This is a genomic window from Microbulbifer sp. CnH-101-G, from assembly GCF_052466775.1.
The window spans coordinates 2,301,620-2,359,290 of the sequence record NZ_CP174292.1 but is presented as its reverse complement, the minus strand read 5'-3'; the positions used below and the strand labels follow the sequence as shown (position 1 = coordinate 2,359,290).

Genomic DNA, 57,671 nt, shown 5'->3' with positions numbered 1-57,671 from the left:
TCCTCGCATTGGTGGCCTATAGTGGTGCCAGTGAATACGCTATCAGTGAGGTGTGGCCAGACTTGGTGGGAGATAGTCTGGCTGGTACGGTTTCCGCGCGCTTAGGGCAGGGTGTAGGCGCAAGCCTGTTTATGGCGCGGATCGGGCTCGCCGCCATGCAAAGCTGTAGGCCTATCCCTTTTGCTGAAAAGCAGCGCCCGCGCTTATCTGCATTAATAAAGCGCATTGGTATCGGGTTAAAGGAGCGTATGCCAGAAGTTTTCTCTGTGGTTGGGTTTGGCAGTCGGGGTGTGCATACTCCCACTAAGTCTGGAGAGAAGTTTTCACGAAAGCGCTGAACTTATCGAAGGGGCCCGCAAGGCGTCGCGGGCCGAGAGTTGATGGTAAAACGGCAGAATCTTATTGGAACTGCTTTTTCATAAGTAGGCGCGTATGGTGGCGATCAACCAGTTCTGCCAGAGTGGCAAAGCGGCGCTTGATAAAGGGGGTAGGGTTGTTATTTCCGGCATCGTCCCGGTATTCGACACCAGAGCGCACGTGTTGCAGTTCCCGGGTTAACTCAGTGATCGCCGAAAAGATATTTTGAGTGTCATCCTGGCTATAGAATACGTAGGTACTATTGGTATCTACCAAATAGGCATTGCACTCATTTAGCCACTCTAGACGCTGCTCTAGAAAACGGATGGTATTGCGAATACCGCCTTTATACTCCGGATTGAAGTGTTCATTCACGTACTTGTCCAAGCTGCGCATGCCTGACCCTACAAATTGCTCCACCACGCTGTCACAGTAATTTTCGGTGAGGTAAGCGGGGTGGGTATTGGCATTGCTTGGGAGGCTTGTGATTAGCAAAGACAAAAGTCCCAATGTTTTGAGAATGGCTAAAGAAGGAGAGTTCATTGTCTTGCCCATGGGTTACTCTTTCCAGTGACTGTTATTCTATCCGCCAAACCCGCTCGTTTGTTTTAACACTTTGTTTGGCGAAGTATTTTTTGTGATAGTTATCACATGAATATCGAAGCGACCAAAAGGAGTCAACGGTTATTAAGTGCAGAATGGCAGCTCTGACGCAAAAGGTGTGTTGTGAGAGCTGTCTGCTATAGGCTTGATCTGGGATTGAAATTAGAGACTGAGGTTTACTTTGGCTGAATATGAATTTGACCTTTTTGTGATTGGGGCGGGCTCAGGTGGTGTACGAGCCTCGCGCATGGCCGCTGCGCAAGGAATGAAGGTGGCAGTGGCTGAAGATCGCTATATGGGGGGCACCTGCGTAAACGTGGGTTGCGTCCCCAAAAAATTATTCGTTTATGCCAGTGGTTTTAGTGAGGATTTTACCGATGCTAAGGCTTATGGCTGGGAAAACTCTTCCGCTGAATTCCACTGGCCAACTTTACGTGAGAATAATGCTCGTGAAGTGTCCCGGCTCAACGATATCTACCGCAATTTGCTCGCAAATTCTGATGTGACTGTCATTGATGGGCGCGCCAAAGTGATAGGCCCCAATGCTGTCTTGGTGAATGGCCGTGAATATACTGCCCAGAGAATTTTGGTGGCGACAGGCGGTTGGCCTTTTGTCCCAGAAATTCCCGGCAAAGAATTCATCTTAACCTCCAACGATGTGTTCGCAATGAAAACTTTCCCCAGTAGAGTGCTCGTTGTTGGCGGGGGGTATATCGCCGTTGAGTTTGCAGGCATCTTTGCGGGCTTGGGAGCTGAAGCACATCTTTCTTACCGCCGTGATTTATTCCTTCGGGGCTTTGATCGTGATATTCGCCTCTTTGTTCGCGATGAGATGGTGAAGAAAAACATCGATTTGAAATTTAACCATCAAGTGAGTGCCATTGAAAAATTGCAAGATGGCAGCTTCCTAGTACATGCCGAGGACGGCTCCAGTTTGAATGTGGACATGGTTCTCTATGCGACAGGCAGGGTTGCCAATACCGAAGGTCTTGGTTTGAAAGAGCAGGGGGTGGTACTGCACAGAGATGGCACTATTTCAGTAGATGATAATTTCCGCACTAACATTCACTCTATTTATGCCCTCGGAGATGTCACTGGTGAACCTCAGTTGACACCCGTGGCCCTTGCAGAAGCGATGGCTCTGGTGAAGCATTGGCGTACCGGAAAGACAGCAGAAATTGATTACAACAATATTCCTACTGCAGTATTTTGCCAGCCAAACATTGGTACTGTGGGGCTGTCCGAAGAAGAGGCGAGAGACTCTGGGGTTTCGGTTACTGTCTACAAGTCGGAGTTTCGCCCCATGCGCCATACTGTGAGTGGAAATACTGAGCGCACACTGATGAAGCTGGTGGTTGATGCCGATACCGACAAGGTGATTGGCGTGCATATGGTTGGTGATGATGCCGGTGAGATTATCCAGGGCTTGGCTGTGGCTCTGAAGGCGGGTGCGACCAAGAGAGTCTTTGATGAGACTATCGGAATTCACCCAACGGCCGCAGAAGAATTTGTCACTATGCGTACACCAGTAGGCGGTTGATTTTACTTCCGTATCTTACGTTTAAAGTCGTTTGGGATGCAGATCCACATAGTTCTTTATCCCCAGATTGACGCAAAAACGGCGCAAATGCGCCGTTTTTGTCTTTGCGGGATTAATCTCCCTTACTCTTCCTCAACTACTTCGTAAAGCGCCTGATGGCGCTGCGCTTTTCTGCGCTCGCTGCGTTCTTTCAGGCAGCGTTCGGCGGAGGCAAATGTGTCATTCACGGCCCGGTGGATAGACTCATTTTCATTACTGATGGTCACGGGATTGCCACTGATAGCAAGTTCAAGTGAGGCCTTGTATTGCTTGCCTTTGCTTTTGTGTTGGTGGGGAGCTTCCAGAACTACACGACTATGTATGATGTCGCCACAATAACGTTCCAGTTTGTGTAACTTTTTAGATACCGTGTTTGAGAGGGCGGCTGATTTGTCGATATCGCGGAACACAATGTTATCGTTAGGCGCAGATTTCATGGATAAATACCTCCGGTTATAGGAAACCATGCAGGCCGCTTGAGCGGTTTGCTATTCAAAGAAGGTAGGGCGCCCTAGTTGGGAGGGGTCGGGTCCGCAGTTGAATCGCCGAGTCGCCGGTAGCGCAACGAATAATGCTGTCTGTACAGCTCTGGGTGTTTTACGTCCGGGTCGGGTTTTCCGCTGTGTCCAGCGATCGTCTCCCTGTTACCCATAATGCTTCCGCTAAAAAAAAAATCAAGCGCTATCGCCAGAAAATGTCACATAAAATTCGGCGAAGCGTCATTAGAGCGTCTTTGACTCTTAGTTTTTAGGGATTTTTTAACAAAATGGGTACAAGAGGTGGACGCGAGGTCATTGCTCGCGAGCGCTGGCCTGCGTAAAATTGGCCGTAATGGGCAGGGGCTTGAATGTTTTGAACAAAATTTAACCTCCGCATTTTTATCTTACGAATGTCGAAAAATCGAAAAACGGGTTCTGGACAATGGCGGTAAAGCGGTATTGCTCGCTCTTCCTGGCGGGCTTGGTAGTTTTTGGCGGGGTGGCAGCGCAGGCGCAGTCAAACCTCACAGTGGAAAAAAACCGACTGGCACGCCTGGAGCAGTCCCTGGAAAACAGGCAGGTTGAGCTGGAAGATATTGAGAACGAACTGCTTTCCTATGAATACAAGCTCGAGCGTGCACGGGAGTCTCTCACTGAGCTTCGCAAGGAGTATGAAGCGAGCCGTGTTGAACTTGAGGAGGCGCGCCGGATTCATGAATCCAATGGAACCTCGGATTCAGAGCGCCGTCTAATCAAGGCTAAACACGGTTTTGCCATGGCCGAACGGGGCGTGGACAGCCGCAGTCGCCGGTTGGAGTTTATTCAAACCAACCATCAGGAGTTGCTGGCTAGACTGGACGAAGAGAAAAAGGTAATTGCTGAAACCAAGGCAAAGATCTCTGATCAGCAGGATAAAATTGGCCAGGTGGTGGACTCTATGTTGGCCAAGGCCGAAGCATCCGAAAGACGTGCGGCCTTAGCAAGGAGCGCTAAAGCCGAAGAGGCGAAGTCAAAGCCGCCTAAATTGAAGACGGCTGCAATTGAGAAGCCCCAAAAGCGGCAGGTAGAGCCGGAACCGGCCCCAATCCTCAAAAAGGAGATCGACCCCGAGTTACTTGCTTACGTTAAGCGTGAACAGAAGCGTTTAAACGATTTGCTCTCCGATAAAGAGGGAGAAAACAAGCAGACTTTCCGTAACTTAGTTCTAAAACCATCTGGTGGTGAGTACCAGTCTTTTGAGTTTCTGGGAAAAAATCAATATCGCCTGGTCGCAACGGTTGAGGCGGGTCGGCAGACCTACAAAATCAATACCTGGAAGTTTCGCCGTACAATTCCTGCCGAAGATGATGGTGAGCGCTATGTCTTTGTCTTTGATGCGCGCCGCTTATCCCGACCCCGGTTGGTGATGTATCCAGAGTACGCTTTAGATGCTCTTAAATAGTATTTCGTAAGCCCGCCCTGTGCGGGCTTTTTTGTGGTTGTGGCAGGCTATTCAGCGTAAAGATTCACTTCCAGAAAGGGATGGTAATGACTTTGCTCTACTTGGGGAGTGCTCTGGTAGAGAATGATATTTTTAGCCAGAAAAGGAAAGTCCAGGCTAAGTGGTGCAAGTTGTCGAAATCCCTTTTTACATCGCGCCAGAGTGATATGTGGCCGATATGGCTTACTTTCTGGCTCCATACCTAATTCACTAATAAGTTGTTGGCACTTCTCATTGAGCGCAGTCAGGTAAGGATTTGGTAACAATTCTACAGCAAGACAGCCGGATTGCGGTCTCGGGAACGGGTTAAGAGAGTGAATGCTGCTTTGGAAGCTTTTCACGGAATGTGCGAGTTCAATAATTCCTTGCTTCAGGTGTGGGACCTTTTCTTTTTGGATGTTTCCCAGAAAAGCCAGGGTTAGGTGCCGGTTAGCGGGGCTAGTCCAGCGAATGTGACTGGCATTAATTACTTTAAGCTGCTCACGGCAAAGATCGGTTATGCCCTCTAGGAATACTTGCGAAGCATCGTCAGGTCGTATGCCAATAAATAGTCGACAAGTTGATTGCTCCGACAAACTTTCTTTTTTTTGCATTTTTCCTCTTAATCGCCTTGAAAAGTAGTTTGTAACCCATATTTATTGAGTGCGGGCGGTGGCTTTGAATGAAAGCGCCTCCGCGGGAAAGGCTCGGGCTTATTGGCGAGCTGAATTTAATATTGCTCTGAATTGAGGATATAACAATGCGTAATTTTGATTTTTCTCCCTTATACCGTTCTGCAATCGGCTTTGATCGTATGGCTAGCCTGTTGGATGCAATGAACTCCAGCGAGCAGAAGCAACCCTCTTACCCTCCCTATGATATAGAGCTTACCGGTGAGGACAGCTACAGAATCACAATGGCTGTGGCGGGGTTTGAGCAGTCTGAACTAGATATTCAGGTTGAGCAAAATCGCTTGAGTGTAAGTAGTAAAAAGCCTGAAGATACCTCGCAGAGAAATTTCCTGCACCGCGGTATCGCAGCGAGAAATTTTGAGCGGCGCTTCCAGCTCGCAGATCACGTTAAGGTGACCGATGCAAAGCTTGCTAATGGCTTGCTCCATATTGAGCTGGTGCGAGAAATACCCGAGGCGATGAAGCCTCGAAAAATCCAGATTAGTGAAGGTAATTTACTAAATCACGATCGGACTGAAAAAGCCGAGGCAGGAAAAAAACCTGATACGGTAGCCGCTTAAGTTGTCCCTTTCTTGTCCTCTGTGCCGCCATAGTGCGGCACAGCTCTACCATCGAGATAAGTTTCGCAGTTATTACCAATGTAATAGCTGCGATTTGGTATTTGTCCCTTCCGAGTATCATCTCACTGCAGCAGAGGAACATACCTATTACGACCTTCATGAAAACTCTATGGAAGATGAAGGTTATCGTCGTTTCCTTAGCCGTTGTGCCAACCCACTTTTAAAAATGCTTCCGCCTGCTAGTGAGGGAATGGATTTTGGTTGTGGGCCTGCTCCATTGTTGGCGAGTATTTTAGAGGGGCATGGCCATAAGGTTGAATTGTTTGATCATTTTTACTTTCCTGCAAGCCGCTCCTCCGAAAAAACCTACGACTTTATAGTGTCGACAGAGGTAATAGAGCACTTGAGCTCTCCGGGCGATGAGCTGTCAAAGCTATGGGTGCAATTACGTGTTGGTGGTCTTATGGCACTGATGACTAAGTTAGTCATTTCTCCAGAGCGATTTGCCAACTGGCACTATATCCGCGACCCAACACATATTTCCTTTTTTAGTGCTGAAACCTTCCGGTGGTTGGCGCGGAAATTAGGTGCTGAATTGATGTTTGTGGATAACGATGTGATTTTCTTAAAAAAATTAGGTGTTCACCCGGAATAGTTTGGCTCTGACAGTGGCTCGGTATTCACTTGGTGTAGTGGCTAGAAACTTTTTGAACAAGGCAGTGAAGTGGCCCATATCCTGGTAGCCGACTTTTTCAGCGATTTCATTTACTGATAGATTACTGGACTGAAGTAATTCCCGGGCCATGTCTACGCGTACATTCTGTAGATATTGCAGTGGTGTCTGTCCTGTGGCCAATTTAAAGCGTCGGTTGAAAGAGCGTACGCTCATATCGAACATTTGTGCCACCTCACTAAGTCTTACCTCAGTGTTACAGTGCTCTTTCAGCCACGCTTGGGCTTGGACAATATCTTCGTCTGGATGCAGGTGAACAGCGCCTTCGGAATAGGCAATTTCCTCAAAAGGCCTGCGAATCTCATGGGAAAAATTACGTTCAACGTGACTGGCAACAGCTGCCCCATAGAGTTGCCTGATCATATGGACGGTGACATCTGCCAGGGCATTCACACTGGCCGCGCAAAAAAGCTTATCAGCCTGAGTGATAAAATACTGGCGCTTCAATTTGACCTTTGGATAGTCAGAGCTGAACTGGTCGAAATAATGCCAGTGGGTGGTGGCTGGCTTGCCATCGAGCAATCCCGCTTCGGCCAGAAAGCAGACACCTGTGCCCACTGCATTGATGGCAGCCCCGCCTTCGGCTTGGGCCCTCAGCCACTTTAAGAGCTTTCCGCTGCGTTTCAAGGCTGGTCGAGGGTTACGCCAAAGTGCCGGGATATAGATTAGATCGCTGTCTGGTGCTTCATCCAAAGGCACATCGGGTTGAAAGGTAAAGCCGCAGCGGGTTTTTACAGCTTGCCCGTCGATGCTTGCCGTCACCAAGCGCAAGGGCTCGGCCAGTCCTTCCACTCGGGCACGGCTCTCGGCCCCGCGTAACATCTCTAGGGGTAGTACAGTGCCGGTAGCCAGCATTTGATCAATCAGAAGAAAGGTAACCGTTCGCATTACATACTCAGGCGCATATGCGCCATTGGCCAAAACACTCAATTTTGCTGGCCAGTATGCCCATAACTGGGCGGAATCGCCACCCCCTACACTCCCGAATATTAAATTTGTAGTGTTTAGCTTGGCTGGAGGTCAGGATGCAGCGCCTTCCCGTAATTACCGCGTTTGGTGGTTTCAACCCTGCAGGACGAAGCTCCTTTCACCGCGGCTATGCCCGAATGGTGTTCGATAAGCTTGGGCAGAGAGAGCGGGTTGATACCCTCTCCGATCTCGCCGCGCTAATGGGGTTGCGCACCGGTACCACAGGCCCGTTGGAGCCGGGGCTTGAGGAGAAGGTACTCAAGGGTACGTTGGTGCGTGAGCTGGAAGCGCGTATTTACGATTACCACCGCTGTCATTATCACCAGGCGGCGAATTTGGCTAACCCCACCGGTATCTCTTTTGAGATTTCCACCCGTCAATTACCCCACCCCTTACCGGGCGACTGGCAAGTAGAGACTATCGGTAGCGGCAGAGTGCGTGTAACCACGACGAGCCTGTCTGTCATGTTGGACAGCTTTCGCGAGATTCCTGTAGGGGCGGCTGGCCAGCTTCCCACAGGCTTTGAGCCAGGTGAGCGCTACAACTCCCGCTTTCACCCACGGGGATTGCAACTGGCGGTTTTGGGTGCCTCTGATGCAGTTCTCTCTATGGGGATTGGTTGGGATGAGGTTGTTGCTGCGGCGGGCCCCGGCAATATTTCTGTCTATGCCTCTTCAGCCATGAGCCAGCTCGACCCCTATGGCAATGGGGGGCTGATGCAGTCCCGCCTGCGGGGCTCACGGGTAAGCTCCAAGCAGCTGGCGCTTGGTTTAAATAGCATGCCCGCAGATTTCGTGAATGCCTATGTGCTGGGCAATGTGGGGTCTACCGGAGCGGTGACCGGAGCCTGCGCCAGTTATTTATATAATTTGCGGGCTGGGGTTGAGGATATTCGTAGCGGCCGGGCTAGGGTGGCTGTGGTTGGAGCCACTGAGGCGCCTCTTGTGCCTGAGATTGTCGATGGTTATTCCACTATGGGCGCGCTCGCCACGACTGAAAACTTGCGAAAAATCTTTTCGGGTGATGTGGATTTTCGTCGCACCAGCCGTCCATTTGGAGATAACTGCGGTTTTACCCTGGGAGAGGGTACTCAGTGGGCGATCCTTATGGACGATGCTCTAGCTGTTGAGCTGGGGGCCAATATTCATGGCTCAGTTGCGGGTGTTTACATCAATGCCGATGGATATAAGAAATCGATCTCCGCTCCAGGGCCTGGAAACTATCTGACGATGGCCCGAGCGATGGCAGAGTCGAGAGCTATTGTCGGGGACGAGAGCCTGAAGAGGCGCAGCTTTGTGCAGGCCCACGGGTCGAGTACGCCACAAAATCGAGTGACAGAGTCCGCAATTCTCGATCGCCTGGCTGGTGTTTTTGGTGTGCGGGAATGGCCTGTATGTGCAGTTAAAGCCTATGTCGGCCACACGGTGGCAGTGGCCAGTGGAGATCAGTTAATTTCCGCGCTGGGAATTTTTAACCGGGGGATATTGCCGGGTATCGTCACGATTGACAAAGTGGCCGACGACGTCCATCAGGACAACTTACAGATCTCTTGCGAGCATGTGGAAAGGGATCCCACTTCTCTGGATCTGGCGTTTCTGAACTCTAAAGGTTTTGGCGGCAATAATGCGACCGCGGCAGTGCTCTCTCCTCATGTGACTCGCAACATGCTGGAAAAACGCTATGGGGAAAAAGCGATGCTCACTCACCATAGAAAAAATGAATCTGTTGTTGAGCAGGCTGTGGCTTACGACGTGAAGGCGAGCAAAGGGGAACTGCAAACTATTTATCGTTTTGGTGAGGGGCTTATAGATGAGGATCAAATAGACCTTGCTGTCGATAAAGTTGTCCTCCCCGGTTTTCCTCCGGTAGAGCTTGATGTTAATAACCCGTTTGCCGATATGACTAAATAAGTACCGGAAGCCGTTGCCGTTTTGTTTTTCTTTTGGATTGCGGGATGTGATAAAAACGCCTATTGGCTGTTAACTAAATGGAAAATTCAATGGCAGACATGGATGTTTGTGGTGAAGTCAACGAAGCCGGGGATCTTGGCGCCCGGCTGAAACTGGTGCGAAAAATTCATGGAATTTCCCAGCGGCAATTAGCGCGGCAAGCTGGTGTTACCAATGCCACTGTGTCCTTTATTGAGCAGGGCAGGGTGAGCCCATCTGTGGGGTCGCTTGAAAAAATATTGAATAGCGTGCCTATGTCCTTGGCTGAGTTTTTCTCTTTGAATCTTGCCGAATCAGAGCAGATTTTCTTCCGTGCCAGTGAAATGCCGGAAATTGGTGATGGCCGAGTTCTCTGTCATCTGCTCGGTGGTGCTCAGCAGGGGCGCTCCATGTCAATTCTTCGCAAAGTATTTCCCGCTGGGCAAGATTCCGGGCCCGACCAGCAGCTTCTCGATGGAGAGGTGGGGGGGATTGTGATTGCCGGAGAGCTGGAAGTTGCCGCGGGATCGGATTTCGCCTTGTTAGAGGTGGGTGATGGTTATTATCTCAGCGCGCGGCGCCCACATCGCTTCCGCAATCCCGGCAGTACTGACTGCGTGGTTATCAGTGCTGTGACAGCATCTCAACCCCATATGGCCCCCTTACCAGTGCAAGTTCAACAGGAGCTTGCAATGCAGGGTGAATCGCGCCACGGGGCTGAACAGGCAGATTAATCCGCGTTAGACTGGCACGGCCTGCCCCGACTGGCCGGTGAAATGTTGCTGGTTGTTTTCTGTACTTTGGCGCTATTGGTGCCAGTCCTTTTGGAAGAAATAGTATTCAAACAATCGTTTGAATCTGGCTATACTACGGCTGACCGTAATGGGCCCAAGTGTCACCGCAGTTGCGGGCGGTCCATGGTTGCAAAAAAATTCCGACCCCGGGTCCAGGATTGCGGCCCAGAATAAAAGAGGTCAATCAATGTTATTTAGTGGCAAAGCGCTCACGGTTCAGGTGCTGGATAACGGCATCGCCGAGCTTAAATTCGACCTGCAAGGCGAATCCGTCAACAAGTTCAACCGCCAGGCGGTTTCCGAATTCTCTCAGGCTCTGGATGCTATAGAGGCAGCAGATGGCATCAAAGGTGTACTGCTGACCAGTGGCAAGAGCGTCTTTATAGTCGGTGCAGATATCACCGAGTTTGGCGATGCTTTCTCTGCAGGCGCAGAGGGTGTTGCTGATCTGATGAATCAGAACAATGAAAATATCAACCGCTTGGAAGACCTGCCGGTCCCGACTGCCGTAGCCATCAATGGTTATGCCCTCGGTGGCGGTTTTGAGGTTTGCTTGGGTTGTGACTTCCGCCTGATGGGCGAAGAGGCCAAAGTTGGTCTTCCGGAAGTTAAACTGGGCCTGATTCCAGGCTGGGGCGGCACCGTTCGTCTGCCGCGTGTTGTTGGTGTTGACGTTGCTGCTGAGTGGATTGCAGCGGGTAAGGAGCAAAAGCCGGCTGCCGCGCTGGAAGCTCACGCCGTTGATGCTGTGGTTCCCACCGACAAGCTCAAAGATGCGGCTATCAAGCTGCTTGAGCGCGCCATCAATGGCGAGCTGGACTATAAGGCCGTTCGTGAGATCAAGAAATCTCCGATTCCTTTGAATGACACCGAAGCGCTGATGGCCTTCTTTACCACCAAGGCTTTTGTGGGCCAGCAGGCCGGTAAAAACTATCCATCTCCGGTAGCTGCGGTTGAGTCTATCGAGCAGGGTTACAAGCTGACCCGCGATGAAGCGCTGAAAATCGAGCAAGAGAAGTTTATCTTCTGCGCCCAAACCGGCACTGCCAAGTCCCTGGTGGGCCTGTTCCTGGCGGACCAGGCGATCGGCAAAGTTGCCAAGGGCTGGGAGAAGAAGGCCGACAAGCCGATCGAACGTGCGGCAGTATTGGGTGCCGGCATTATGGGGGGTGGTATCGCCTACCAGTCCGCCTACAAAGGCACTCCGATCAAGATGAAGGATATCGATCAGAAGGGTATCGACCTTGGTCTGAATGAAGCGAACAAACTGCTTTCCAAGCTGGTTGATCGCAAGCGCCTGACCCCCGTTAAAATGGGTGAAGTGCTCAACCGTATCGAGCCTACTTTGAGCTACGATGGCTTTAAAGATATCGATGTTGTTGTGGAAGCCGTGGTTGAAAATCCCAAGGTGAAGCATGCAGTATTGAAAGAGGTGGAGACCAAGGTAAGCGAAGACACTGTAATCGCCTCTAATACCTCCACCATCTCCATTAATCACCTGGCCGAGCCGCTGTCCCGTCCGGAAAACTTCCTCGGCATGCACTTCTTTAACCCTGTGCATAAAATGCCGCTGGTTGAGGTGATTCGCGGTGAAAAAACTTCCGACACCGCTGTAGCCCGCGTTGTTGCCTACGCGAACAAGATGGGCAAAAAAGCCATTGTTGTGCGCGATTGCCCTGGATTCCTGGTTAACCGCGTTCTTTTCCCATACTTTGCCGGCTTCTCTATGTTGGTGCGCGATGGTGCTGACTTCCAGGCCGTTGACAAGGTTATGGAGCGCTGGGGTTGGCCGATGGGTCCCGCCTACCTGATGGACGTTGTTGGTATCGACACCGGCGTTCACGCAGAGAGTGTAATGGCTGAAGGCTTCCCCGATCGCATGGGCAAAACCTTCACCGCCGCTTCCGATGTTATGTATGAAGCGGGCCGTTACGGTCAGAAGAACGACAAAGGCTTCTATAACTACGAGCAAGATAAAAAAGGTCGCCCGAAGAAAGTGGCTACCGAAGAGTCCTACGAGCTGCTCAAGCCGCATGTTGCTGAGCGTCGCGAGTTCGAAAAGGATGAAATTATCGAGCGCATGATGGTGCCTATGGCAACCGAGCTGGCTCGCTGCTTGGAAGAGGGTATCGTTGATTCCCCGGCTGAAGCCGATATGGCCCTGATCTACGGCATCGGTTTCCCTCCGTTCCGCGGTGGAATCTTCGCATGGCTGGATAGCATTGGCCTGGATGAGTTCGTGAAGATTGCCGATAAGTACGCCGACCTGGGCGAGCTGTACAAGCCGACCGATCGCATGCGTGAAATGGCCGCAAGTGGCAAAACCTACTACGGCAATAAGTAAGGAGAATAGCGATGAGTTTAAATCCTAGAGATGCCGTAATCGTCGACTACGCGCGTACGGCGATGGGGCGCTCGAAGAATGGTGTATACCGCCATGTTCGTGCCGACGACATGTCTGCTGAGCTGCTGAAAAAATTCATGCAGCGCAATGACAAGCTGGATCCCGCCGAGATCGATGACTTGATCTGGGGCTGTGTAATGCAGCGCGATGAGCAGGGCTTTAACGTAGCGCGCTTTATTCTGTTGCGCGCAGGCCTGCCGCATACCATTCCGGCTCAGACCGTTAACCGTTTGTGCGGTTCCTCCATGTCCTCCCTGCACACCGCTGCAGCCAATATCCAGGCCGGTGTTGGCGATGTATATGTGGTGGGTGGTGTTGAGCACATGGGCCACCTGAACATGATGGAGCACGTCAGCCCCAACCCAATGCTGGGCCGCTATATGGCCAAGGCTGCTGGCTCCATGGGTATGACTGCTGAATACCTGGCGATGATGCACGGCATCCAGCGTCAGCAAATGGATGAGTTTGGTGCGCGTTCCCACCACCGTGCCGCCGAAGCTACCAAAGCGGGCAAGTTCAATCGCGAGATTATCGCCATTGAAGGTCACGATGATGATGGCGTACCTTTCCTGGTTGAGACGGATCAAACCATCCGTCCAGATACCACTGTGGAAGGTCTGGCTCAGCTGAGACCGGCATTTGATCCAAAGCACGGTCAAGTTACTGCAGGTACATCTTCGCAGATTACCGATGGCGCTTCCGTTATGTTGGTAATGTCTGCCGAGCGCGCTCAGGCTTTGGGTATGACCCCGATCGCTCGCGTGAAAGAAATGGCTCTGGCTGGTGTTGACCCCTCCATTATGGGTTACGGCCCTGTGCCCTCTACCAAGAAGGCGCTTAAGAATGCAGGCCTGACCATTGGTGATATCGACAAGGTTGAGCTGAATGAGGCCTTTGCTGCTCAGGCGCTGCCGGTACTGAAAGATCTCGATCTGCTCGATAAGATGGACGAGAAGGTCAATCTTTATGGCGGAGCAATTGCTTTAGGTCACCCATTTGGTTGTTCCGGTGTGCGTATCACTGGCACCTTGCTGAGCGTTATGCAAAACGAGGGTGGAAACCTGGGTGTTTCCACCATGTGTATCGGCTTGGGGCAGGGTATTACCACTATTGTGGAGCGGGTTTAACCCCTAGCTGCCACCTCAAAAAAGGCGCCCTTGTGGCGCCTTTTTTAATTTTTTCAGTAAAGTGTTGATGCCTTCAAAATGCTGTGGCACAATCTGCACCCCTTGTCGCGATGAGGTCTTTTAAAGACTGAAACCCTATATTTATCAAAGGGTTAGCGGTAAGAGAATTTCGGGGACGTGGTGAAATTGGTAGACACGCCAGATTTAGGTTCTGGTGCCGAAAGGTGTGGGAGTTCGAGTCTCCCCGTCCCCACCAAATTAAAAGCCTAGAAGTCCGTGTGACTTGCCCTGGAGGGGTGGGTGCGGGCTTCTTGTGCATTTGGCGTCAGCTCAAAGTTCTATGTGGTTTTGATGGCTGTGCCCATGAGGTTACTGGCTAAGTCCCAGTGGCCCGGTATTCGTTGGCGCTGCGGCGCGATTAAAGAGATAGTCTCACGAGGATAAACATGCAGGTTTCCATCGAAACTACTTCCGGCTTGGAGCGTCGCTTAACGGTTAATTTGCCGGCGGAAATCGTCGATAAAGAAGTGGACAAGCGTCTGCAGCAGGCGGCGAAGACTGTTCGCGTCAATGGCTTCCGCAAGGGCAAGGTACCAATGAAGGTTGTGCGCCAGCGTTTTGGCGCCGGCGTTCGCCAGGAAGTACTCGGCGAGGTAATGAGCCGCTCTTTCTACGACGCTGTACAGCAGGAGCAGGTTAAGCCCGCTGGTCAGCCGAGCATTGAGGCCAAGCAGACTGCGGCTGGTGAAAACCTTGAATATGTCGCTACTTTTGAAGTTTACCCTGAAGTTGAGCTGGCCGACCTAGCAGAGCTCAGTGTAGAGCGTCCGGTTGCCACTGTTACCGATGCCGATGTTGAGAATATGATCGATGTGCTGCGCAAGCAGCAGTCTTCCTGGAAGGACACCAAGCGCAAGGCACAGAAAGGTGACCGGGTTACCATCAACTTCGTTGGCCGTAAAGATGGCGAAGAGTTTGAGGGTGGAAAAGCGGAAGGTCACCAGCTGGTTCTCGGCTCAGGCCAGATGATCCCCGGCTTTGAAGAGGGGATTCTGGGTATGAAGCCAGGTGAAGAAAAAGACCTGGACCTGACTTTCCCGGAAGATTATCAAGCTGAGGAGCTGCGTGGTGCTGCGGTAACCTTTAACATTAAGGTAACCTCCTCCGAAAAACCTGAGCTCCCTGAGCTGAATGAAGAGTTCTTCGCCGCTTACGGAGTTCAAGAGGGTGGAGAAGAGAAGTTCCGTGAGGAAGTTCGCAACAACATGGAGCGCGAGCTGAAAAATGCTGCGCTGAATAAAGTAAAAACCCAGGTAATGGACCAGCTGTTCGAGAAGCACCCGGTCGAACTGCCTTCTGCTCTGGTTGCCGGTGAGGTTCGCACTCTGCGTGGACAAATGATCCAGCAATTTGGTGGCCAGATTAAGGCTGAAGATGCTGAGCGCATGCTGCCAGACACTATGTTCGAAGAACAGGCTAAGCGCCGTGTAGTTCTCGGTCTCGTTGTGGGTGAGATTGTTAAAAAGAACGAGCTGTCAGTAGACGCTGACCTGGTGAAAGCTAAGGTCGAAGAGCTTGCCTCAACCTACCAGCAGCCTGAAGAGGTAGTTGAATACTACTACAACAACCGTGAGTTGCTCTCAGGTGTTGAATCTGTAGTCCTGGAAGATCAGGTTGTGGATTTTGTTCTTAAATCTGCAAAAGTCGAAGAAGTTGAAAGCACTTACGACGACGTTATCAAGCCGCAGAAGCAGAGCTAATTATCCCTGTCTCACAAGAATGCATTGGCGCCCGCTTCAGTCGGGCGTCGTTGCATCTCCTTCCTTTTTACCGGCTGGCTTTATCCCGCCTGACCGGTTAAGCTCTGAAAACCTAATTTTTCAGCACGGGCGTCAAGCGCTTGTATGCTGGCCTGCCGAACACGCCACAAAAGGAAGCAATGGTACCTATGGCACGAATTGATTATCCCCAAGCCTCAATCGAAACCCTGGCGACTGGTTTGGTACCCATGGTGGTGGAGCAAACCGCCAGGGGTGAGCGCTCTTTTGATATCTACTCTCGCCTATTAAAGGAGAGGGTTATTTTCCTGGTTGGTCCCGTTGAAGACCATATGGCCAACTTGGTGGTGGCCCAGCTGTTGTTTCTCGAAGCTGAAAACCCAGATAAAGACATTCACCTCTACATCAACTCTCCCGGTGGATCTGTGACTGCAGGTATGTCCATTTATGACACCATGCAGTTCATCAAGCCCGATGTAAGTACTATGTGTATCGGTCAGGCTTGCAGCATGGGCGCCTTCCTGCTGACTGCGGGAGCGGAAGGGAAGCGGTTTGCCACTCCCAACTCCCGGGTAATGATTCATCAACCCAGTGGCGGCGCCCAGGGGCAGGCCAGCGACATTCATATCCACGCGCAGGAAATTCTCAAGATCCGCCATCGTCTGAATGAGCTGATGGCCCACCACTCCGGCCGTCCGGTCAGTGATATTGAGAGAGATACTGAGCGCGATCATTTCTTGAGTGCCGATGAGGCGAAGGAATATGGTCTTGTGGATGATGTACTTTCCAGACGTCAGGCCCTGGAAAAGTCATAGTTTTAACGAAATTATTTTGCTAAAGGCGTGGAATTAGAACTTCGGTTCTTTGTGAGTCTTTTCTCAGTTAGAGGGACTTGAAAAATACGCCAAAAGACAGCATCTTGCTGTAATAGCTGAATTAAAGGGCCTGGTAGGCCAGTGACCACGGAGTATTTTGATGACCGACAAAAGCAGCGGAGAAGACAGCGGCAAATTGCTGTACTGCTCTTTCTGTGGCAAAAGCCAGCAGGAAGTGCGGAAGCTGATCGCTGGGCCGTCAGTCTTTATCTGCGACGAATGTGTCGAGCTCTGCACCGATATCATTCGCGAAGAGGTCCAGGAGACTGCGGAGGGCCCTGAAGGGCGCCTACCCACGCCGCGAGAAATCACTGAGATTCTCGATCAGTATGTGATTGGTCAGGAGAGAGCCAAGCGCGTACTGGCGGTTGCGGTTTATAACCACTATAAGCGCCTGCGCAGCAAAGCCGGTGTTAAAGGGAAAGATGAAGTTGAACTGAGCAAGTCCAATATTCTTCTTGTAGGGCCTACCGGTAGCGGTAAAACCCTGCTGGCAGAAACTCTTGCTCGACTGCTCAATGTGCCCTTTACCATTGCCGATGCGACCACTCTTACAGAGGCTGGCTATGTCGGTGAGGATGTAGAAAATATCATCCAAAAATTGCTGCAAAAATGTGACTACGATGTCGAGAAGGCTCAGCAGGGAATTGTCTACATCGACGAGATTGACAAGATATCTCGCAAATCTGACAACCCCTCCATTACCCGGGATGTCTCCGGAGAGGGCGTACAGCAGGCACTGCTTAAACTGATCGAAGGTACCGTGGCTTCTGTTCCGCCCCAGGGTGGCCGGAAACACCCGCAGCAGGAATTTCTGCAGGTGGATACCTCCAACATCCTGTTTATCTGTGGTGGTGCCTTCGCAGGCCTGGACAAGGTAATTCGCGATCGCTCAGAGAAAGGTGGGATTGGCTTTAGTGCCGAGGTGAAATCCAAGGATGGCACCAGCAACTTTGGTGAGGTTCTGCGGGACCTTGAGCCAGAGGACTTGGTCCGCTACGGGCTTATTCCTGAGTTCGTGGGGCGCCTGCCGGTGACTGCGACACTGGAGGAGCTCGATCGAGAGGCCTTGGTGCAGATTCTCACCGAGCCGCGAAATGCTCTGACCAAGCAGTATGCAAAGCTTTTCGAAATGGAAGATGTAGAGCTGGACTTCCGTCCAGATGCCTTGGATGCAGTGGCAACCAAAGCGATGGAGCGTAAAACGGGTGCCCGTGGCCTCCGCTCTATCATGGAGTCGGTGCTACTGGAAACCATGTATGACATCCCTTCTTCAGATGATGTTGCCAAAGTCGTTATTGATGAGGCGGTCATCAAAGGAGAGTCAGCTCCTCTACTGGTCTATGAGAGCGAAAGCCAGCCGCAGAAGGCTGCGCCAGAGGAATAACCTTCCTTATCCAAAAGCCCCACTTGTGGGGCTTTTTTTATAGCTGATTGTTATCTAAAAGTTTCTTTTTTTGTCTGTCTGTCATGTTTGAGCGCCAGCGGCTTGCCAGTATTCAGTTGAAGTCGGCACAAATTGGTCGCGAGATTAGACTTGTATTCCGGGCTCTCCCCCCCCATCTCTAGCAACTGAAGGGCGGTGGCCCAAATTAAGCTGTCATTATCCAACAGCAGCATGATGCCGCGCCAAATACCCAGTGATAGGGCCGAGAGGAGTTCTATGGATCAGTCATCCGACACCAAACTTGAATATCCGTTGTTGCCATTGCGCGATGTTGTTGTTTACCCCCACATGGTGATTCCGCTGTTTGTCGGCAGGGAAAAATCCATTGAGGCTCTGGAAGAGGCCATGCGCAGGGATAAGCAAGTTCTACTCGTAGCCCAGAGAAGAGCATCGGAAGATGATCCTGGCGCCGAGGACATCTATCGCGTTGGCACCATTGCGAGTGTTCTGCAACTTCTCAAACTTCCAGATGGCACTGTGAAAGTGCTAGTGGAGGGGGGGGAAAGGGTCAACATCCTTGATGTTGCCGAGCATGACAACCACTTCGAGGCTACCGTTGAGCCTATTGAGACCACTGAGTTGTCCGAGGGCGAGGCAGAAGCCTTGGTTCGCTCGGTAATGTCACAGTTTGAGCAGTATGTCTCCATCAGCAAAAAGGTGCCCAACGAGGTAATTACCTCTTTGTCTGGCATTGATGAGCCTGGGCGGTTGGCAGATACCATCTCCGCACATATGTCCCTGGAGCTGGCTCAGAAGCAGGAGCTGCTGGAAACTTCCAATGTAAAAGAGCGTTTGGAACATTTACTGGGCCTGATGGACTCTGAGATCGACCTGATACAGGTGGAAAAGCGTATTCGCGGCCGCGTGAAGAAGCAGATGGAGAAAAGCCAGCGCGAGTACTATCTCAATGAGCAGATGAAGGCGATTCAGAAGGAATTGGGTGAAATCACCGAAGAGCCTAATGAAATTGAGGAGCTGGAAAATAAGATTGCCGACTCGGGAATGTCCGCTGAAGCGGAGAAGAAAACCCGAGCTGAGCTGGCCAAGCTGAAGATGATGTCGCCAATGTCGGCAGAGGCTTCGGTATTGAGAAGCTACATCGACTGGATGTTGAGTCTCCCCTGGAAAAAGGCGAGCCGCGTGCGGCATGACCTGAAGAAAGCTGAGGAGATTCTCGAGAAGGAGCACTATGGCCTGGAAGAGGTGAAAGAGCGCATCCTCGAATATCTTGCTGTACAAAAACGTGTGAAGAAGGTTAAGGGGCCAATCCTGTGTTTGGTCGGGCCTCCCGGGGTTGGTAAGACCTCACTAGGGCAGTCTATCGCCCGAGCAACCAACCGTCAGTATGTACGTATGGCTCTTGGCGGGGTGCGCGATGAAGCAGAAATTCGCGGTCACCGTCGTACCTATATTGGTTCTTTACCAGGTAAGCTGGTGCAGAAGATTTCCAAAGTCGGTGTTAAAAACCCCCTATTTTTGCTCGATGAGGTCGACAAAATGGGGATGGATCAGCGCGGCGATCCCGCTTCAGCCCTGCTTGAGGTGTTGGACCCAGAGCAAAACAAGACGTTTAATGACCACTACCTCGAAGTAGATTACGACCTTTCCGATGTGATGTTCGTGTGTACTTCAAACTCTATGAACATTCCTGGCCCCTTGCTGGACCGCATGGAAGTTATCCGCATCCCCGGTTATACCGAGGATGAAAAGCTCAACATTGCTCAGCGCTATTTGGTACCAAAGCAGCGTAAAGCGAATGGTTTGAAAGAAGATGAGTTGGAGCTTTCGGACCAGACGATTCGCGATATCGTGCGTTATTACACCCGTGAAGCGGGTGTGCGGGGACTCGACCGTGAAATTGCCAAAGTTTGCCGCAAGGTCGTCACCGAACATGTGCGCAACCCGTCTGACCAAAAGGCTGTCGTTCAGCCTGAGCAACTGGAAGAGTTGCTGGGTGTACGCAAATTCGACTTTGGTCGCGCCGAGGAAGAGAACAAAATCGGGATTGTTACGGGCCTAGCCTGGACAGAAGTTGGCGGTGAGCTACTCAACATTGAGGCCTCTGCGGTACCTGGTAAGGGTCGAATGATCAAAACCGGTTCGCTGGGCGATGTGATGCAGGAGTCTATCCAAGCGGCCCTGACGGTGGTGCGATCGCGCTCCCAGGCTCTCGGCATCGGACCTGACTTCCATGAAACCCGGGATATTCATATTCATGTTCCGGAAGGGGCTACGCCAAAAGATGGGCCCTCTGCAGGTATCGCCATGTGCACGGCTCTGGTTTCCGTGTTGACCAATATTCCGGTTCGTTCGGATGTGGCCATGACAGGAGAAATCACCCTGCGGGGAGAAGTTTTACGAATTGGGGGTCTCAAAGAGAAGTTATTGGCAGCGCATCGAGGCGGTATAAAAACTGTACTGATTCCTGCTGATAACGAGCGGGACCTGAAAGATATTCCTGACAATATTCTTCAGGATCTCGTTGTGAAACCGGTTAAATGGATCGACCAAGTGCTTGAGTTGGCGCTTGAACACAAGCCCGAGTCTCTCTCTGATGAGGAATATTCTGCCTTGCAAAAGCAGGCGGAAGAGCGCTCACAAAGATCTATCCAAACCCATTGATCACATTCGGGGTGACACTTGTCACCCCGTAACAATTTACAAGACCAAAACCTAACCACAAAGTTGATTTTTGCTGCCTGAGTTTTGTCCTGTCGGCCGGAAACCCGCATGGTTCCTTGACCCGCTACCGGGCAGTTGGTATAAAACGGGCCTTATTGGCCGGCGCTAAAATTGTCGGTGGTTAGAAAATTACGAGTAGGGATACCTTGCCTGAGGGTAAGCCCTAAACATATTTAAAAGAACAGAGGGATTAAGCGTGAATAAGTCCGAACTGATTGAAGCAATTGCCGCGTCTGCAGATATTCCTAAAGCTGCAGCTGGCCGTGCTTTGGACGCAATGGTTGACAGCATTACTGATGCGCTTAAAAAAGGCGATCAGGTTGCCTTGGTGGGCTTTGGTACTTTTGCCGTAAAAGAGCGTGCAGCCCGCACTGGCCGCAATCCGCGTACAGGCGATCCGATTGAAATCGCTGCGGCAAAAATTCCCAACTTCAAGGCCGGTAAAGCCCTGAAAGACGCCGTGAACTAAGTTTCGGTGAACTTCGAGACCTTGTAAAAGTCGAAGTGCAAAGAGGCGTGTCATTTTGGATACGCCTTTTTTGTATCTGCTAACAATTGAACAATTAGAGTGAAATTTCGGAGCTGAGCATGCTTCAGTCCATGCGCGATAACCTGAAAGGAACGGCGGCAATTATTGTTGCGGCATTCTTTGGGTTCATTATGGTCATTGGGGGAATCGATTTTTTTACCGGAGCCAGTGGTGGTGCCGCCGATGCGGTTGCCGAGGTCAACGGTGAAAAAATCACTAATATGGATTTGCAGCGGGCCATACAAAACCGCCGCAGTATGATCATGAGCCAATACGGAGAGAATGTTCCGGCGGATATGATCAGTGATGAGCAGCTGCGCGAGCCGGTTTTGCGCCAACTCATTTCCACTGCAGTAATGCGCCAGGCTGCTCAGGAGAGTGGTATGGTGATGAGTACTGCTGCGGTCAATAAAGCGATCACCGATATCCAGGCTTTCCAGGTCGACGGCACCTTTAACACTCAGTTGTATCGTGATGCTCTACGCCGCATGGGTTACAGCACAGCCAGCTTCCCGCAAATTGTAGAGGGCGATATGTCCCTTCAGCAATATGCGGATAGTGTTACCGGCAGTGCCTTTACCACCAAAGTGGATGCTGAGCAGGTGGTTGCCGCGTCTATGGAAGAGCGGGATTTCTCCTACGTAGTGCTACCTGTACAGGAATTACTGGCTTCCACAGAAGTGAGTGAGGCAGAGGTTGAGCAGTACTATCAGGAAAACCAAAGCCAATACCAGCGACCTGAGCAAGTAGCGGTTGAGTATATTGAGCTGACTCCAAAAGTGTTTGCTTCCAATATCGATATCTCAGATGAGGATGTCCGTGCTCAATATGATCTAGAGCTTGCCAACTTTGGCTCTGACCTGCGCCGCCGTGCAGCGCATATTCTGTTAGAAGAAGCGGATCAGGAAAAGCTGGACGAAATTCAGGCGAAACTCGATGCTGGTGAGGACTTTTCAGAGCTGGCCAAGAGCTACTCTGAGGATCTAGGTTCTCGTGACGAGGGTGGGGATCTCGGTTTTACTACTGGCGATGTATTCCCGCAAGCCTTCGAAGAGGCGCTTGCTTCTTTGGAGGTGGGGCAGGTTTCATCACCAGTTACTACTGATAGTGGTACTCACTTTATCAAGCTCTTAGAGGTAGAGGAGAGTGAGCCGCCGACTTTCGAGGAACGTAAGGTTGCTATCGAAAATCAATTGCGTACTGCTGCAGCGGAAAGAGAGTTTCTCGATGCGCTGAGCCGCTTGGCGGACTTGGCGTACAATGCCGAGAGTTTGTCTGGGCCGGCTGAGGAGTTGGGAGTCCCGCTGCAAACCAGTGGTCTTTTCTCTCGCTCAAACGGTAGTGGTGTACTGGCAAATGGCCAGGTGGTGGAAGCTGCTTTTTCACCTGAAGTGATGGAGGATGGCAACACTTCCGATGTGCTGAATCTCAATAACGAGCATTCCGTAGTGCTGCGAGTGACTGAGTCTAAGCCTGCTGGCACCTACCCTCTTGAGGAAGTGCGTGAACAGATTGTCGAAGTTCTGAAGCGCGATAAGGCCAGTGAACAGCTCGCCAAAAAAGCGGAAAGCCTGAAAGAAAATCTGGCTTCTGGCAATGATTTTGCTGAGTTGGCTGAAGAACAGGGCTTGACCCTGGAGACCAGCGACAAGACCCGCCGAGGAGGGTTTGGAGAGCGCGCTGAGATCAATAGCAAGGCCTTCTCTCTGCCTGCGCCTGCTTCGGGTTCTGAGGAGCTGGCGGTATTTAGTGTGAGTAGTGGTAATCAGGTTGTACTGGCATTACGTGATGTGCGCCCGGGCGACCTCTCGCAACAAAGTAAGGAACAGCGCCAGGCCTTGATGCAGCAATTGGCATCCGTAAATGGTGGTGCAGAGTTGGCCGCAATTCGCCGCTACCTGTCTGACCAAGCCAAAGTGGAGCTTAGTTCTACGGAGGAGTAGGGTGAGGACAGGCAGAGTGAAATTTGGCAGTTAGCCCAATAAAAAACCCGGCAAAAGCTGGGTTTTTTATTAGTACAAAAGTACCTTTAGATCGTTGGGCTAGCTGTTGTGGGCACTATCGACGAATAGAGTCAAGCGTTGGCCGGGCTGTAGATATTTCGACTTGGGGATTTTGTTCCAGCGTAAAATATCATCGATTTTGATGCTGAACTTATTGGCAATCCGGTAGAGAGAGTCGCCACTTCTCACTCGGTAAGAGAGTTTGCGAGTGGTACGGTTACTACTGGTTGAGTTCCCATTGTAGGCGACCAGTGTTCGGCCTGGGCGTAAGGTATCCCCGGGTGCCATGCTGTTCCAGTGAGCGAGTTCCTTCACGCTCACTTTTAACTTGCGGGAAATTGCCCAGAGACTGTCACCGGGCTGTACCGTGTAGTTTGATTTCTGTCCTCGGCCTGAGGGTTGGCGTTGTTTTACCCTCTGATCCACAGTGTACGCATATTGCCCTGAAGGGCCGGAAGCGCTGGGAATCAGCAAGGTTTTACCTGCGCGAATATTATTGCTCCGCAGCTTGTTGGCTTCGCGGATGGCTGTAATGGTGGTTTGGTAGCGTCGCGCGATGGTAGAGAGCGTATCTCCGCGGGCAATGGTGTAGCGCTCCCAGGTAACTCGCTGTTCTACCGGCAAGTCGTTTAGGGCTGTCTCAAAGTGCTCAAGGCTTTTAACCGGAATTAGCAAGTGGTGATCACCATTGGGATCTGTCGCCCAACGGTTAAAGCCGGGGTTGAGCAGATATAACTCATCCAGTTCGATCTGGGCGAGCTCTGCAGCCTGGGCAAGGTCTATCTGACTGCCAACATTTACTCGAGCGTAGTAGGGCTCGTTGGCGACATCATGGAGAGGAATTTTGTAATGATCCGGGCGTGATACTACCTCGGCAAGTGCGAGTAGTTGTGGCACATAACGTTTTGTTTCGCGGGGTAGCTTGATCTCCCAGAAGGAAGTCCCTCGCCCTTTACGGCGGTTACGCTCGATTGCACGGCGTACCGTGCCCTCTCCGGCATTGTAGGCCGCCAGAGTAAGTTCCCAGTCACCATCAAAACGCTCGTATAAGTATTTAAAGTACTTTACGGCTGCACGGGTGGATTCGTGTACATCTCGGCGGCCGTCATACCACCAGTTTTGCTGAAGGCCAAAAGAGCGACCGGTTGCGGGAATAAACTGCCACATTCCAGAAGCTTGGGCATGAGAATAAGCAAAAGGATCGTAGGCGCTCTCCACGATTGGTAACAAGGCGAGCTCGAGTGGCATATTTGCCTGTTCTAACTCCTCTGCAACATGAAAAATATAACGGCGTGATCTCTCGGTAACCCGAGACATATAGCCTTCATTGCGGGAGAAATAGGCAATGTAATCCTGTACCTTGGGGTCCTCAATACGGTGGTTGAGGCGAAATCCTCTGCGTAGGCGATCCCAAATATCTGTAGGGGGAAGTGCTGCCTCTGCTGATTTCTCTGAGAGGGGCGCAAGGTCGTTCGCAGGGCTGGCTTCTTGTGCCTGATGGTTTTCGCTATCGGGAGATGGGCCCGTCTCTGGTATTTGCGAGCAGGCGCCAACCGTAGCGGCTAGCAATGCCGCGGCAAAATTCTTGTGAACCATGTTTGGTATCCGCGAGTAATTCTTGTAATTCCCGCTCAGCACGCGCGGGGGCGCTTATTTTTTGCTAACACTGAGCATTGGATCATAGCCTTCTGATTCTAATTAGCGGAAATAGTTTCGGTCAACGCAGATGGATAAAAAACAGACAGTTTTTTGTATTGATAAGTTGTCAGGCCTTATTGATGGCGTTACTTCCCCCTTTTAGAAGTGGTCTTTCCAGTCGCGCAAGCTAGCAAATATCTCGACTTCATCGAGTTGCTCAGGTGTATTCCGGCCTAGGTGGTGGGCGCCACTTTGCGCAACCTCGGCAACATGGCAGCGCAGGAAGGGGTTTGTTGCCAGCTCTTTAGCGATGGTGGATGGTAGAGTTGCTTCACCAGCCTGCCGAAGGATTTGGCTCTGGGCCAGCCGTTCACTAACGGCGCTATTGCCCGGTTCTACGGTATGGGCAAAGCGGAGGTTGCCGAGAGTGTATTCGTGCGCACAATATACGAGGGTATGTTCTGGCAGGCCGGTTAACTTTTGTAGGGAGTTGAGCATCTGCTTTGGGGTTCCCTCAAATATACGACCACAGCCGGCGGCAAAAAGTGTGTCGCCGCAGAAGAGGTGCGGTTGCAGGCTGCCGTCAGGAGACTCTTCTTTCAGAATTATTGCCAGGTGGTCCAAAGTGTGGCCGGGGATATCCCAGACCTCCATCGGGAGTCCCAACAGTAAAAAAGTATTTCCGCCGGCAATTGGATTGGTCACGCCCTTGATGGATTCGGGCCCGAATACCGGGCATCCATAGTGTTTCTGTAGCGCTTTAATCCCACCGGTGTGATCAAAGTGATGGTGAGTGATTAATATGCCATTAAGGGATTTACCCTGTAAGGCATCGATAACGGGTTCAGCTTCACCTGGATCGACAACCCAGTGCTCACCATCTTTCTCAAGATGCCAGATATAGTTATCACTCAACGCGGGTATAGGGGTTACGGAGAGCATCTTAGTCCTGCCTGCCAACTCAATCTTGGAACGATACCATGGATATTAAGGGAAAGATGTGGAGTGGGGTAATTACCAGGTTATATGCTTTCCCTGGTGACTTGGAAATGAAAGTTTGATGTGATGTTAAACTCCCTGACACCCAGAACTCACTAATAAGAGATGGCTATTAAAAACCCAGGATTGTAAGTTTGGTTTTACCTAGTCAGTAAGGGGATTAAATAAGGAGACTGAATGACTGATAAGTCCAGATCTCGAGTATCAATAGAAGCATCGCAACTGGGCAAAGCCAGTCCAGCTTTATCCCATTGGTTTTCAAGCAGTCTGGGGCAGGAAATTCTTTCCCAGCAACTGGCCTTGACCCAGCCTCTGATCGAGGGGTTCTTTGGATACCATCTGTTGCAGGCGGGGGTTACCGATGCAGTGGATTTTGCTGCTTCCAGTCGGATTAATCACTGTTTCCGCTTGGCGGTGAGCCCTGAGCAGAAGGGAGCGGCCATTGTTGAGTTGGAGCAGTTACCCCTTCCTTCTGAATCGATTGATGTGGTCGTATTGCATCATTTGTTGGACTTCTCTACTCATCCTCACCAGGTATTACGCGAGGCGGCCAGGGTTTTAATACCTGGTGGCCATATGCTGTTGATGGGGTTCAACCCCTTTTCCCTGCTGGGTCTGTCACGCTTGTTGTTTTCCCGTGGCGCCTATCAAAAGGGTAACCAGTTGCGCGCGGCCAGAGTCGCCGACTGGATGAATCTGCTGGATCTCCAGGCTGAACAGCTGCATCGAGGCTTTTTTCGCCTGCCATTGCAGCAGCGTGAGCTCCTCGCCAAGACTGCCTGGATGGAGCGGCTGGCCACCCGCTTACGCTTGCCTTGGGGGGGGTTTTACATCATAGTCGCGCGCAAAGAAGTGGCACGGGTGCGGGCAATCAAGATCGATTGGCGCACTGAGCGAAAGCCTGCCCTGGTGGCAACACCTACAAGCCCTCGTGTGGCTGCACGGGAAAAGCATCAGAAGCGATAACCATGGTGGGGTCACCTGGAAGTCGTTTTGTTCCAATTTTTGGCATTGATTTTGAAGCAAATTACCATCTACACCGACGGCGCCTGCCGCGGCAATCCCGGGCCAGGAGGCTGGGGAGCCCTGCTGGTTTACGGGGAACACGAAAAAGAATTATGTGGGGGGGAGTCTCATACCACCAATAATCGCATGGAACTAATGGCTGCGATTAAGGCGTTGGAAGCCCTGAAACAGCCCTGTCAGGTTGATTTACATACCGACTCTCAATACCTGAGGCAGGGGATCACCGGTTGGATCAACAACTGGAAAAAGAATGGCTGGAAGACAGCGAATAAAAAGCCAGTAAAAAATGCGGATCTCTGGCAGCAGTTAGACGAAGGTGTTGCCAAGCATCAGGTGGAGTGGCATTGGGTGAAGGGGCATGCGGGCCATCCCGGTAATGAGAGGGCTGACCAGCTGGCCAACCGCGGTATAGATGAGCTGTAATTCTAACTGGGAGTGAACCATGCGCCAGGTTGTACTGGATACTGAAACCACCGGTCTAGATCCCAAGAACGGTCACCGGATTATTGAGATTGGTTGTGTAGAGCTTGAAAACCGCAAGCTCACTGGGCGCCACTATCATCAATATATTAATCCGCAGCGGCAGGTTGAAGACGGCGCGATAGAAGTTCACGGCATTACCAATGAGTTTCTTGCTGATAAGCCAGTCTTTGCCCAGATTGCCGATGACTTTATGGCTTTCTGTGAGGGCGCTGAACTCGTTATTCACAACGCGCCGTTTGATGTTGGCTTTATCAATGCCGAGTTAAAGTTGCTGGGCAGTTCACGTTGGCAGCATGTAAATGCGCATTGCAGTGTGCTCGATACCTTGGCTCTGGCACGAGAAAAGCATCCAGGACAAAAGAATAACCTGGATGCACTTTGTAAGCGCTATTTTGTCGATAATTCCCAGCGTGATCTGCATGGCGCCCTCCTGGATGCGGAGATACTCGCCGACGTCTATTTGATGATGACTGGCGGCCAAACTGATCTAGGTTTGGCTCAGGGAGGTGATGGGCAGAAGTCTGAGGAAGGTGAGCAGGCACAGGGGGAGGTCAAGTCCGCAGTCATCCGCAGGCTATCCCAAAGCCGGCCCCGCCTCACAGTAATCCAAGCTTCGGCACAAGAGCAGGAGGCACACTTGTCCATGCTTGAGCTACTGCAGAAATCCGCCGGAAAACATTTCTGGTGATATATAAAAAGCCCGCTTTGCGGGCTTTTTTATTGATGGTTGTCTGCACTTCATTGGACCACCATCTTGAGGCTGCCGGTTAAATCTGGTTATTAGCCGGCAAGTTACTCCCTACAGTGCGAAAATCACACAAAGTAGCGCAACCGTGCTGAGAACCAGTGTGTAGGGTAGGGCCATAAGAACCATGCGGCCATAAGAAAGGCGAATTAACGGAGCAAGAGCGGAGGTTAGAAGAAACAGGAAAGCTGCCTGGCCATTGGGAGTGGCGACACTTGGTAAGTTGGTCCCCGTGTTAATGGCAATGGCTAGTTTGTCAAAATGCTCTCGGGTAATTTCGCCTGCAAGGAGAGCGGATTTAACTTCATTGATATATACCGTGGCTACGAACACGTTATCGCTGATCATGGACAAAATACCATTAGCGACAAATAACAAACCCGGCTGCTGTTCCGGCTTTTGCGACAATACGAAGTGAGTCACTGGCTCAAACAGCTCCTGCTGATGGATGACTGCAACGATCGCAAAGAACACCACTAAAAGTGCGGTAAACGGCAGAGCTTCCTCAAAAGCGTGACCAATACGAGCTTCCTGAACCACTCCATTGAAGGCAGTCAGTAAAACAATAATCATCAGACCGATAATACCGACTTCAGCAACGTGAAACGCTAAGGCGAATACCAGCATCAGGGCAACAATGCCCTGAACCCAGAGCTCGGCGACTTGTGCGCTGGTACGCTTGCTTTCTTCTTCTCGTGAAAAATTCACTAAAACTTCCCTAACTGCGAGGGGAAGCTGGGCGCCGTAACCAAATCGTTTGATCTTTTCCAAAAGCACACAGGTCACAAGGCCCGCGATTAAGGTGGGGATAGTTACTGGAGCCATTTGCAGGAAAAACTGTACGAAATCCCAGCTGGCTTTCTCAGCAATCAGGAGGTTTTGTGGTTCGCCTACCAGGGTACACACTCCCCCCAGTGCGGTGCCTACGGCACCGTGCATGATCAGGCTGCGCAAGTAGGCTCGGAACTGGTCAAGGTCCTCGCGGTGGTACTCCACAACCTGCTCATCGTTGGAGTGGTCGTGGCCATGGTGGTGGTGGGGTTGCTGTGATGCAACTCGGTGATAGACCGAGTAAAAGCCTACAGCAACGGCAATCAATACAGCGGTTACGGTGAGCGCATCCAGGAAGGCAGAAAGCACAGCTGCTACGGCACAGAATAATAGCGACAGCAGGCTTTTAGAATTTACATGGATCAAGATCTTGGTGAAGACAAACAGCAGCAGGCTCTTCATAAAGTAGATGCCGGCTACCATAAACATCAGCAGCAAAATAACTTCGATATTCTCTACCACTTCGTGGTAAACCGCATCGGTGCTGGTCATACCCATTAGGACGGCCTCAATGGCAAGCAGGCCTCCGGGTTGCAGCGGGTAACATTTTAAGGCCATGGCTAGGGTAAAGATAAATTCTCCGATTAATACCCAGCCGGTGACAAAGGGGCTGCTGACATAGAGTATGAGTGGATTTAATAGCAGGAAGGCGGCGATGGTTAGTTTGTACCAGTCAGGGGCTTCGCCGAGAAAGTTCTCAGCAAAGGCTCTCCCAAAACCGTTTCCGGAAGCCGTAATTGCATTGTTGTAGGTATTCATCTTTTACTTCCATGGTTTACCCAGTTCTGGGCCAAATTGGAGTCTTGGGAGGGAATGGTGCATGGCAATGATCTGGCCGGTTACCATGTCTCTTCCTCTTGCGGCAATATTTCTAGTGTTGGTTGTTTTTTGTGCGCAAGAACAAAATGCGTACAGACGCAAATATCAAAGTATCAAAATAGCAAACGCTACTGGGTTTTCTGGAAAATTCAAGTAATTTAAGGGTCGTTGCCTTATTGCCAGAAGTTTTGTCGAATATTCGGTGGAAATTGTCTGAGGAAAGGTGGACTCTTTTCACTATTGGTATAAATTGCCGTTTATTAGGCCTACTCTTTTTGAGTTGGTTGTTTTTTGTTCGGTTACAGGAAGAATGCAGTGGTGCAGGCAAAAAGTGAATTGCGCAAGATCAACATCACTTCTGTCAATGTAGTCAAGGACGAGCTGGTTGTTGCGATAGACAATGCTGCCGCTCACCTGGATAAATTTGCAGCAGATACCACCCAGAAACAGTCGCTGGAGCAGTGTATTTCTGCTCTCAGGCAAGTGAGTGGGGTCTTGCAGATGGTGCAACTCCACGCGGGTGAATTACTAACGCAGGAAAAGATCGCCGCTTTAACCGAGGTTTTAGAGGGGCGCCAACAGCCTACGGAAGAACTGATGGAAGCCCTAGGTACGGGCTTTTATGTACTCGGCCGCTATCTTGATTTTGTACAGAGCCGGGCGATCGCCCGCCCCGAACTACTAATACCTTTTATTAATAATTTACGTGCAGCGCGCTCCCAGCCCCCTGTCCCGGAGAGCCATTTTTACCGCTGTAACCTCAGTGCCTCGCTACCTGGCCTAGGGGCATCGGCAGTAATGTCTGAGGATTTGCGCAGTTTTGTGCGTAGGTTTCGCCATATGTACCAAGTGGGTTTGCTGGCACTATTACGCGGCAAGCCCAGGGGGCCGGCTTTTACCATGATGGCGCGGGCACTGGAGCGCATCGCTAGTATTACAACGGGCCGCCCTAATGGGCGTCTATGGTTGGTAGCCGGTGCAGCCCTCGGCGGCATGGCTGCTGCTGAAATGCGTATCAGCCGTTCGCGGGTGATGGTCTTCAGCATGTTTGATCGCTGGTTGCGGGCATTGCAAAAAGAGTGTGATACGGCTTTGGATCAACCGGCACCGCCGATCCTGTTAAAAGAGTGTATCTATTGGTTGGCCCTTTCTCGACCCGATGAAAGTGGGGCAAAGCTACTCAAAGCCTTCTCTGCGGAAGAGCTTGATTACACTGAGGATGAGCTGGAAAGAGAGCGGGCAAGCCTCGGCGGCCCCGGTGCTACTGCTATTTCAGCCGTTGCCGGTGCTCTGGATGAGGAGTTGTCCAGCGTGCGACGAATGCTGGATGATATCGAGATGATCGGCGTATCAGGTCTTGATGAGGATGATGGCCTCACCAGTACCCTGCAGAGAGTCGCCGGAACATTGCAAATGCTTAACTTCCGGCGAATTGGGGAGAGCCTGCGCAATGCCGTAGCTGAGTACCAGAGTGCAGCCGGTGCTGGCGGTTCTGTTGCAGACGCCGCGCTACAGAAACTCACAGGCCAAGTCTTGATGGTGGACAGCACTGTGCGAGCCTTGAAACAGAGCACCAGTATTGACCTCGATGAATACGGTCACGCTGATATTGCTTTTGAGCACAGCCAACTGGCCGAGGCTGAAGTTGCGGTGCTTAAGGAGGCCGAAGCGGGACTTGCCCTAATTAAGAGGGCGCTGGCTGCTTATGCCGATTCAGGCTTTGATCACGGCCATATTCGCAATGTCTCCACCACTCTGAATTCCGTTCGGGGCGGCTTGATCGTACTCAACCTTCGCCGTGCTGCAGCAGTAGTTGAGGGGTTGCTGAATTTTGTGGAAATCGTAGTGGATCGGCATGATGCTGCTCCCGAAGTTGAGCAGCTGCTGGATATTTTTGCCGATGCGATTATCAGCCTGGAATACTATCTCGGTGAAGTAAAACTGCATCGCCAGGCAGATGTTCAATCATTGAATCTTGCGGTGGAAAGCTTGGCAGCACTGGGTTGCCCTGTAGAAGCGGCCTAGCTGGAGAAAGGAGTCACTTTTTGGTAGATCGCTTTGAGCCCGCCGCAAATGTTTGGGAAGCCCCGGAGTTTTCCCAGCAAATTATTGTGGCAGAGGGTCTGGTTCTCTGTATTGGAGATCAGTTTATTCACGAGGCAGGTCTGCTGCCGCCTGAGGCTGTTATCTCAAGCCACTATCTCGGTGAGTTAGGCGGCCACAGTTGCGGCGTACGAGTTTTATCTGCTCAGTTCGAGATTCGGGGGCACAACTGGCGAAATCTGCGCAGTTTGCTCACTGCTACCGAGGAGCATTTATTTGCCCTGGCTGGGCGGGCATTACAGGTCGCCTACTGGGATCGCGATCACCGTTTTTGTGGACGTTGCGGTACGCCAACACATTACCATTCCATTGATCGCGCTAGGACCTGTTCAAACTGCCAGTTGACGGTTTATCCCAGAATTTCTCCCTGCGTCATTATGTTGGTGACCCGCGGGGAGGAATGTCTGCTGGCCCGTCACGCCAATCGTAGAAATATCACTTATACCGCACTGGCTGGATTTATCGAGCCAGGGGAGAGTGCTGAGCAAGCTTTGAAGCGGGAAGTCAGGGAAGAAGTCGGACTTGAAGTTGGAAACCTTAGGTATGTCGGCAGTCAGCCTTGGCCTTTCCCCGGTCAGTTGATGTTGGGATATTTGGCTGAGTGGCAGGGGGGCGAGCTCTGCCCTGATCCGAATGAGATTGAGGAGGCGCAGTGGTTTCATTATCGTTCACTACCCGCCATTCCACCGGTGCAAACTTTATCCGGGCAGTTGATCCATACCTTTTCCAACTTAATGACAGCTGGAAAGAAGTCGTAAGCCTTCTGTTCCTGCAGAATTAGCACAGAGGAGTTAAATATCGACATGTATATCGTGATTACCTTCCTAATAGCTATAGTAGCGCTGCTCCTCGTTTTTTGGGGCGCGAGAGTGTTGTTGGGGGGCACTTGGGTGATGGGGTTTTTGCGGGGTTCTGTTGGGCTGGTTTTTTTTGGTTTAGCGCTCTGGATCGTTCTGGTTGCAGCAGATGTATACAGTTATCGAAACCTAGCCAATGAGCACAGTGTCGGCATCGTGTCGTTTAGAAAAATTGCTGAGCAGCAGTTTGAAGTGAAATTTTCCGATGCCGATGGTATTTCGCAAAAGTTTGAATTATACGGTGACCAATGGCAACTGGATGCTCGTATGTTGAAGTGGCAAGGGCCTTTGGCGCGCTGGGGTATTGAACCTGCTTACCGATTGGATCGCCTGAGCGGCCGCTACCTTACTTTGCAAGATGAACGAATTCGTGAACGCTCTGTACATCAAATTGATGGCACCAATTATGGCGTCGATATTTGGCAATTTGTGCGTGGCTTTGATAAAAATCTTCCTTTCGTTGACGCGGTTTATGGAAGCGCAACCTTTCTGCCCATGGAAGATGGTGCAGTTTACGAAGTGCGTATCAGTCACGGTGGCTTATTGGCGCGTCCATTAAATCAGCAGGCGACCTCTGCCTTAGATGGTTGGCAGTAGGGCGGCTTAATAATTATCAAAATTGCATGGCAGCAATCTGGAGTATAAGTGGAATTTTTAATTGAATACGGCCTTTTCTTGGCAAAAATTGTTACCGTTATCGTAGCCCTGATGGTATTTGTGGGATTTATTTTTGCTAATCGTGAGCAACTGAAGGAAAGGGTGCAGGGACATATTAGTGTTACTCGCTTGAATGATCGCTATGAGCAGTTTAAAGAGACTCTGCTCGAAGCTTTGATGGAGAAACACGAATTTAATCAGCGTAAAAAACAGCTTGCTAAAGAGAAAAAAGCTGAAGAGAAAGCGCTGGTTAAGCGGCATAAAGCAGCGGCGAAAGAGAAAGCGTCCAAGGGAGATAGCTCAGTGGCTGAGACAATAGAGCCACAGAGAGATACAGCTTCTGAACAGACCGGAAAAGCTGCTGACTCGACGGGTGAACGCAAACGAATTTTCGTAACCCACTTCAATGGTGACATCAAAGCCAGTGGCCTATCACACTTGCGTGAGGAAATAACCGCTATTCTACAAGTGGCTGAAGCGGGTGATGAAGTATTACTTTGCTTGGAAAGCCCTGGGGGAATGGTGGCCAATTACGGATTAGCGGCAAGTCAGTTGGCCCGGGTCCGAAGTGCGGGCATTCAGCTCACCATTGCGGTTGATAAGGTTGCGGCCAGTGGGGGCTATATGATGGCCTGTGTGGCAGATAGAATTCTTGCTGCGCCTTTCGCTATGCTCGGGTCTATTGGTGTATTGGCGCAACTGCCTAATTTTAATCGCTTGCTCAAACGCCACGATGTGGACTATGAGCTTTTCACTGCAGGTGAATTCAAGCGCACAGTCACTATGTTTGGGGAAAATACCGAAGAGGGACGTGAGAAGTTCCAGAGTGATCTGGAGGAAATACACGTACTTTTCCAGCACTTTATCAGCGAATATCGCCCCAAACTCGATGTCGCCAAGGTGGCGACAGGAGAGGTTTGGTTCGGACAAAAAGCCCTCGCAATGGGGCTGGTGGATGAGCTGAAAACCTCCGATGAATACCTGACAGATTGTGCAAAACATGCGGACCTGTTCCAGGTGGAATATAAAGAAAAGAAAAATATCGCCAAGAAAATGGGATTGGCAGCTGAGGCAGGTGTAGAGTCGGCCTTGACACGTCTATTCTCAAAATTAACCGCTTGGCGTCACCACGCTCAGTAATGGAATGCTGATAGGGCAACCTAACGGAAAATCTGTCATTAGGATAATGCAGGCATGAAAAACTTTCTGGACAGGGAGTTTCGAGCGATTCGTGTGGAAGAGGTTGCCGCCGGGAAGTTTGACCAGATTCTGGTAAATCGACACATTCGTGATTTACCGAGCAATCCTTTGTTACTTAGCGTTTCTTATTCTTCTTTGAATTATAAGGATGCCATGTCTGCATTTGGCAACCGCAGTATTACCAGAGAGTATCCGCATACTCCTGGGATAGATGCGGTTGGCACGGTGCTAGAAGACCACAGTGGTACTTTTGCCCCAGGTGCCGAATTGCTGGTCACAGGTTATGATTTGGGCATGAATACGCCCGGTGGGCTCTCGGAGATTATCGCTATCCCTTGCAAATGGGCACTGCCTCTTCCAAAAGGGCTCAGCAATAGGGAGTCAATGGCACTGGGCACTGCGGGGCTCACTGCGGCCCTTTGTGTTGACCGCCTCTTGGAAGCCGGTGCTACACCAGAAGATGGTGAGGTATTGGTCACGGGCGCTACAGGTGGGGTGGGCTCAATTGCGGTCGCTCTCCTCGCTAAGTTGGGCTTTCGTGTAGCTGCGGTTACAGGCAAGCTTGAAGCGGCTGACTTCCTCACCGAATTGGGTGCCTGGAAGGTTCTTGATCGAGATACTCTTGCGCCATTTGCCAATAAGGCTATGGCCAAGCCTTTATGGGCTTGGGCAATAGACACCGTCGGCGGAGAAACACTTTTCAATGTGGTGAAATCTCTGGCGTATGGTGGTGGCGTGGCGGCCTGCGGTATGGCCTCTGGTGCTCAGTTTCATGCCAACGTTTTCCCTTTTATTTTGCGCGGCATCAGTCTACTGGGCGTCGATAGTGTGGAGTTGCCAATAGAGAACAAATCCGCTGTATGGCAAAAGTTGGCTGGTCCTTGGTATATCGGTGACAAGTTAAAACTTATTGCTGAGGATATATCACTAGAGCAGGCGCCTGAATTCCTTGCGCGGCTCCACCGAGGACATGGTATTGGTCGCTACGTTGTCAATATGGCTCTTTAGAGACATTGCGGAATAGTTCAGAGGCTTCCTAGATAACTGCGGCCGGGCTGGTGATTGGTTGTCCTGTGTCACTGTATATTAGTAATGGTATTTGTCTGTGCTTGCGCTTTTCAATAGCCTTAAAGCCAATAGCATGATTTATAGCCTGTTTCTGTTGGAAGATTACAGTGTCTAAAGGTAGCGAAAAGTCCCTGGTTCCTGTTCAGAACAGTGCGTTAGTACTCTCGGGTGGCGGCGCCCGTGCCGCTTATCAGGCTGGTGTTCTCAAAGCCTTGGCAGAAGTGGTGCCCGAAGATAATCCCCGGCCTTTTAGAATCATTTGTGGTACATCAGCTGGCGCTATGAATGCCATGATGTTGGCGGCCCATCCTGGCACATTTAAAGAAGCGATTGAGAGCATGTGCTCTGTGTGGATGAGCCTGAGTGTGGAGCGGGTGTATCGCACCAGCTGGTTTAGCCTTTTTAGTAACTTGTTGTCGATCAGTCGGTCACTGTTCAACCAGGGGGTGGGTCGACAAAAACCTCTCGCACTACTCGATAATTCCCCTTTGCGTAAGCTGCTCGGGGACGTAATCGATTTTAATAATATTCAAAAAAATATAGATGCGGGCCACCTGCATGCAACTTGTATTAATGCGCTTTCCTATAGCGAAGGTGAATCGGTCAGCTTTTATCAGGCTGCCGATGGCGTAAGAAGCTGGCAGCGCTTTCGCCGTTTCGGAATTTCCACGCAGTTGACCGTAGATCATTTATTGGCCTCTGCAGCAATTCCTGCAATATTTCCCGCAGTAAAAATCAATGATATATATTACTGTGATGGCGCAATTCGCCAGATGGCACCTATTAGCCCAGCGCTCCATCTTGGTGCCAAACGGGTTTTTATTGTTGGTGTTTCCGATAACCGGTCGCCAGTTCACTGGGGCAGTCGACGTAGCGATAACCAGGTTCACTCTCCTTCAATGGCCCAAATTGCCGCTCAGTGGTTCAATGCGGCTTTCATTGACAGCTTGGAGGGTGACCTTGAGCATATGGATCGGGTCAATACCTTGCTGGATTCTGTCGATGAAGATAAGTTTGCGGATCTGTCCCCTCTGCGACCGGTGGAATCGGTCGTAATTGAACCCTCACAGAGTCTGGCCAGGCTGGGTGGGAGAAAATTAAAGTACCTACCGCCGGCGTTGCGCTGGTTGTTTCGCTCCACCGGGGCAACCCGTTCCGGAGGCGGGGTCTCTGCGGCGAGTTATTTGCTTTTTGAGAGGCCCTATATCGAAGAATTGATAGAACTCGGCTACCAGGACGCAATGTGGGAGAAAGATAAATTACGTTATTTTTTGAGGCCGCAACCCAGGCTTGAGGTTGAGCGAAAAGGTCTCTTCGGGGTCCGAAAGAAAGGAACAGAGGATCAGATCGGGCAAGGAGATATTTCCTAACATCTTTTGGTTTCGTAAAGGGGTTTCAAAGGTGCTCATTTTTTCTAATCTAACGGAAATTCGTTGTGATTGTGTTGCTCGTCTCTTTTAAGATTCAACACTCTTGAATTAATGATTTATTGCTTCACTCCAACCCAGTAATTCCATCAGTTTTTTAAATTCTCCACGTGGCTCAGCTCGTAATGCTAGTAATGTATCGCTCACGGGGTGCCTTATCTCTAATTTTACAGCGTGTAAAAGTAGTCTCTTGCAATCAAATTGTTGAGAAAAGAATCGGTTGTGGGAAGACTTCCCGTATTTGGGGCAGCCAATCAGTGGGTGTTGGATATGCTTGAAATGTCTTCGGATCTGATGCCGGCGGCCGGTTTTTAATTGTACCTCTACCAATGAATAACGGCTGGTAGGATACCGGTCCACTGCATAGGGTAACTCCACGGTGGCAAGTCTGCGAAAAAGGGTAATGGCCTCTTGGCGGGGGAGTTCGGATTTGGGGCGTTTTCTTTGATGCTTAAAGTCTGCTACTGGAGGGAGTGGGTAATCGATGGTCTCTTGCTCGGGACAATAACCACGACACACGGCAAGATATTGTTTAAGAGAATATTCACTTTCCAGCTGTTGCTGTAACCGGGCGGCAACTTCACCGCTCTTGCCAAAGATGATGATTCCGGATGTAGGCTTGTCTAGCCTATGTACCGGATATAAATGATAACCACTAAGATCGCGTAAGTATTGCAGGAGAATACGCGTCTCATGGCGGTCTATCTCTGAGCGGTGAACGAGCCAACCTTCGGGCTTGTAAGCAGCAAGTAAATGTTCGTCTTCAAAGATTATTTCTGGTTCACAACTCATTGTTCGATCTGATAAAAGCGCTTTGGCTGAGCACCTAGTGTATTGCTGTGGGGCGTTGATTGCATTTAAAAATTTTGGTCGGCATTGGTAATTTATGCATCGGTGGATGCCTGCAAGAAAAAAATACCAACAAGAAATCTAAATTTAGGTTGACATCCTAGGGCTAGGCAATAAACTTCGCAGTAGATTTCATTGCTGGCTAGAAAGTATTTGGTGCTGGCATATTTTTTCAAATATTCTTCTTTTAAACGTGGAACGCAGCCACGAAGGGGTCATGAAATGCGAAATGTGGATACTAACAACCTGTTTTTTTAATCGCTTTTCATGTGCTTCAGCTTGAAAAGCGATTGAGCTTTTCAAGCCAGAATTCTCTAGAGCCCTGGCATTTGCCGGGGCTTTTTCGTTTAAGGCTTTGGAGAGCTTTTACTGATTTATTGGATCAATCCAAGGACTCTATATGCCTGTAAAAATTGTGCTAAATAAAAATGCACCGCAAGGTAGTGTGCCGGTAAAAATATATACTGACGAAATCGAGCCGCAGGCCTTACAGCAGCTAAAAAATATCGCTCAGTTACCCATCATTCACTCGCACGTGGCAGCAATGCCTGATGTGCATTTGGGTAAGGGAGCAACCGTTGGCTCGGTCATTCCAACAGTGAGCGCGGTAATCCCTTCGGCGGTAGGAGTGGATATAGGCTGCGGAATGAATGCAGTGCGAACTTCGTTATATGCCCATCAGTTGCCAGACAACCTGAAAGCATTGCGGGAGGCCATTGAGGTGAAAGTACCCATTGGACAGGGTCGTCACAAGATGATCAGTGCCAGGGAATCTGCCTGCAAACTTTTAGCTCCCGGTGTGGATAGGCTGTTTGAAAAGCATCCTGGGCTTTTGAAAAAGCTGCATCAGCCCCAGAAAACCTGGGTTACCCAGATGGGGACCCTGGGTGGCGGCAATCATTTTATTGAAATTTGTTTGGATGAAAACAATGCAGTTTGGGTGATGCTGCATTCAGGCAGCCGAGGAATTGGCAATGCTATTGGGCAGCACTTTATTCAGTTGGCTCGAAAGGATATGACGGGGCATATGCATAATCTGCCAGATAAAGACTTGGCTTACTTTTCCGAAGGTAACCACCATTTTGAGGATTACATCGAGGCGGTAAATTGGGCCCAGGAGTACGCTCGAACCAATCGGCAGGAGATGATGAAGCTGGTTTTGAATTGCCTGAAAAATCACTTGCCAAAATTTACCCTGACCAGTGAGGCAATTAACTGCCATCACAATTATGTGATGCGCGAGCGCCATTTTGAACGGGATGTATTTGTAACCCGTAAAGGGGCGATCAGTGCGAAAAAAGATCAGATGGGAATTATTCCGGGCTCAATGGGTGCTAAGTCCTATATTGTGCGTGGGCGTGGGAATGCTGAATCGTTCCACTCATGCGCCCATGGAGCTGGCCGTCAAATGAGTCGTACCGCGGCACGCCAGAGATTTACCCGGAAGGATCTTGAAGAGCAGACTAGGGGCGTTCAATGCCGTAAAGACAAGGGAGTGATCGATGAGATTCCGGCGGCTTATAAAGATATAGACCGAGTTATGGATAATCAGTCAGATCTTGTTGAAGTGGAGCATACACTGCGTCAGGTGATATGTATTAAGGGTTAGGATTTTTGTTGGTAGGAACTATTAGGAGGCGCTATTTGTAGGAGTTGTTATTTGATGAAGCATAAGTCGGTTAATTGGCCGAACTTCCAGGAAAATATTTTCACTTTTGGTGCTTGGCTGCCAAATGTTTCGCAATAGGAGAATATTAATGAAAAAAATCCCACCTAAGACGACTAGGAAAATCCGTAATTATGTCGCTCGTAACCCATTAATGGGCAAGGGCGGCGCTCATGTGAAGGCAAAGTCAGGAGAGCGTTTTGCTGGTAAGCAAAAAATGAGGAGGGAAGCGCGGGAGTGGAAAGGCTCCCGCGATATTTCCCCGCTTGTAGCTGTGGCTAGCTGTATGTTTCCGCCGATTCTTACCGGTTGTTAACTTTTGCCTTCTTCTGGCCAACCGGGGAGCGCCTCCAGGTAAACCCATCTCTTTTTGTAAAGCTTGAACAGGGATACTTCATGAATTACATGCTCCTGCTCATTCTCTGAATACCAAGCCTTAAATTCCACCACCGACTTTTTCAAACCAGGTTTAGTCTTGATGACTTCCAAGCGGGTCCACTGGGTTTCCAGATCCTCTTGGGAAAGATCGGGATAAGTGTCTGGGTGCCAGGTTTTACGCAAATAGGCCAGGTTCCCCATCGCATAAGCGCTGTAACGACTGCGCATTAGAGTCTCTGCAGTATTGGGATAGGCTTGCCCCGAGAGGTAGAGGTTGCAGCAACCTTGAAACTTCTTACCTGAGCCGCAGGGGCAGGTATGATCCGTCATAAATAACTCCATAGCAGAACCGGGAATTTTCGTTCATTCGGTCATCGTGGTTTCGTAAACACTTATTAACCTTGCTTGACGGTGACAGAGGGTAGCATAGCTTGACCTTTTTCAGGGGAACGCTAAGATACCGACCAGCCGGTTGGTTTGTTGGGTGTGTCCGGGAGGTCATGTGTCGAGAGTCGATAAATCTGCCATTGTTCGCGCTGCCGAAGAGGTGGTTCGAGAGAAGGGCGCGCGTAAGCTCACTCTGGATGCAGTGGCAGCCCAGTGCGGGTTGAGTAAGGGTGGCTTAATCCACCACTTTAGGACCAAGCAGTCCCTTCTTAAGGCGATGTTGGAGTCGGCGATTGCCAGGGAGGATGCCACTGCTGAGTCTTGTGCTATGGCGGGCGGTGACCTGCTGACCTGTCGATTGAGTTCCATTTTCGAACTAATGGAAGATGACGAGGGGTTGCCACGATCGCTAATTGCGGCAGTAGCCGAAGACCCGGCGCTTCTCGAACCTGTAAAAATAAAGGAAGCGGAGCTTCGGAGTGAAATCTCCCGAACCTATAAAGACCCCGAACTGGCGCAACTGTTGATTCTCGCTGCCCAAGGTTTGTTCTTTGGGCGCGTGTTGGGTGTTGTGGAGCCTGAAGATCCGATGCTCGACCGCTTACGTGAACGTTTGTTGATGCTTTCTGCAGATCTCGCCTGATTTTTTTCTTAAACACGCTTTTGGATGACGAATATGAAATTGTCGGTAAGTTCTCGTGCCCCCCTGGCCCTTTTAATGGCGGCGGTGGTCATTCTTGCGGGCTGCTCCGGCTCGGAAAAAGAGGAGCAACAGGCCGAAAGACTCTGGCCTGTAAAAGTCGCTACAGTCCAGAGCACAAACAAAGTTGCAGATCGCCAATTTGCCGGCAGGGTGAAAGCGGTGCAAAGCGTGGACCTTTCTTTTCAGGTGGGCGGTAAGCTCGATAAGTTAAATCTACGCGAAGGGGAGATCATCCCCAAAGGCACCTTAATTGCGGAGCTTGATGATAGGGATTATCGGCGCCGGGTAAAGGAGGCTCGCGTGAATGTTGAGCTCTTGGAAAAAACACTGAATAGACAGCGTTCCCTGGCAAATTCGAAAGTGATTTCCCAGCAGCAGCTGGATGAAACCGAGAGTAATTTTGATCTTGCCAAAGTGACACTGGAAAGAGCAGAGCAGGATTTGGCTTATACCAAGTTGACAGCCCCCTTTGATGCGTTGGCCACACGGCAACTCGTTGAAAATTATACCAATGTTCAACCTGGTCAGCCGATTGTGCGTTTGCAGAATATTTCTGAGGTGCGTATCCAGATTTCCGTTCCGGAAAAACTACTGGCCACTGTCAACGAAGAGCAGATCAGCTCAGCACTTGCAGAATTTGAATTCCTGCCGGGCAAGCATTTTGCTTTGAAATACCGTGAACACCAAGCGGAAGCCGACAGCGTGACACAGACTTACGCCGTGGAGCTGGGAATGCCGCGACCGCAGAATGTTCAGATTCTTCCCGGCATGACAGCCCGGGTTACCGTCAAAATGAAGGAAGGTAGTGGAGATTTCTGGATTCCTCTGGCAGCTGTGCAGAGCAGCAGTGGAGGTGAGCCCTATGTCTGGCAAATTAATGAAGATCAATCTGTTTCCAAAGTTCAAGTGGCCCTCGGCCGCACAAATGGTGAGGCAGTACAAATCATTCAGGGCTTGTCACCGGCAATGAAGCTGGTGGCCGCGGGCGGTCAGCACCTCTATGACGGTGCAAAAGTTCGCAATTATGTACAGCACTAATTTGTCTGTGAGCTCTGGCCCTGTGAACAGGGGGGAAATATTGTGAAGATTTCTGATGTATTTATTGAAAAGCCGGTTTACAGCTGGCTACTGATGTTGATTTGCCTAATCGGCGGGCTTTGGGGGCTATCGGATATTGGCCGCCTGGAGGACCCGGCCTTTACCATCAAAGAAGCCCGAGTCTTTACCCTCTATCCCGGTGCCAGTGCCCAGCGGGTGGAAGAGGAAGTTACTGAGAAGCTTGAAGTCGCTATCCAGCAAATGGGGCAGCTAGATCTGGTTACCTCTACATCCAGTCCGGGAATGTCGGAGATCCGTGTAAAGATCAAGGACCAGTATGCTTCAGCAGAATTGGCCCAGGTATGGGATGAGTTGCGGCGTAAGGTCAACGATGCCCAAAGAGACCTCCCAAGTGGAGCTTATCCTTCGGTGGTCAATGATGACTTCGGTGAGGTTTTTGGCATTTATTACGCGATTACCGGTGAGGGTTTTTCCCTGACGGAAATGCGTGAGATCACCAAAGCGATTCGCCGTGAATTGCTTGGTGTAGAGGGAGTTGCAAAAGTATCCCGCTCCGGGATTATTGATGAAGTCGCCTATTTAGATATTGATGAATCCCGACTCGCTCAGTTTGGTTTTTCTCTTGACGACTTGGCCCAGGTCCTGCAATCGGAAAGTTCTACGCAAAAAGTAGGGGAAATTGGTGGCCAGGATTTACGTACCCGCATCCTAGTGGATAATCCTGCGAGTGATTTGGAGTCTATTCGCAATATTCTTGTGGGAGTGCCCGGTTCTACGGCAATGTTGGCTATCAGGGATATCGCGGATATCTCGATGGGATACGATGAAAGCCCGAGTTTTATTGCCCGTTATGATGGCAAGCAGGCCGTATTACTTGGTGTAGCAGGTGCTGAAAATACCAATATTGTTAATGTTGGTAAGGCTGTAGAGGCAAAACTTGAAGAGATAAAGCAGGCACTGCCACTGGGGGTGGAAATTCACCCGGTTTATGCGCAGCACCAGGTGGTAGAAGAAAGTGTCGATGGCTTTTTGTTTAACCTCGTCTCTTCAGTTGTCATCGTTACCCTAGTGCTCTGTGTTTTTATGGGCTGGCGCTCCGGCGTGGTGGTGGGTACTGTGCTTGGCCTAACGGTTCTGGGAACCGTACTGATCATGAACCTGTTCGGTTTAAACCTGCAGAGGATTTCCCTCGGTGCCCTTATCATTGCCATGGGCATGTTGGTTGACAATGCTATCGTGGTGGCTGAAGGCATGCTGATGGGGGTTCAGAGAAATGAAGAGCCCAAGAGTGCTGCCAGCAGGGTGGTGCGTCAGACATTCTGGCCACTCCTGGGTGCCACCGTTATTGGTATTATGGCGTTTTCCGGTATCGGGCTATCTGACGATGCCACTGGTGAATTCCTCTTCTCTCTGTTTGCCGTGATCGGTATATCGCTGCTGCTCAGCTGGATTCTCGCTGTCACGGTAACTCCCTATTTAGGCTACCACTTGTTCAAGCCCAGCAAGGACTCGGATTCGGAAGATCCTTATAACGGTCGCTTTTACAATATGTATTCCGGCGCCCTGGCCGGTGCGCTGAAGCGCCGTGGTCTGACGATCGGTTTGCTGGTTGTAGTTACTCTGGTGAGCTACTTCGCCTTTGGGTTTGTGAAGCAGGGATTCTTCCCGAACTCCAATGCTCCACTGTTCTATGTGAATTACTACATGCCGCAGGGTAGTGATATCAATCGCACCGATAAGGCACTTCAACTTGCAACTGAATATTTTAAAGAGCAGGAGGAAGTGGTTTCTGTTACGGCTGTTGCGGGTCGTGGAGCAGATCGCTTTATGCTGACTTATGCTCCTGAGCCCCCCAACGCCTCCTATGGCCAGTTGATTGTTCGTGCCCAGAAGCGCGAGCAAATCCCTCAGCTAATAGAGAAAGCTAAGGCGCAATTACGTGAAGAGCAGCCGGAAGCGCTGATCACCTTTAAGCGTTTAGTGTTTGGCCCCGGTGGGGGCGCCGATGTGGAGGTGCGAATTTCTGGTCAGGACTTTCAGAAGTTGCGTGCGCTTGCGCAGGATGTTGAGCAGCAATTCCGAGAAAAGGGGCTCGAAGATATCCGCCACGATTGGCGCGGTCGCGAGACCACAATTCATGCACACCTTGATGATGAGCGCGCTCGTGTAGCCGGTGTCACGAATACCGATATTAGTCGGATGATTCAATTTGCTACTGCCGGTTATACGGTAGGTGATTTCGAGAGCGGCGATCGCATTATCCCCATTATTGCGCGTATGCCAGCGGGGGATAGGAACCAAGTGGGTTCTCTGGAAGACCGCCTGGTATGGAGTCCCAATGAACAGGGATATATTCCTGCGGGACAATTGATCACCGATTTTGAGGTTACCGCCGATGAGGGTCTGATCCAAAGGCGCGATCGGGTTCCCACTATTACAGTGAGTGCCGATGCACCGGAAGGCGTGACAGCGATGGCCGCTTTTAGCCAGATTCGCCCTTGGGTGGAGAGCATGCAGTTACCACCTGGCTTTAAAGTGGAGTTTGGTGGTGAATATGAAAGCTCTACCGATGCGCAGAAGTCTCTTGGTAAAGGCTTGCCGCTAGGCTTTCTGATCATGATCCTGGTATCAATCTTGTTGTTCGGTACCGTTCGCGAACCTGTGATTATCTGGCTGGTGGTTCCCATGTGTTTGGTGGGGGTGGTCGTAGGCTTGTTGGCCACCGGATTGCCGTTTGGGTTTATGTCCCTGCTTGGCGTACTGAGCTTATCCGGAATGCTGATTAAAAACGCTGTGGTTTTGGTGGATGAGATTGAAGTGCAAACTCATGCAGGACTGCCCAGGCTTACCGCAATTCAGCGTGCCAGCGTAAGTCGTTTGCGCCCGGTCTTCCTCGCAGCGGTCACCACTATTTTGGGAATGTCTCCGCTGTTATTTGATGCATTCTTTGCAGATATGGCTGTAACCATTATGGGGGGACTGGGCTTTGCTACAGTGCTAACCCTGATTGCTATCCCGGTTTTCTATGCAGTTTTCCACAAAGTGAAACCTAACGAGGTAGAAGGTAGTTCGCCCGAAGAAATAGCTAGGCCCAAGAAGGCTTCTTCAGGAGAGCCGGTTTCTGCATAACAACTGAAGTGTACTCTAATACAGTTTGATCTTTAGATATTCCACACAGCGCCAACAGGGTGTTGTGTGGAATTATCTCTCTCCCCATTTTTTTCCGTTCTCCAGGTGGAAGCCTTTACCACCATGATTTTTCCTGAGTCCAAATTACATTTTGTTAGCTAGCTCTAGTATTGTTGTCAGAGTGAAAAGTCTATTGATTCCTGTAATGAAAACTTATTAGGTCTGTCATCAAGTGCTATTACTTTGTTGCGCCTTTATTGCCATCTGCCTTCCACTGATGAGGTCTATGTAGGAAAAGTATGAAAAACAACTAATGGTTCTTAGGTATCCATGCTTCGACCTTTTCAATTTCCCCTGAAGGAGTATTTACTTGTAAGAAGAATCCTATCGACTCGATAGGGAGATGCGGATAACCTGCAGCCTTGAAATTTGAAATAGAAATAAAAGAAAGGTTTGTGAATGCGTTCTTTTATCGCACTGTGTGTTGCGGTTGCACTGGCCAGTTGCTCTAAAACACCCGAAGAATTAACTCAGGAAGCTTGCATCGACTCCCGTTACGCAATTCAAGTAAGTCGAAAATTTGTTAAGCGATACGCTCCACTTCCTCATATCGCTAAGCTCATCGCAGTTTCTGGACAAGAAGACTCTAAATCTACGTATCGAGGCGACTGCATCCATAATGTCGAAGGCTGGGTCGAATTTGATAATGGTTTCGGGGATATCAAGAGAAGGACTTTTACTATTAAAGTTGAATACATAATGAGTGAAGATCACTGGACGATGCACGAAATAATCCTTTGAATTCTTTTTGATTCTACCCGCCTACAATGGATACCTAAAAGCCATTATTACTTTTCAGCTGCCAATTTGAACCGGCTCATACTCTTCCAATAGTTTTTCTTGTAGTCTAGCCCCTGATTTGATTGGTAGTTGATGTATGAGTGTTCGATCATTTTCAAGCTTTGTATTGTCTGCTTTAGTAGCATCCTTAAGTTTTCCAGTACTCGCGACCACTTATGAGAGGGCAGAGTGGTTACCGCAGTGGTCTGATACAGACCGGGATTGTCAAGATACCCGGCATGAGCTATTGATTCGTTATTCCCTTTCCCCTGTGACCTATACACGCGCTAACCAGTGCAAGGTTGCCACTGGGTTGTGGTTGGACCCCTACACGGGCAACTTTTACAGCAAGGCTTCTGATCTTGATGTAGAGCATATAGTGCCTCTGAAGTGGGCTCATGATCATGGTGGCGCTATCTGGAGTCGAGAGCTGAAAAGGCAGTTCGCCGAGGATATCGATAATCTGTGGCTAGTGGACGATGGCCGCAACCAAAGCAAGGGACACAGAGGGCCTGATGAGTGGATGCCGCCTTATGCGCCGGTCGGAAAAATTTATGTGCAGCGATTTATTTCTATTGTCGATAAGTATGGCCTGAGCCTGAGTCCAAGCGAATCCCAGAGGCTGCGCACCATGGCCAGTGAGGGCTAGTTAGGGTTCGATCTCTAATCTCTATCAAGAGGAGTACCTGTCGCAGTTTGACAATTTCGGGTAGCATTTTGCCTCTAATTGGAAGTGCAGGCGGATATGCGGGACTCCTCCAGGATTTTGATCGAATATTTCAGGTGTTGCTATCAAGCGGATAGTCACGACTTATCACTGAGTAATATTGCTCGCCTTGCGGATAATCGCCGAGTATTTTTCAGTGAGCGAGACTATTTATCCGGTGGTGAGCTGCCCAGAATCCCTTTGGTGGGTGCCTCAGCGGCACAGCTTGCAGAGCAGGTAGATATTTATCGGAAAGAGCGCAGCTTGATTTATTCGCTCTTTTTTATCTCTGGAGAGCTCCCTGCTCAGGTAGGTATTAATTCCAAGCGTAAACTATGTGCCCCTCTCCTCTATTATCCCGCCCGAATATATTGCGATGAAGAGTATTTCATCGAGATAAACACAGATGATATCCGTATCAACCTACCTTTGTTGCGTTTGATCCTTAAGCCGGACACAGATTCCAGTGTGACAGATAGCTTTCCAATACCCAGTTTTCCACTGGATAGCGCTAAGGTGGCGGCCATAGGGCGCTGGCTAGAGGAAAACAGCCGGTTGAGTGGCATTGAAGAGATCAGCCGCTGGCCAAATCTGCAGCCGGCTGACTCTGATGCCTTGAGCAAAAATTCCACTCTGGCAGTTAGTAGTGCTTGTGCGCTCATATTGGCTGACAGGTCGCGGGGATCGCGAGGAGTTCTTCACGAGTTGCGATTTCTTAGTAAGTCTCGAAGACTTTCTGCCCCTTTAAAAGCCGTTCTCGGGGAATGTGCTGACCATTTCCCTCCAAGTAACAGTGAGCCCCAGATGTTGCCAGGGCTACTGAGTGAGACTCAGGAGAGGGCGTTGCGAAATGCTGCGAATTTACCTTTGAGTCTTATCTCTGGCCCTCCAGGTACAGGCAAGAGTTTTACCATCGCGGCAATGGCGATTGATCAAATGCTGCATGGCAATACCGTTCTGGTTGTCTCTAAAACCTCTCAGGCAATAAATGTTGTTCGGCAAAAATTGCGCGAGACTTACGGTTTACAAGAAGGCTATGTACACACCGGCGAGCAAGGTTTTGTTCGCAGTTTGAAATCTCACTTGGACTCACTACTTAAAGAGGGCGTTGCAGCTCCCGATGTGAGTGTTGCCAAATTAAAGCGTCGCCTCAAAGCCACTCTAAAGGCCCTGCGAAAAGCTGAGCGACGCTTTAGCAGGGCTTTAAAGACTGCACAGATGTTAGGCCCCGGAGGTTTTGGCACCTGGTTTACGGCTTTTGGGGTGCGCATTTTAGGCCGACGATTGGATACGGAAGCGCTTTGGGAGTTTCAAGAGACTATCGGGCATTTGCGAAAAAATTTCGAGCTACAAGCTTCCCGATACATTAATGCCTATCGTAAAGAGACTCTTTTGAGTCTTTTAAAGCGGGAAAGAAGGCACTTATCCCTTTTCAATCAGGCACTCAGGGCGCGGACCTCCAAAACCCAGGCAGAGCGTTTTGCCCAAACGAATATGCAGGTTGTTTTGCAGGCCTACCCTATTTGGCTTTCGACCCTGGATGAGCTCAATGAGATATTACCTCTTTCCCCGGGCTTGTTTGATCTCGTCATCTTTGATGAATCTACCCAGTGCGATATTGCCAGTGCGCTGCCGGCACTGTACCGGGCAAGTCGTGCGGTTGTGGTGGGCGATGGCAAGCAGCTGCGTCATGTATCCTTTTTATCGGCACAGCAGCAACAACGCTTGTGGGAGGGCCTGAACGGTCCAGAAGAATTACCCGTGGCGTTTAGTTACCGGGACCAGTCCCTGTTGGATATTGTCTCTGACTCACTGGAAAGTCAGGAGGCGGTTACCCTGTTAGATGAGCATTACCGCAGCCAGCCAGAGCTTATCGCTTTTAGTAATCACGCTTTTTATGCCGATAGGCTGAAAGTGATGCAGGCGAGACCGGTAGCGTCTGGTGAAGGAGCTTTGGTTCTGCAATATCTGGAGGGGAAACGAGCAAAGAACGGCAGAAATCGGGTCGAAAAAGATTGGGTCATTGAGCAGCTGCGTGAACACATTAACTGCTTTGCCGAATCTCCTGTAAAGCCAACGGTTGGGGTCCTGTCTCCCTACAGGGAGCAGGTGGACTACCTCGCTTCTGAGGTCAGCAGGGCTTTTCCAGTAGATGTACTGCGTCGTTTTTCTATATTAGTTGCAACACCTTATGGTTTTCAGGGAGAAGAGCGGGATCTTATGCTCTTGTCTTTTGCGGCAGATAATCAATCCCTGCGTGCGGCGACTTATCTCAATCGCGCCGATATGTTTAATGTGGCGGTAACCCGGGCTAAGGAGCGGCAGTTGGTGGCTTATTCCATTAGTCCTGAGTCCCTGCCACCTGAGCACTTGTTGCGCCGCTACATTGATTTTGGACATGGGGTGGACTTCAGTACCCAACAAAAAGTATTTCCCTGTGAGTTTGCCGGAGAGGTGAGTGCAGGCTTGCAGCGGGCACAGATCAGGCATTGGGTCGCATTTCCTATTGCCGGCCAGTGTGTGGATGTGGTTTGTGAGCACCGTGGGCGAATACTGGGGGTGGATTTGATTGGTTACCCTGGGGAATATCGGCAGCACTTTACTACCCAGACTTACAAGGTGTTGCACCGAGCGGGGGTAAGAGTGTTGCCATTGCCCTATATCAGTTGGGTGCGTGACCCAGAAAGCTGTCTAAGGCGCATTCTTGAAGTGTTGAAAAAGACGTCACAACAGAGCGAGCACTGAATACTGCTATCAAGGCCAATGTAAGAGTACGCAACAATGAAAGTTGCGCCGGGACTGCTAGGCTTAAAAGGAGTCCAGTTTGCAGTTTCGCCGAGAGCGCCTATGAAATTGTGGTTATTGATACCTTGCTTTTGGGTATCTGCCGTAGCAGCTGTCGATGTGATTTTTGTCGATGCTCAGCAGCAACACGGGGTGCGGAGCCCGACTCTGAGTTTTTGTCAGGCGCGTTTCTATGAGGAGGACGACGGACGTCTTTATTGCAATTGGGCAGTCAATTTCCGCTATGCCTGCTTCGTCTGGTGGCCTACCAATAAGGTGATACCAGCCGGTGCAAAGCTCTCTGAGCCGGAGGTTGTCGGGAAGTGCGGTAACGGTGAACCAGTTTATAAGTTACATCACTACTAGCTATCCGGCAGCTCCTTGCCGTTAAAGTGGATAGCATCGGTATTCCAGTTCAGTGGTCCACCAGTTGGTACTCCACGATAGGGCGTGTTAGCTTCTCTCTTGCTCGGTATTGAGTCCTTGATCTTGCAGTTCCCGCGCTTGCTTGAGGATTTCAGGCATAGCGCTGTCTTCCACCGATAATGCATCGATGATGGCCGCTAGCAGATCCGCTGAAAACATGCACTTGCTCACTTTGCTGCGCAGGTTTTCTGTGGTCATTGAAATTCCTCTTTCGGCCAGGGCCTGGGCGAGATCCCCGTAACGCATACCCCGCAAAGCCATTGAGGCGCGCACATAGCGAGCGATGGCCTGCTTGTACGGAGCCAGTGCTTGCTGATTGCTGAGGCTTTGCTTGTGGTCCATGGGCTCTACTCCGTTACAGTTGATGTCACTTATGTGGTAAATACTATCCTTGTGTGTATTATTTGCAACATAAGTTTGAAATAAGTTATTGACCACCTTTTTTTTGATGCTATATTTGTGACCAATATTCCACAGCGAGGGAGTCGAGATGACCTGGAACCATGAGAATCTACGCCAGTTGGCGGAAAACCACACCGGATGGGTGGTGGAGTCTGAGGGAGAGTGCCTCAGCATTTCCAACGACGAGGGTGTCGATGCATTCGTTTATGTCGGTGAGAAGCAAATCGTTGTCGAGAGCATTTTGTTCCCTGTGAGCCAGGTAGCCGATGTGGTCGCTCTTAACGAGATGATTCTACAGACTCATCAACTGGTTCCCCTGACGGCGATCGCTATCAAGATGATTGGCGGTGAGCGTTACTATGTCGCCTTCGGCGCGCTGTCTGTGTCCAGTAAAGACGAAGTGGTGATTGAAGAAGTTGAAACCCTATTTTCCAATGTGGGTGACTTCCTGGATTTATTTGCGGATCATTTTGAAATGGAGGGTGTAGCATGAGCCTGAGAAAAATCTGGACTGCCTTGAAAGGTGCGGTCAACGAAGGAACTGAAGCAGTTGCGGATAGCCAGTCTATTCGTATTCTTGATCAAGAGCTGCGGGAGGCAAAGGCCGAATTGAAAGCTTGTGATGAGAACCTGACTAAGATCATGGCTAAGCGCAAGCTGGCTGAAAACAAAGTGCAGTCGCTGAAAGCCGATATTGAGACTTACAGTACCCACGCAATCAACGCCAGTGAGAAAGGCGATGAGAGCCTGGCCCTGGAGTGTGCGGAGCGCGTTACCGAGCTGGAAGCCCAGCTTGAAACAGAGCAGAGCCTGCTGGAAGGCTTCATCAACTCCGAGCGCTCTCTGAAGGGGAATATCTCCAAGGCGAAAATCAATGTGCGCCGCATGGAGCAGCAGATCGACCAGATCAAGGCCACAGAGTCAGTTCAAAAGGCCCAGGTCGCGGTTTCCTCCCGCCATATGGGTGCTAACAGCAAAATCAAAACGGCTCTGGACAGCCTCGACCGCATCAAGAACAAGCAGCAGGAACGCGCTGCGGAGTTGGAAGCTGCGGAAGAGCTGGCGACGGAAGAAAGCGGCTCCAGCCTGGATGCCAAGCTGAAGGCGGCGGGTATCAAGCCCGGTGGCCAGGTCAGCGGTAGCGACAAGCTGGCCCAGTTACTGGCGAGCCGCCAAAAGGCCTGATCCAGTGCTACTTTATCGAGTGCGGCGCCTTCTGGCGTCGCTTTTTGTTAAGGCCAACACAGCAGCCATTCTTGTCGGTGTCCTGGGTTATGTGGTGGGTAGTTACCTGCTGCTCAGTGCCGCCGGAGAGAGCGAAATTGTCGATCCGACCAATTTTATTTATTGGTTGGTCGTTACCGCATCCACTGTAGGCTACGGCGATTTCTCGCCAGTGACTCCCGCGGGCAAAGTGGTTGTGGCAACCTGGGTAATCCCCTTTGGTTTGAGTTTGTTCGCCATGGTGTTAACCAAGGTGGGCTTTGTTATTTCGGAGTTTGTACATAGAGGAAAGAGGGGGTTGCGCATGACAAATCGCGTAGATCACACAGTCATTATTGGCTGGAACGGAACCAGAACCCTTCGCTTGATAGAATTATTGCTATCGAAAACCAATGGCACAGCAACTGAGATAGTGCTTTGTGTTGAGGCCGATATAGAGAATCCGATGCCCGGTAAAATTGATTTTGTACGGGTTGAATCTTTTTCCCATATTGAGAGTATGCAACGCGCCGCAATTGCCGATGCCGCGAGAATTATTATCGATAACCCCCTGGATGATGTAACACTCACCACCGCCCTGTTCTGTGATAAGCACAGTCCTAATAGCCATAAAACAGCCTATTTCCAGGATGAAAATGTCGGTGAGTTGTTGCGCTCACACTGCCCCAATATTGAATGTATTCCATCCGTGGCGGTGGAATTGTTGGCTAAATCCTCCCTGGACCCTGGTTCTGCCAGACTGCACCGACAACTTCTCGATAGCACTTATGGAATGACTCAATACAGTATTGAGTATCAAGGTGAGCAGCCGTTGCTATTTTCCGCACTATTTGATCACTTTAAAAAGAACTTATCCGCAACCTTGATTGCCGTGCGTCGCCAGGGGATCATAAAAATTGATGTAAACCCCGCCTTGACCGATGAAGTTAACAAAGGGGATATGCTCTATTACATTTCAGCAAAGCGGCTGACCGAAAAAAGCTGCTTCGATATAAAAATGAATGAAGGAGAGGGCGCAGGTACATGTTTACCAAGCTGATCGATAAACTGAAAGGAAAAGAAGCTCCAAAGGTGAATACGCCTGAAATTATGGGGTTGCGGCTTGGCGCAAGCTTTGAACTGGACCCGCTGGCAATTCGCCTGATTCTGGATGAACTCACTATTGAATCCTGCTCCCCCACTCAGATTATCAAAGCCGCAGGCATAGTAAAACTCGATGGTGCCTGGGTATATCGTTTTTATACCGATGACGACGCCTGGCTACAGGTTGTGACAGAAGGGGGCCAAAGTGATGAGCATGTAGTGGACGTCAAGCTGTTTCACTTTTACGATACTCTCGATGTCGCCAATCAGCAGGCTTGGGACAGGCTCCTTAAACAGGAAATTGGTGCTGCCAATTATCAGTTGCAGGACCGCAGCTATAACAGAGTCTGGACTGCTGCTGGTGACTATCACAACCCGGTGCATATGGCCGAGAAGACCTATGACGGGGATGGGGATTACTCCCTCACCGATCAATTCACCATGCTTTTTGAACGTGACTTGTCCGATCAGCGTACCGAATCCCTGTTCCTTTCAGCGGAAGAGAAAGAGGAAGACGCGGGCTACTTGAGTCGCAGCTTGGTGATCAGTACCGGTATAACTTTGACACCATCACAGCTGACTATTCACGGATAATAAGGAGATGTATTAATGGACCAGCCCTACGATTTAATGACTGGTATCCTTCACTTTGCGGCCTACTTTGGCCTGTCGCTGGTTTTTTTAATCGCGTTTAAATTTCTTTACGCTCTGGTGACACCTCACGACGAATGGAAGTTGATCCGTGAAGATAAAAATGCAGCCGCTGCCATCGGCTTTGGTGGTGCGGTGCTGGGTTTTGCCATTGCTGTTGGCGGTGCCGCCAGTAACTCTGTTTCCATTATTGACTTTGCCACCTGGGCATTCGTCGCCCTAATCGCTCAGCTTATTGCCTTTGCGATTATTCGTTTTGGCTTTATGCCGCGCATTGTTGAACGTATTGAAGACGGTGAAGTTAGCGCGGGCATCATGCTGGCAGCTACCACCATTTCTGTTGGTGTCCTCAACGCGGCTTGCATGAGCTACTAAGCGGAGGTGAGGATGAAGCGTAGTAAAAATATTAACCTTGCGCGGATGCGCAAGGGCAGAGGGGCAAGTTTTGTACTGCGCCCTCTGGCTATGGGAATCACCGTGGCTTTGGTGGGCTGCTCTTCCGATGAAGAGGTTAAGGTGGTTTCCTCAGTCGAGGACTGTGTAAATAACACGCAGCTCGATGAGGCCCAATGTCAAGCGGCCTACCAGAAGGCTCTGGCTGAAGCCGAGCGTACTGGGCCCAAATATGCCAATTTATCTCAATGCGAGTCAGAATTTGGCAGTTGCCGTGAGAGCAGCGGCGGCTTTTGGATGCCGTTGATGACCGGCTTTATGGTTGCTTCCCTGCTGAATGATAACGACCGACGCTATCACTCTTACGGTTATTACAATCCGGTTTACCGCTATTCCGCTTCTGGTTCCCGCTATTACGATCGTTTGATGACTGCGGATGGTCAGGTGATCGGGCGCTACGGTAAAAACTCCTATACCGTGGATAAGAGCGCGATGGACCCCAAGCCCAAGGTGACTAAGACGGTTTCCCGTGGGGGCTTTGGCGCAGTGGCCTCGGCCAAGTCCAACTGGGGTGGCGGACGTTCCAGTAGCGGCCGCTCAGGAAGTTGGGGGGGCTGATTGGTGCTGAGGTTACCAATCGGTGAGCGCCCGCGCTGGAAAGAGCGGGCGCAAGAATTTGGTTTTCAATTCCACACTATGTACGGGCAACCCTACTGGGATGAAAGCGCTTACTACCAGTTCTCTCTGGAACAGATAGAGCAGGATATTGAAGACCCCACCGAAGAAATCCATGCAATGTGCCTGGATGTTGTCGCTAAGGTGCTTGAGGATGAGGCGTTGTTACGGCGCTTCCGCATTCCGGAGCAACACTGGGATTTTGTCCGCAACTCCTGGAAAAACGGTGACCCCAGCCTTTATTCCCGTCTGGATTTTGCCTATTCAGGGCAGGGGCCGGCCAAGCTCTATGAAAATAATGCAGACACTCCCACGAGCTTATATGAAACGGGATTTTGGCAGTGGCTCTGGCTGCAGGACAATGTAGACAGGCGAGCCTTGCCACTTCAGTCCGACCAGTTTAACAGCCTGCAGGAAAAGCTGGTTAACCGCTTTCGCGATCTACAATTTCTGACGCCCGGCCGTGAACTCCATTTTGCCTGCTGTAAGGATACGTTAGAGGATCGCGGCACGGTGCAATATTTGCAAGACTGTGCTAGTGAAGCCGATATCACCAATCACTTTGTATTTATTGAGGATATTGGCTGCGATGCTGAGGGAGCTTTTACTGATTTAGACGATCAGGTCATTACCTGGATGTTTAAGTTGTATCCCTGGGAGTTTATGTTCCGCGAGGAATTTGGTTCTTTATTGGGCGGCAATAATGTGCGTTGGCTGGAACCACCCTGGAAGGCGATATTATCCAATAAAGCACTTTTGCCCATGTTGTGGAAATTATTTCCAGGCCATCCCAACTTGTTGCCATCATTTTTCGAGGATGAGCTGGGTAAGGCTAGTGGCTATTCGGAGTTGGTTAAAAAGCCTATTTTTTCCCGTGAAGGCGCTAATATTTCGGTAGTGCGCGGAGGGGATGTACATTCACTGTCTGATGGGCCTTATGGCGAAGAGGGCTTTATTTACCAAGCTATGCATCCATTGCCGAAGTTTGGTAAAAACTTCACCCTTGTAGGCAGCTGGTTGGTGGATGACATGGCTGCGGGCATCTCAATTCGTGAGGATAGCAATCTAATAACGCAGGATATGAGTCGCTACCTTCCGCATATTATTCTTTGAAATGCTTGCCAGAAATTTTCTGGCAAGCAATACCGCGCTTTAATTTCTAGTTTCCGGTGTTGTCAGCTGACCACTAAAAATCAACTCTTCAATTTTTTTGCTGAGCCTGTCATATGTAAAGGGTTTTTGGATGCAGTCGAGCACGCCATCGGCAATAACCTCCTGGACTTTACTGTCGACACTAAAGCCGGTGGAGAGCAATGCTTTTACCTCTGGGTTGATCCGTCGCAAAAAGGCGAATAACTCCTGGCCATCCATACCCGGCATAATCATATCGAGGATTACCAGGTCGACTTGTTCGTAATGTTGCCGGTAATAGGTGATCGCTTGCTCCGCAGATGCGAACGTGCTCACGCTGTGGCCATTCATTTCGAAGAGTGTTTTTGAATAACTGCGGACAATTGCTTCATCATCCACCACCATAATGCGAAGTTGGCGATTCGCAGATAAGGACTCGGCCTGACTTGGCTGCTTGTTTGTCTTTGCCTCTGCAATCGGCAGGTACAGATTAAAAGTGCTACCCTCTCCCTCAATGCTGTGGCATTGGATAGCGCCCTTGTGTAAATGGATAGTGCCATGCACTGCGGCAAGGCCCAGTCCGGCACCCCGACCACATTCCTTGGTGGTGAAGAAAGGTTCAAAAATTCTGCGCCGCACCTCGGGGGGCATACCGGTTCCGCTATCGCGAATGGTGATGAGCAGGTAATGCCCGGGCTGCACTTCAAAATCAGCAATAGTAGCAGCCCTTTCAAAAGTGATATTACTGCTGGCAAAACGCAGAATACCTCCGTTTGGCATAGCATCCTTGGCATTGATACCAATATTCAATAATGCGCTTTTTAGCTGGGCGGGGTCGCCCACTACATGAGGCCGACCGGCTTCTAGCTGCTGCTCAACACGAATACGCCGGTCAATGGTGCGCTCGAGCATGGCGCAGACATCGCGGGTAATTTCATGGGTATTACAATCTTTTAGCTGGTAGTTGCCTTTACGGGCGAAGGTGAGCAATTGCTTGGTCAACTCGGCCGCATGGCGTGCAGTGGTGAGGATATGGTTGGTGTACTCGCTGATACGGGGGTCTTCAGCAATCTGTTGAATAACCTCGGCATAGCCGCTGATGCCATGAATCATATTGTTGAAGTCGTGGGCGATACCGCCGGCCAATTCGCCAATAGCCTGCATTTTTTGGGCTTGCCGCAACTCCTCTTCCAGCAGGCGCTGCTTGGTGATATCTGTTCCGATACTGAGGATACCGGTGGGGCGACCATTCTCGTCCGAAAGGATTTTATTGGTCCAGGCAATCCAAACTCTTTTGCCGGACTTGGTAATATTCTCGTTAATATTGTAGCGGTGTTCCTGCGGGTGATCGCAAACGTGCTGAATGAGTTGACGTAGGTCCCGGCCGCTGGATTCACTGGCCGGCACTATGGTGCCTACCAAGTGCCGGCCAATAATTTCTGCCTCTGAGTAGCCAAAAAGCTGCTGGGCATACTCATTAAATGAGGTGACTCGACCATGCCTGTCGCAGCGCATTATGATGGAGTTCGCGTGCTCGACCAGTTCGCGATAGCGTTCTTCGCTTTTGCGCAGGGCTTCGTAGACCTGCAGGGAGTCCCGGTTTTGGCCGCCAGTGACAATGGGGGATGAGGGGAATACCGGCAAGCGGTTATCTTTGATCACCTATTCTCCTCCGGAATTATTATTGAGTATTTTTTCACCAGAAATTGCATCATGTGGAAACAAAAAAGTATATAGGGAACCCAGAGGTTTTTTGATCAGGTTTGCAGTCTTTGCTGACAGGCCGTGATTTATAAACCCTTTTGTAATTGTGTGTTTATATAAATGTGATGCGTATCCAACTGCGACTCTAAGAAGGGTGCTGGTATTATTATTAATACTTCCTAAACTTTTCTTCCCTAAATAGTGGCTATGGCCAGGCAACCTGATAGCATTCACCGCCATCTTGAAGACCATTGGATGAATTACTATGCAGCTGCATTCTCGATTTTTCGGGCGCGGCATCGCGGCTTTGCTTTGTGCCTCGCTGTTGGTGTCTGCCTGCGGTGAGAAGAAAGCCGGGGGCGAGCAGAGATCCGCGGATTTTGCTCGCCTGCACGCTTTCCCATCTACCTACTCCGTTACTCAGTCGCGACCGGTACTAATACAGGGCGCCACTCTGCTTACCGGTACCGGCGAGCAGTTGGAGAATACCGACCTTTTGCTGAAAGGTGGGAAAATTGCTCAGATCGGTCAGGATCTTAAGGCTCCCAAGGATGCCCAGGTGGTCGATGGCAAAGGCAAGTGGGTGACCCCGGGCATTATTGATGTGCACTCCCACCTGGGAGACTACCC

Annotated in this window: 54 protein-coding genes and 1 tRNA gene (2 of these 55 running past the window's edge); 42 read left to right on the top strand and 13 right to left on the bottom strand. The window is 50.4% G+C overall.

Going from position 1 to position 57,671, the window contains the following annotated elements:
- Positions 1–338, top strand: the 3' end of a protein-coding gene (locus ACJJID_RS10215) for a TIGR01620 family protein (RefSeq protein WP_444919402.1). It extends 799 nt beyond the left edge of the window; only the last 338 of its 1,137 coding nucleotides appear in the window; the start codon falls outside the window, past its left edge; the stop codon is at positions 336–338.
- A gap of 61 nt (positions 339–399) precedes the next feature.
- Here the strand turns inward: ACJJID_RS10215 and ACJJID_RS10210 are convergent, their stop codons facing one another.
- Entirely contained in the window at positions 400–912 is a 513-nt protein-coding gene (locus ACJJID_RS10210; RefSeq protein WP_444919401.1) for a hypothetical protein, read from the bottom strand.
- Positions 913–1,141: 229 nt separating this feature from the next.
- Between ACJJID_RS10210 and gorA the strand changes: the two genes are divergently transcribed.
- Positions 1,142–2,500 (top strand): glutathione-disulfide reductase, encoded by a 1,359-nt coding sequence (gene gorA, locus ACJJID_RS10205; RefSeq protein WP_444919400.1) that lies wholly within the window; start codon positions 1,142–1,144, stop codon positions 2,498–2,500.
- A gap of 122 nt (positions 2,501–2,622) precedes the next feature.
- Here gorA and ACJJID_RS10200 read toward each other — a convergent pair whose 3' ends face one another.
- A complete protein-coding gene (locus ACJJID_RS10200) occupies positions 2,623–2,976 on the bottom strand; it encodes an HPF/RaiA family ribosome-associated protein (protein WP_152454101.1) in 354 nt (117 codons plus the stop codon).
- 484 nt (positions 2,977–3,460) lie between these two features.
- Here ACJJID_RS10200 and ACJJID_RS10195 point away from each other — a divergent pair, with 484 nt between their 5' ends.
- Entirely contained in the window at positions 3,461–4,459 is a 999-nt protein-coding gene (locus ACJJID_RS10195; RefSeq protein WP_444919399.1) for a coiled-coil domain-containing protein, read from the top strand.
- 47 nt (positions 4,460–4,506) lie between these two features.
- Here the strand turns inward: ACJJID_RS10195 and thpR are convergent, their stop codons facing one another.
- Positions 4,507–5,091 (bottom strand): RNA 2',3'-cyclic phosphodiesterase, encoded by a 585-nt coding sequence (thpR, locus tag ACJJID_RS10190; protein WP_444919398.1) that lies wholly within the window; start codon positions 5,089–5,091, stop codon positions 4,507–4,509.
- 146 nt (positions 5,092–5,237) lie between these two features.
- On the opposite strand from thpR, the gene ACJJID_RS10185 reads away from it, so the two are divergent.
- The gene (locus tag ACJJID_RS10185; protein WP_152454098.1) at positions 5,238–5,729 is read left to right on the top strand and encodes an Hsp20 family protein; all 492 of its coding nucleotides are present in this window, start codon (positions 5,238–5,240) and stop codon (positions 5,727–5,729) included.
- 169 nt (positions 5,730–5,898) lie between these two features.
- A complete protein-coding gene (locus tag ACJJID_RS10180) occupies positions 5,899–6,384 on the top strand; it encodes a class I SAM-dependent methyltransferase (RefSeq protein WP_444919397.1) in 486 nt (161 codons plus the stop codon).
- Here ACJJID_RS10180 and ACJJID_RS10175 read toward each other — a convergent pair.
- The gene (locus tag ACJJID_RS10175) at positions 6,364–7,350 is read right to left on the bottom strand and encodes a GlxA family transcriptional regulator (protein ID WP_444919396.1); all 987 of its coding nucleotides are present in this window, start codon (positions 7,348–7,350) and stop codon (positions 6,364–6,366) included. The two genes, ACJJID_RS10180 and ACJJID_RS10175, sit on opposite strands and share 21 nt — an antisense overlap.
- A 137-nt stretch (positions 7,351–7,487) precedes the next feature.
- On the opposite strand from ACJJID_RS10175, the gene ACJJID_RS10170 reads away from it, so the two are divergent.
- The 8 genes from ACJJID_RS10170 to clpX all read left to right on the top strand — a co-directional run bounded on the left by ACJJID_RS10170 (position 7,488) and on the right by clpX (position 17,724).
- Positions 7,488–9,341, top strand: a complete 1,854-nt coding sequence (locus ACJJID_RS10170) for a beta-ketoacyl synthase (protein WP_444919395.1) — start codon at positions 7,488–7,490, stop codon at positions 9,339–9,341.
- 89 nt (positions 9,342–9,430) lie between these two features.
- Positions 9,431–10,093: a helix-turn-helix domain-containing protein gene (locus ACJJID_RS10165; RefSeq protein ID WP_444919394.1), complete on the top strand. Its 663-nt coding sequence runs from the start codon at positions 9,431–9,433 to the stop codon at positions 10,091–10,093.
- Positions 10,094–10,340: 247 nt separating this feature from the next.
- Positions 10,341–12,497: a fatty acid oxidation complex subunit alpha FadB gene (gene fadB, locus ACJJID_RS10160; protein ID WP_444919393.1), complete on the top strand. Its 2,157-nt coding sequence runs from the start codon at positions 10,341–10,343 to the stop codon at positions 12,495–12,497.
- 11 nt (positions 12,498–12,508) lie between these two features.
- Positions 12,509–13,684, top strand: a complete 1,176-nt coding sequence (fadA, locus tag ACJJID_RS10155; protein ID WP_444919392.1) for an acetyl-CoA C-acyltransferase FadA — start codon at positions 12,509–12,511, stop codon at positions 13,682–13,684.
- 171 nt (positions 13,685–13,855) lie between these two features.
- Positions 13,856–13,940 (top strand) — tRNA-Leu (locus ACJJID_RS10150).
- A gap of 190 nt (positions 13,941–14,130) precedes the next feature.
- The gene (gene tig, locus ACJJID_RS10145; protein WP_444919391.1) at positions 14,131–15,444 is read left to right on the top strand and encodes a trigger factor; all 1,314 of its coding nucleotides are present in this window, start codon (positions 14,131–14,133) and stop codon (positions 15,442–15,444) included.
- 188 nt (positions 15,445–15,632) lie between these two features.
- Positions 15,633–16,277 (top strand): ATP-dependent Clp endopeptidase proteolytic subunit ClpP, encoded by a 645-nt coding sequence (gene clpP / locus ACJJID_RS10140; RefSeq protein ID WP_444919390.1) that lies wholly within the window; start codon positions 15,633–15,635, stop codon positions 16,275–16,277.
- A gap of 160 nt (positions 16,278–16,437) precedes the next feature.
- Complete coding sequence (gene clpX / locus ACJJID_RS10135; protein WP_152454089.1) at positions 16,438–17,724, top strand: ATP-dependent Clp protease ATP-binding subunit ClpX; 1,287 nt, start codon at positions 16,438–16,440, stop codon at positions 17,722–17,724.
- A 50-nt stretch (positions 17,725–17,774) separates the two neighbouring features.
- On the opposite strand, the gene ACJJID_RS10130 is transcribed toward clpX, so the two are convergent.
- Entirely contained in the window at positions 17,775–17,957 is a 183-nt protein-coding gene (locus ACJJID_RS10130; RefSeq protein WP_444919389.1) for a hypothetical protein, read from the bottom strand.
- Between the two features lie 43 nt (positions 17,958–18,000).
- On the opposite strand from ACJJID_RS10130, the gene lon reads away from it, so the two are divergent.
- The 3 genes from lon (at position 18,001) to ACJJID_RS10115 (ending at position 22,938) form a co-directional block, all read left to right on the top strand.
- Complete coding sequence (gene lon, locus ACJJID_RS10125) at positions 18,001–20,406, top strand: endopeptidase La (RefSeq protein ID WP_444919388.1); 2,406 nt, start codon at positions 18,001–18,003, stop codon at positions 20,404–20,406.
- Between the two features lie 256 nt (positions 20,407–20,662).
- A complete protein-coding gene (locus ACJJID_RS10120) occupies positions 20,663–20,935 on the top strand; it encodes an HU family DNA-binding protein (protein WP_010132873.1) in 273 nt (90 codons plus the stop codon).
- A 119-nt stretch (positions 20,936–21,054) separates the two neighbouring features.
- Positions 21,055–22,938 carry a SurA N-terminal domain-containing protein gene (locus tag ACJJID_RS10115; protein ID WP_444919387.1) on the top strand — a complete coding sequence of 628 codons (1,884 nt, stop codon included), beginning with the start codon at positions 21,055–21,057 and terminating at the stop codon, positions 22,936–22,938.
- A gap of 99 nt (positions 22,939–23,037) precedes the next feature.
- Here ACJJID_RS10115 and ACJJID_RS10110 read toward each other — a convergent pair whose 3' ends face one another.
- Together ACJJID_RS10110 and gloB are read right to left on the bottom strand one after the other, a co-directional pair.
- Positions 23,038–24,594, bottom strand: coding sequence for a LysM peptidoglycan-binding domain-containing protein (locus ACJJID_RS10110; protein WP_444919386.1), 1,557 nt, complete (start codon positions 24,592–24,594; stop codon positions 23,038–23,040).
- Positions 24,595–24,795: 201 nt separating this feature from the next.
- On the bottom strand, positions 24,796–25,578 hold the full coding sequence (gene gloB / locus ACJJID_RS10105; protein WP_444919385.1) for a hydroxyacylglutathione hydrolase: 783 nt from the start codon (positions 25,576–25,578) through the stop codon (positions 24,796–24,798).
- 234 nt (positions 25,579–25,812) lie between these two features.
- Between gloB and ACJJID_RS10100 the strand changes: the two genes are divergently transcribed.
- The 3 genes from ACJJID_RS10100 to dnaQ are packed head-to-tail and all read left to right on the top strand — an operon-like array spanning position 25,813 to position 27,832.
- On the top strand, positions 25,813–26,601 hold the full coding sequence (locus ACJJID_RS10100; RefSeq protein WP_152454083.1) for a class I SAM-dependent methyltransferase: 789 nt from the start codon (positions 25,813–25,815) through the stop codon (positions 26,599–26,601).
- A gap of 51 nt (positions 26,602–26,652) precedes the next feature.
- Positions 26,653–27,084 carry a ribonuclease HI gene (gene rnhA, locus ACJJID_RS10095; RefSeq protein ID WP_444922625.1) on the top strand — a complete coding sequence of 144 codons (432 nt, stop codon included), beginning with the start codon at positions 26,653–26,655 and terminating at the stop codon, positions 27,082–27,084.
- A gap of 19 nt (positions 27,085–27,103) precedes the next feature.
- Positions 27,104–27,832 (top strand): DNA polymerase III subunit epsilon, encoded by a 729-nt coding sequence (gene dnaQ / locus ACJJID_RS10090; RefSeq protein WP_444919384.1) that lies wholly within the window; start codon positions 27,104–27,106, stop codon positions 27,830–27,832.
- A gap of 111 nt (positions 27,833–27,943) precedes the next feature.
- Here dnaQ and nhaB read toward each other — a convergent pair whose 3' ends face one another.
- Positions 27,944–29,479, bottom strand: a complete 1,536-nt coding sequence (nhaB, locus tag ACJJID_RS10085) for a sodium/proton antiporter NhaB (RefSeq protein ID WP_152454081.1) — start codon at positions 29,477–29,479, stop codon at positions 27,944–27,946.
- A gap of 375 nt (positions 29,480–29,854) precedes the next feature.
- On the opposite strand from nhaB, the gene ACJJID_RS10080 reads away from it, so the two are divergent.
- The 6 genes from ACJJID_RS10080 (at position 29,855) to ACJJID_RS10055 (ending at position 36,794) form a co-directional block, all read left to right on the top strand.
- A complete protein-coding gene (locus ACJJID_RS10080; RefSeq protein ID WP_444919383.1) occupies positions 29,855–31,564 on the top strand; it encodes a hypothetical protein in 1,710 nt (569 codons plus the stop codon).
- A 20-nt stretch (positions 31,565–31,584) separates the two neighbouring features.
- On the top strand, positions 31,585–32,400 hold the full coding sequence (gene nudC / locus ACJJID_RS10075) for an NAD(+) diphosphatase (RefSeq protein ID WP_444919382.1): 816 nt from the start codon (positions 31,585–31,587) through the stop codon (positions 32,398–32,400).
- A gap of 45 nt (positions 32,401–32,445) precedes the next feature.
- Positions 32,446–33,096, top strand: a complete 651-nt coding sequence (locus ACJJID_RS10070; RefSeq protein WP_444919381.1) for a cation/multidrug efflux pump — start codon at positions 32,446–32,448, stop codon at positions 33,094–33,096.
- Between the two features lie 48 nt (positions 33,097–33,144).
- Complete coding sequence (sohB, locus tag ACJJID_RS10065) at positions 33,145–34,296, top strand: protease SohB (protein ID WP_444919380.1); 1,152 nt, start codon at positions 33,145–33,147, stop codon at positions 34,294–34,296.
- 54 nt (positions 34,297–34,350) lie between these two features.
- On the top strand, positions 34,351–35,364 hold the full coding sequence (locus tag ACJJID_RS10060; protein WP_444919379.1) for a YhdH/YhfP family quinone oxidoreductase: 1,014 nt from the start codon (positions 34,351–34,353) through the stop codon (positions 35,362–35,364).
- 167 nt (positions 35,365–35,531) lie between these two features.
- Positions 35,532–36,794: a patatin-like phospholipase family protein gene (locus ACJJID_RS10055; protein WP_444919378.1), complete on the top strand. Its 1,263-nt coding sequence runs from the start codon at positions 35,532–35,534 to the stop codon at positions 36,792–36,794.
- A 108-nt stretch (positions 36,795–36,902) separates the two neighbouring features.
- On the opposite strand, the gene ACJJID_RS10050 is transcribed toward ACJJID_RS10055, so the two are convergent.
- Positions 36,903–37,643 carry a pseudouridine synthase gene (locus ACJJID_RS10050; RefSeq protein ID WP_444919377.1) on the bottom strand — a complete coding sequence of 247 codons (741 nt, stop codon included), beginning with the start codon at positions 37,641–37,643 and terminating at the stop codon, positions 36,903–36,905.
- A 457-nt stretch (positions 37,644–38,100) separates the two neighbouring features.
- On the opposite strand from ACJJID_RS10050, the gene ACJJID_RS10045 reads away from it, so the two are divergent.
- Together ACJJID_RS10045 and ACJJID_RS10040 are read left to right on the top strand one after the other, a co-directional pair.
- Complete coding sequence (locus tag ACJJID_RS10045; protein WP_444919376.1) at positions 38,101–39,309, top strand: RtcB family protein; 1,209 nt, start codon at positions 38,101–38,103, stop codon at positions 39,307–39,309.
- A 148-nt stretch (positions 39,310–39,457) separates the two neighbouring features.
- The gene (locus ACJJID_RS10040; RefSeq protein ID WP_444919375.1) at positions 39,458–39,682 is read left to right on the top strand and encodes a hypothetical protein; all 225 of its coding nucleotides are present in this window, start codon (positions 39,458–39,460) and stop codon (positions 39,680–39,682) included.
- Here ACJJID_RS10040 and ACJJID_RS10035 read toward each other — a convergent pair.
- Entirely contained in the window at positions 39,679–40,074 is a 396-nt protein-coding gene (locus ACJJID_RS10035; RefSeq protein ID WP_444919374.1) for a YchJ family protein, read from the bottom strand. The two genes, ACJJID_RS10040 and ACJJID_RS10035, sit on opposite strands and share 4 nt — an antisense overlap.
- Positions 40,075–40,246: 172 nt before the next feature.
- Between ACJJID_RS10035 and ACJJID_RS10030 the strand changes: the two genes are divergently transcribed.
- The 7 genes from ACJJID_RS10030 (at position 40,247) to ACJJID_RS10000 (ending at position 49,718) form a co-directional block, all read left to right on the top strand.
- Entirely contained in the window at positions 40,247–40,774 is a 528-nt protein-coding gene (locus tag ACJJID_RS10030; protein WP_444919373.1) for a TetR/AcrR family transcriptional regulator, read from the top strand.
- A gap of 33 nt (positions 40,775–40,807) precedes the next feature.
- Positions 40,808–41,872, top strand: a complete 1,065-nt coding sequence (locus tag ACJJID_RS10025; protein WP_444919372.1) for an efflux RND transporter periplasmic adaptor subunit — start codon at positions 40,808–40,810, stop codon at positions 41,870–41,872.
- A 42-nt stretch (positions 41,873–41,914) separates the two neighbouring features.
- Positions 41,915–45,022: an efflux RND transporter permease subunit gene (locus ACJJID_RS10020; RefSeq protein WP_444919371.1), complete on the top strand. Its 3,108-nt coding sequence runs from the start codon at positions 41,915–41,917 to the stop codon at positions 45,020–45,022.
- 459 nt (positions 45,023–45,481) lie between these two features.
- Positions 45,482–45,823: a hypothetical protein gene (locus tag ACJJID_RS10015; protein ID WP_444919370.1), complete on the top strand. Its 342-nt coding sequence runs from the start codon at positions 45,482–45,484 to the stop codon at positions 45,821–45,823.
- Between the two features lie 136 nt (positions 45,824–45,959).
- Positions 45,960–46,511 (top strand): GmrSD restriction endonuclease domain-containing protein, encoded by a 552-nt coding sequence (locus ACJJID_RS10010; protein ID WP_444919369.1) that lies wholly within the window; start codon positions 45,960–45,962, stop codon positions 46,509–46,511.
- Positions 46,512–46,607: 96 nt separating this feature from the next.
- Positions 46,608–49,313, top strand: a complete 2,706-nt coding sequence (locus tag ACJJID_RS10005) for a DEAD/DEAH box helicase (RefSeq protein ID WP_444919368.1) — start codon at positions 46,608–46,610, stop codon at positions 49,311–49,313.
- A gap of 102 nt (positions 49,314–49,415) precedes the next feature.
- On the top strand, positions 49,416–49,718 hold the full coding sequence (locus ACJJID_RS10000) for a hypothetical protein (protein WP_152454065.1): 303 nt from the start codon (positions 49,416–49,418) through the stop codon (positions 49,716–49,718).
- Between the two features lie 87 nt (positions 49,719–49,805).
- Here the strand turns inward: ACJJID_RS10000 and ACJJID_RS09995 are convergent, their stop codons facing one another.
- Positions 49,806–50,120, bottom strand: coding sequence for a DUF6471 domain-containing protein (locus ACJJID_RS09995; RefSeq protein ID WP_152454064.1), 315 nt, complete (start codon positions 50,118–50,120; stop codon positions 49,806–49,808).
- 148 nt (positions 50,121–50,268) lie between these two features.
- Between ACJJID_RS09995 and ACJJID_RS09990 the strand changes: the two genes are divergently transcribed.
- The 7 genes from ACJJID_RS09990 to ACJJID_RS09960 are packed head-to-tail and all read left to right on the top strand — an operon-like array spanning position 50,269 to position 55,319.
- A complete protein-coding gene (locus ACJJID_RS09990) occupies positions 50,269–50,673 on the top strand; it encodes a DUF2170 family protein (RefSeq protein ID WP_444919367.1) in 405 nt (134 codons plus the stop codon).
- Positions 50,670–51,365, top strand: coding sequence for a PspA/IM30 family protein (locus ACJJID_RS09985; protein WP_444919366.1), 696 nt, complete (start codon positions 50,670–50,672; stop codon positions 51,363–51,365). Before ACJJID_RS09990 ends, ACJJID_RS09985 begins: the two co-directional genes overlap by 4 nt.
- Before the next feature lie 4 nt (positions 51,366–51,369).
- Positions 51,370–52,443, top strand: coding sequence for a potassium channel family protein (locus ACJJID_RS09980; RefSeq protein ID WP_444919365.1), 1,074 nt, complete (start codon positions 51,370–51,372; stop codon positions 52,441–52,443).
- Positions 52,428–53,081 (top strand): YjfK family protein, encoded by a 654-nt coding sequence (locus tag ACJJID_RS09975; protein ID WP_152454060.1) that lies wholly within the window; start codon positions 52,428–52,430, stop codon positions 53,079–53,081. The genes ACJJID_RS09980 and ACJJID_RS09975 overlap by 16 nt, the downstream gene beginning before the upstream one ends.
- Positions 53,082–53,096: 15 nt before the next feature.
- Positions 53,097–53,513: a DUF350 domain-containing protein gene (locus ACJJID_RS09970; RefSeq protein ID WP_152454059.1), complete on the top strand. Its 417-nt coding sequence runs from the start codon at positions 53,097–53,099 to the stop codon at positions 53,511–53,513.
- A 12-nt stretch (positions 53,514–53,525) separates the two neighbouring features.
- Positions 53,526–54,149 carry a DUF1190 domain-containing protein gene (locus ACJJID_RS09965; RefSeq protein WP_152454058.1) on the top strand — a complete coding sequence of 208 codons (624 nt, stop codon included), beginning with the start codon at positions 53,526–53,528 and terminating at the stop codon, positions 54,147–54,149.
- Between the two features lie 3 nt (positions 54,150–54,152).
- Positions 54,153–55,319, top strand: a complete 1,167-nt coding sequence (locus ACJJID_RS09960; RefSeq protein ID WP_444919364.1) for a glutathionylspermidine synthase family protein — start codon at positions 54,153–54,155, stop codon at positions 55,317–55,319.
- Between the two features lie 39 nt (positions 55,320–55,358).
- On the opposite strand, the gene ACJJID_RS09955 is transcribed toward ACJJID_RS09960, so the two are convergent.
- Both ACJJID_RS09955 and ACJJID_RS09950 read right to left on the bottom strand, forming a co-directional pair.
- Positions 55,359–56,999: a hybrid sensor histidine kinase/response regulator gene (locus ACJJID_RS09955; RefSeq protein ID WP_444919363.1), complete on the bottom strand. Its 1,641-nt coding sequence runs from the start codon at positions 56,997–56,999 to the stop codon at positions 55,359–55,361.
- Positions 57,000–57,281: a hypothetical protein gene (locus ACJJID_RS09950; protein WP_444919362.1), complete on the bottom strand. Its 282-nt coding sequence runs from the start codon at positions 57,279–57,281 to the stop codon at positions 57,000–57,002. It abuts the gene before it with no gap.
- A 25-nt stretch (positions 57,282–57,306) separates the two neighbouring features.
- On the opposite strand from ACJJID_RS09950, the gene ACJJID_RS09945 reads away from it, so the two are divergent.
- A protein-coding gene (locus ACJJID_RS09945) for an amidohydrolase (protein WP_444919361.1) crosses the window boundary here: on the top strand, positions 57,307–57,671 show its 5' end (the start). The gene runs 1,048 nt beyond the window's last position; only the first 365 of its 1,413 coding nucleotides appear in the window; the start codon lies at positions 57,307–57,309; its stop codon lies off the right edge, out of view.

Bases quoted from the DNA above. Each gene is read 5' to 3' on its own strand.
- ACJJID_RS10210 (WP_444919401.1), bottom strand. From the start codon at position 912: ATGGGCAAGACAATGAACTCTCCTTCTTTAGCCATTCTCAAAACATTG.
- ACJJID_RS10200 (WP_152454101.1), bottom strand. From the start codon at position 2,976: ATGAAATCTGCGCCTAACGATAACATTGTGTTCCGCGATATCGACAAA.
- ACJJID_RS10195 (WP_444919399.1), top strand. From the start codon at position 3,461: ATGGCGGTAAAGCGGTATTGCTCGCTCTTCCTGGCGGGCTTGGTAGTT.
- thpR (WP_444919398.1), bottom strand. From the start codon at position 5,091: ATGCAAAAAAAAGAAAGTTTGTCGGAGCAATCAACTTGTCGACTATTT.
- ACJJID_RS10185 (WP_152454098.1), top strand. From the start codon at position 5,238: ATGCGTAATTTTGATTTTTCTCCCTTATACCGTTCTGCAATCGGCTTT.
- ACJJID_RS10180 (WP_444919397.1), top strand. From the start codon at position 5,899: ATGGAAGATGAAGGTTATCGTCGTTTCCTTAGCCGTTGTGCCAACCCA.
- ACJJID_RS10175 (WP_444919396.1), bottom strand. From the start codon at position 7,350: ATGCGAACGGTTACCTTTCTTCTGATTGATCAAATGCTGGCTACCGGC.
- ACJJID_RS10170 (WP_444919395.1), top strand. From the start codon at position 7,488: ATGCAGCGCCTTCCCGTAATTACCGCGTTTGGTGGTTTCAACCCTGCA.
- ACJJID_RS10165 (WP_444919394.1), top strand. From the start codon at position 9,431: ATGGCAGACATGGATGTTTGTGGTGAAGTCAACGAAGCCGGGGATCTT.
- fadB (WP_444919393.1), top strand. From the start codon at position 10,341: ATGTTATTTAGTGGCAAAGCGCTCACGGTTCAGGTGCTGGATAACGGC.
- fadA (WP_444919392.1), top strand. From the start codon at position 12,509: ATGAGTTTAAATCCTAGAGATGCCGTAATCGTCGACTACGCGCGTACG.
- tig (WP_444919391.1), top strand. From the start codon at position 14,131: ATGCAGGTTTCCATCGAAACTACTTCCGGCTTGGAGCGTCGCTTAACG.
- clpP (WP_444919390.1), top strand. From the start codon at position 15,633: ATGGCACGAATTGATTATCCCCAAGCCTCAATCGAAACCCTGGCGACT.
- clpX (WP_152454089.1), top strand. From the start codon at position 16,438: ATGACCGACAAAAGCAGCGGAGAAGACAGCGGCAAATTGCTGTACTGC.
- ACJJID_RS10130 (WP_444919389.1), bottom strand. From the start codon at position 17,957: ATGCTGCTGTTGGATAATGACAGCTTAATTTGGGCCACCGCCCTTCAG.
- lon (WP_444919388.1), top strand. From the start codon at position 18,001: ATGGATCAGTCATCCGACACCAAACTTGAATATCCGTTGTTGCCATTG.
- ACJJID_RS10115 (WP_444919387.1), top strand. From the start codon at position 21,055: ATGCTTCAGTCCATGCGCGATAACCTGAAAGGAACGGCGGCAATTATT.
- ACJJID_RS10110 (WP_444919386.1), bottom strand. From the start codon at position 24,594: ATGGTTCACAAGAATTTTGCCGCGGCATTGCTAGCCGCTACGGTTGGC.
- gloB (WP_444919385.1), bottom strand. From the start codon at position 25,578: ATGCTCTCCGTAACCCCTATACCCGCGTTGAGTGATAACTATATCTGG.
- ACJJID_RS10100 (WP_152454083.1), top strand. From the start codon at position 25,813: ATGACTGATAAGTCCAGATCTCGAGTATCAATAGAAGCATCGCAACTG.
- dnaQ (WP_444919384.1), top strand. From the start codon at position 27,104: ATGCGCCAGGTTGTACTGGATACTGAAACCACCGGTCTAGATCCCAAG.
- nhaB (WP_152454081.1), bottom strand. From the start codon at position 29,479: ATGAATACCTACAACAATGCAATTACGGCTTCCGGAAACGGTTTTGGG.
- ACJJID_RS10070 (WP_444919381.1), top strand. From the start codon at position 32,446: ATGTATATCGTGATTACCTTCCTAATAGCTATAGTAGCGCTGCTCCTC.
- ACJJID_RS10060 (WP_444919379.1), top strand. From the start codon at position 34,351: ATGAAAAACTTTCTGGACAGGGAGTTTCGAGCGATTCGTGTGGAAGAG.
- ACJJID_RS10050 (WP_444919377.1), bottom strand. From the start codon at position 37,643: ATGAGTTGTGAACCAGAAATAATCTTTGAAGACGAACATTTACTTGCT.
- ACJJID_RS10045 (WP_444919376.1), top strand. From the start codon at position 38,101: ATGCCTGTAAAAATTGTGCTAAATAAAAATGCACCGCAAGGTAGTGTG.
- ACJJID_RS10040 (WP_444919375.1), top strand. From the start codon at position 39,458: ATGAAAAAAATCCCACCTAAGACGACTAGGAAAATCCGTAATTATGTC.
- ACJJID_RS10035 (WP_444919374.1), bottom strand. From the start codon at position 40,074: ATGACGGATCATACCTGCCCCTGCGGCTCAGGTAAGAAGTTTCAAGGT.
- ACJJID_RS10025 (WP_444919372.1), top strand. From the start codon at position 40,808: ATGAAATTGTCGGTAAGTTCTCGTGCCCCCCTGGCCCTTTTAATGGCG.
- ACJJID_RS10015 (WP_444919370.1), top strand. From the start codon at position 45,482: ATGCGTTCTTTTATCGCACTGTGTGTTGCGGTTGCACTGGCCAGTTGC.
- ACJJID_RS10010 (WP_444919369.1), top strand. From the start codon at position 45,960: ATGAGTGTTCGATCATTTTCAAGCTTTGTATTGTCTGCTTTAGTAGCA.
- ACJJID_RS10005 (WP_444919368.1), top strand. From the start codon at position 46,608: ATGCGGGACTCCTCCAGGATTTTGATCGAATATTTCAGGTGTTGCTAT.
- ACJJID_RS10000 (WP_152454065.1), top strand. From the start codon at position 49,416: ATGAAATTGTGGTTATTGATACCTTGCTTTTGGGTATCTGCCGTAGCA.
- ACJJID_RS09995 (WP_152454064.1), bottom strand. From the start codon at position 50,120: ATGGACCACAAGCAAAGCCTCAGCAATCAGCAAGCACTGGCTCCGTAC.
- ACJJID_RS09990 (WP_444919367.1), top strand. From the start codon at position 50,269: ATGACCTGGAACCATGAGAATCTACGCCAGTTGGCGGAAAACCACACC.
- ACJJID_RS09985 (WP_444919366.1), top strand. From the start codon at position 50,670: ATGAGCCTGAGAAAAATCTGGACTGCCTTGAAAGGTGCGGTCAACGAA.
- ACJJID_RS09975 (WP_152454060.1), top strand. From the start codon at position 52,428: ATGTTTACCAAGCTGATCGATAAACTGAAAGGAAAAGAAGCTCCAAAG.
- ACJJID_RS09970 (WP_152454059.1), top strand. From the start codon at position 53,097: ATGGACCAGCCCTACGATTTAATGACTGGTATCCTTCACTTTGCGGCC.
- ACJJID_RS09965 (WP_152454058.1), top strand. From the start codon at position 53,526: ATGAAGCGTAGTAAAAATATTAACCTTGCGCGGATGCGCAAGGGCAGA.
- ACJJID_RS09950 (WP_444919362.1), bottom strand. From the start codon at position 57,281: ATGGCGGTGAATGCTATCAGGTTGCCTGGCCATAGCCACTATTTAGGG.